Source organism: Clostridium sp. AF50-3, from assembly GCF_003477445.1.
Classification (GTDB): domain Bacteria; phylum Bacillota; class Clostridia; order Lachnospirales; family Lachnospiraceae; genus Otoolea; species Otoolea fessa.
On sequence record NZ_QUDH01000023.1, the window covers coordinates 1 to 52,118 of the forward strand.

Annotated in this window: 63 protein-coding genes, 23 tRNA genes, 2 pseudogenes and 1 CRISPR repeat array; of the genes and pseudogenes, 83 read left to right on the forward strand and 5 right to left on the reverse strand. The window is 46.4% G+C overall.

The genetic code is table 11. The annotated features are described in order from the left end of the window. Window positions 1-611: pseudogene (locus DW085_RS19295) on the forward strand (hypothetical protein); the annotation flags it as partial. A gap of 248 nt (window positions 612-859) precedes the next feature. Here DW085_RS19295 and DW085_RS17120 read toward each other — a convergent pair. Beyond that, on the reverse strand, window positions 860-1,099 hold the full coding sequence (locus DW085_RS17120) for a hypothetical protein (RefSeq protein ID WP_118493954.1): 240 nt from the start codon (window positions 1,097-1,099) through the stop codon (window positions 860-862). A gap of 499 nt (window positions 1,100-1,598) precedes the next feature. Between DW085_RS17120 and DW085_RS17125 the strand changes: the two genes are divergently transcribed. The 19 genes from DW085_RS17125 (at window position 1,599) to DW085_RS17210 (ending at window position 8,658) form a co-directional block, all read left to right on the forward strand. After that, window positions 1,599-2,225 (forward strand): hypothetical protein, encoded by a 627-nt coding sequence (locus DW085_RS17125; protein ID WP_118493957.1) that lies wholly within the window; start codon window positions 1,599-1,601, stop codon window positions 2,223-2,225. A gap of 241 nt (window positions 2,226-2,466) precedes the next feature. Continuing rightward, window positions 2,467-2,754 carry a hypothetical protein gene (locus tag DW085_RS17130; protein WP_118493960.1) on the forward strand — a complete coding sequence of 96 codons (288 nt, stop codon included), beginning with the start codon at window positions 2,467-2,469 and terminating at the stop codon, window positions 2,752-2,754. Further along, window positions 2,706-3,056, forward strand: coding sequence for an NUDIX hydrolase (locus tag DW085_RS17135; protein ID WP_182430931.1), 351 nt, complete (start codon window positions 2,706-2,708; stop codon window positions 3,054-3,056). Before DW085_RS17130 ends, DW085_RS17135 begins: the two co-directional genes overlap by 49 nt. Before the next feature lie 18 nt (window positions 3,057-3,074). Continuing rightward, window positions 3,075-4,070 carry a DNA adenine methylase gene (locus DW085_RS17140; protein WP_118493966.1) on the forward strand — a complete coding sequence of 332 codons (996 nt, stop codon included), beginning with the start codon at window positions 3,075-3,077 and terminating at the stop codon, window positions 4,068-4,070. Between the two features lie 16 nt (window positions 4,071-4,086). Then, a complete protein-coding gene (locus DW085_RS17145; protein ID WP_118493969.1) occupies window positions 4,087-4,707 on the forward strand; it encodes a hypothetical protein in 621 nt (206 codons plus the stop codon). 449 nt (window positions 4,708-5,156) lie between these two features. Beyond that, a complete protein-coding gene (locus tag DW085_RS17155; protein WP_118493975.1) occupies window positions 5,157-5,402 on the forward strand; it encodes a helix-turn-helix transcriptional regulator in 246 nt (81 codons plus the stop codon). 116 nt (window positions 5,403-5,518) lie between these two features. Continuing rightward, window positions 5,519-5,590: transfer RNA gene (locus DW085_RS17160), tRNA-Glu, on the forward strand. Window positions 5,591-5,592: 2 nt separating this feature from the next. After that, window positions 5,593-5,666, forward strand: a tRNA-His gene (locus DW085_RS17165). A gap of 1 nt (window position 5,667) precedes the next feature. Next, window positions 5,668-5,739, forward strand: a tRNA-Glu gene (locus tag DW085_RS17170). Between the two features lie 149 nt (window positions 5,740-5,888). Further along, window positions 5,889-5,969 (forward strand) — tRNA-Leu (locus DW085_RS17175). A gap of 3 nt (window positions 5,970-5,972) precedes the next feature. Continuing rightward, a tRNA-Ser gene (locus DW085_RS17180) sits at window positions 5,973-6,060 on the forward strand. Between the two features lie 6 nt (window positions 6,061-6,066). Next, window positions 6,067-6,146: transfer RNA gene (locus DW085_RS17185), tRNA-Leu, on the forward strand. A 4-nt stretch (window positions 6,147-6,150) separates the two neighbouring features. Further along, window positions 6,151-6,237 (forward strand) — tRNA-Ser (locus tag DW085_RS17190). A gap of 22 nt (window positions 6,238-6,259) precedes the next feature. Next, window positions 6,260-6,354, forward strand: a tRNA-Ser gene (locus tag DW085_RS17195). 4 nt (window positions 6,355-6,358) lie between these two features. After that, window positions 6,359-6,440: transfer RNA gene (locus DW085_RS17200), tRNA-Leu, on the forward strand. Between the two features lie 646 nt (window positions 6,441-7,086). Further along, window positions 7,087-7,251 (forward strand): hypothetical protein, encoded by a 165-nt coding sequence (locus DW085_RS19300; protein ID WP_182430932.1) that lies wholly within the window; start codon window positions 7,087-7,089, stop codon window positions 7,249-7,251. A 33-nt stretch (window positions 7,252-7,284) separates the two neighbouring features. Continuing rightward, complete coding sequence (locus DW085_RS17205; RefSeq protein ID WP_118493978.1) at window positions 7,285-7,800, forward strand: radical SAM protein; 516 nt, start codon at window positions 7,285-7,287, stop codon at window positions 7,798-7,800. Between the two features lie 2 nt (window positions 7,801-7,802). Beyond that, the gene (locus DW085_RS19305; RefSeq protein ID WP_182430933.1) at window positions 7,803-7,967 is read left to right on the forward strand and encodes a hypothetical protein; all 165 of its coding nucleotides are present in this window, start codon (window positions 7,803-7,805) and stop codon (window positions 7,965-7,967) included. 76 nt (window positions 7,968-8,043) lie between these two features. After that, complete coding sequence (locus DW085_RS17210; protein ID WP_118493981.1) at window positions 8,044-8,658, forward strand: hypothetical protein; 615 nt, start codon at window positions 8,044-8,046, stop codon at window positions 8,656-8,658. Window positions 8,659-8,760: 102 nt separating this feature from the next. On the opposite strand, the gene DW085_RS17215 is transcribed toward DW085_RS17210, so the two are convergent. After that, window positions 8,761-8,961, reverse strand: a complete 201-nt coding sequence (locus DW085_RS17215; RefSeq protein ID WP_118493984.1) for a hypothetical protein — start codon at window positions 8,959-8,961, stop codon at window positions 8,761-8,763. Next, complete coding sequence (locus DW085_RS17220; protein WP_118493987.1) at window positions 8,936-9,484, reverse strand: hypothetical protein; 549 nt, start codon at window positions 9,482-9,484, stop codon at window positions 8,936-8,938. The genes DW085_RS17215 and DW085_RS17220 overlap by 26 nt, the downstream gene beginning before the upstream one ends. Window positions 9,485-9,840: 356 nt before the next feature. Between DW085_RS17220 and DW085_RS17225 the strand changes: the two genes are divergently transcribed. The 32 genes and pseudogenes from DW085_RS17225 (at window position 9,841) to DW085_RS17375 (ending at window position 31,592) form a co-directional block, all read left to right on the forward strand. Beyond that, a complete protein-coding gene (locus DW085_RS17225) occupies window positions 9,841-10,329 on the forward strand; it encodes a hypothetical protein (protein ID WP_118493990.1) in 489 nt (162 codons plus the stop codon). 67 nt (window positions 10,330-10,396) lie between these two features. After that, a pseudogene (locus tag DW085_RS17230) lies at window positions 10,397-10,611 on the forward strand (DUF1653 domain-containing protein). 39 nt (window positions 10,612-10,650) lie between these two features. Then, window positions 10,651-11,151 (forward strand): hypothetical protein, encoded by a 501-nt coding sequence (locus DW085_RS17235; protein WP_118493993.1) that lies wholly within the window; start codon window positions 10,651-10,653, stop codon window positions 11,149-11,151. An 87-nt stretch (window positions 11,152-11,238) separates the two neighbouring features. Further along, window positions 11,239-11,697, forward strand: a complete 459-nt coding sequence (locus tag DW085_RS17240; protein ID WP_147353980.1) for a hypothetical protein — start codon at window positions 11,239-11,241, stop codon at window positions 11,695-11,697. Continuing rightward, the gene (locus tag DW085_RS17245; RefSeq protein WP_118493999.1) at window positions 11,669-11,989 is read left to right on the forward strand and encodes a hypothetical protein; all 321 of its coding nucleotides are present in this window, start codon (window positions 11,669-11,671) and stop codon (window positions 11,987-11,989) included. Before DW085_RS17240 ends, DW085_RS17245 begins: the two co-directional genes overlap by 29 nt. A gap of 31 nt (window positions 11,990-12,020) precedes the next feature. Then, a complete protein-coding gene (locus DW085_RS17250) occupies window positions 12,021-12,344 on the forward strand; it encodes a hypothetical protein (RefSeq protein WP_118494002.1) in 324 nt (107 codons plus the stop codon). Between the two features lie 179 nt (window positions 12,345-12,523). Beyond that, complete coding sequence (locus DW085_RS17255) at window positions 12,524-12,889, forward strand: hypothetical protein (protein WP_118494005.1); 366 nt, start codon at window positions 12,524-12,526, stop codon at window positions 12,887-12,889. A gap of 81 nt (window positions 12,890-12,970) precedes the next feature. Beyond that, window positions 12,971-13,249: a hypothetical protein gene (locus tag DW085_RS17260; RefSeq protein ID WP_118494008.1), complete on the forward strand. Its 279-nt coding sequence runs from the start codon at window positions 12,971-12,973 to the stop codon at window positions 13,247-13,249. Between the two features lie 43 nt (window positions 13,250-13,292). Next, entirely contained in the window at window positions 13,293-13,493 is a 201-nt protein-coding gene (locus DW085_RS17265) for a hypothetical protein (protein WP_147353981.1), read from the forward strand. A 245-nt stretch (window positions 13,494-13,738) separates the two neighbouring features. Next, window positions 13,739-15,163: a DNA cytosine methyltransferase gene (locus DW085_RS17270; protein ID WP_182430934.1), complete on the forward strand. Its 1,425-nt coding sequence runs from the start codon at window positions 13,739-13,741 to the stop codon at window positions 15,161-15,163. 195 nt (window positions 15,164-15,358) lie between these two features. Then, entirely contained in the window at window positions 15,359-17,029 is a 1,671-nt protein-coding gene (locus DW085_RS17275) for an LPD1 domain-containing protein (RefSeq protein WP_118494017.1), read from the forward strand. A gap of 242 nt (window positions 17,030-17,271) precedes the next feature. Next, window positions 17,272-18,126, forward strand: a complete 855-nt coding sequence (locus tag DW085_RS17280) for a TIGR02452 family protein (protein ID WP_118494020.1) — start codon at window positions 17,272-17,274, stop codon at window positions 18,124-18,126. Beyond that, window positions 18,102-18,299, forward strand: a complete 198-nt coding sequence (locus DW085_RS18930; protein ID WP_147353982.1) for a hypothetical protein — start codon at window positions 18,102-18,104, stop codon at window positions 18,297-18,299. The genes DW085_RS17280 and DW085_RS18930 overlap by 25 nt, the downstream gene beginning before the upstream one ends. Window positions 18,300-18,482: 183 nt before the next feature. Further along, the gene (locus DW085_RS17285) at window positions 18,483-19,601 is read left to right on the forward strand and encodes an AAA family ATPase (protein ID WP_182430935.1); all 1,119 of its coding nucleotides are present in this window, start codon (window positions 18,483-18,485) and stop codon (window positions 19,599-19,601) included. A 22-nt stretch (window positions 19,602-19,623) separates the two neighbouring features. Then, entirely contained in the window at window positions 19,624-20,208 is a 585-nt protein-coding gene (locus DW085_RS17290; RefSeq protein WP_118494025.1) for a class I SAM-dependent methyltransferase, read from the forward strand. 46 nt (window positions 20,209-20,254) lie between these two features. Further along, window positions 20,255-20,554, forward strand: coding sequence for a hypothetical protein (locus DW085_RS17295; protein ID WP_147353984.1), 300 nt, complete (start codon window positions 20,255-20,257; stop codon window positions 20,552-20,554). A 659-nt stretch (window positions 20,555-21,213) separates the two neighbouring features. Beyond that, a tRNA-Thr gene (locus DW085_RS17300) sits at window positions 21,214-21,286 on the forward strand. Window positions 21,287-21,352: 66 nt separating this feature from the next. Next, window positions 21,353-21,423 (forward strand) — tRNA-Gly (locus DW085_RS17305). Between the two features lie 129 nt (window positions 21,424-21,552). Next, entirely contained in the window at window positions 21,553-22,161 is a 609-nt protein-coding gene (gene lepB, locus DW085_RS17310) for a signal peptidase I (protein ID WP_118494031.1), read from the forward strand. 146 nt (window positions 22,162-22,307) lie between these two features. Next, the gene (locus DW085_RS17315) at window positions 22,308-22,811 is read left to right on the forward strand and encodes a hypothetical protein (RefSeq protein ID WP_147353985.1); all 504 of its coding nucleotides are present in this window, start codon (window positions 22,308-22,310) and stop codon (window positions 22,809-22,811) included. 178 nt (window positions 22,812-22,989) lie between these two features. Then, window positions 22,990-23,883, forward strand: coding sequence for a DUF1653 domain-containing protein (locus DW085_RS19310; protein ID WP_243034082.1), 894 nt, complete (start codon window positions 22,990-22,992; stop codon window positions 23,881-23,883). A gap of 72 nt (window positions 23,884-23,955) precedes the next feature. Further along, on the forward strand, window positions 23,956-24,765 hold the full coding sequence (locus DW085_RS17325; protein WP_118494037.1) for a hypothetical protein: 810 nt from the start codon (window positions 23,956-23,958) through the stop codon (window positions 24,763-24,765). 203 nt (window positions 24,766-24,968) lie between these two features. After that, entirely contained in the window at window positions 24,969-26,120 is a 1,152-nt protein-coding gene (locus DW085_RS17330; RefSeq protein WP_118494040.1) for a HipA domain-containing protein, read from the forward strand. A 237-nt stretch (window positions 26,121-26,357) separates the two neighbouring features. Continuing rightward, entirely contained in the window at window positions 26,358-27,353 is a 996-nt protein-coding gene (locus tag DW085_RS17335; protein ID WP_118494043.1) for a hypothetical protein, read from the forward strand. Window positions 27,354-27,385: 32 nt separating this feature from the next. Next, window positions 27,386-27,721, forward strand: coding sequence for a hypothetical protein (locus DW085_RS17340; protein WP_118494046.1), 336 nt, complete (start codon window positions 27,386-27,388; stop codon window positions 27,719-27,721). 85 nt (window positions 27,722-27,806) lie between these two features. After that, entirely contained in the window at window positions 27,807-28,028 is a 222-nt protein-coding gene (locus DW085_RS17345) for a hypothetical protein (RefSeq protein ID WP_118494049.1), read from the forward strand. A gap of 53 nt (window positions 28,029-28,081) precedes the next feature. Next, window positions 28,082-28,309 carry a hypothetical protein gene (locus DW085_RS17350; RefSeq protein WP_118494052.1) on the forward strand — a complete coding sequence of 76 codons (228 nt, stop codon included), beginning with the start codon at window positions 28,082-28,084 and terminating at the stop codon, window positions 28,307-28,309. Window positions 28,310-28,378: 69 nt separating this feature from the next. Next, window positions 28,379-29,452: a hypothetical protein gene (locus DW085_RS17355; protein WP_118494055.1), complete on the forward strand. Its 1,074-nt coding sequence runs from the start codon at window positions 28,379-28,381 to the stop codon at window positions 29,450-29,452. A gap of 14 nt (window positions 29,453-29,466) precedes the next feature. After that, window positions 29,467-30,138: a hypothetical protein gene (locus DW085_RS17360; protein ID WP_118494058.1), complete on the forward strand. Its 672-nt coding sequence runs from the start codon at window positions 29,467-29,469 to the stop codon at window positions 30,136-30,138. 142 nt (window positions 30,139-30,280) lie between these two features. After that, window positions 30,281-30,808, forward strand: a complete 528-nt coding sequence (locus tag DW085_RS17365) for a hypothetical protein (protein ID WP_118494061.1) — start codon at window positions 30,281-30,283, stop codon at window positions 30,806-30,808. Window positions 30,809-30,824: 16 nt separating this feature from the next. Continuing rightward, window positions 30,825-31,295, forward strand: a complete 471-nt coding sequence (locus tag DW085_RS17370) for a hypothetical protein (protein ID WP_118494064.1) — start codon at window positions 30,825-30,827, stop codon at window positions 31,293-31,295. Between the two features lie 15 nt (window positions 31,296-31,310). Continuing rightward, window positions 31,311-31,592 carry a helix-turn-helix transcriptional regulator gene (locus DW085_RS17375; protein WP_118494067.1) on the forward strand — a complete coding sequence of 94 codons (282 nt, stop codon included), beginning with the start codon at window positions 31,311-31,313 and terminating at the stop codon, window positions 31,590-31,592. Between the two features lie 171 nt (window positions 31,593-31,763). On the opposite strand, the gene DW085_RS20270 is transcribed toward DW085_RS17375, so the two are convergent. Continuing rightward, on the reverse strand, window positions 31,764-31,886 hold the full coding sequence (locus DW085_RS20270; RefSeq protein WP_284525777.1) for a hypothetical protein: 123 nt from the start codon (window positions 31,884-31,886) through the stop codon (window positions 31,764-31,766). A 53-nt stretch (window positions 31,887-31,939) separates the two neighbouring features. On the opposite strand from DW085_RS20270, the gene DW085_RS17385 reads away from it, so the two are divergent. From DW085_RS17385 to DW085_RS19320, 14 genes are all read left to right on the forward strand, one after another. Next, on the forward strand, window positions 31,940-32,818 hold the full coding sequence (locus DW085_RS17385) for a hypothetical protein (protein ID WP_147353986.1): 879 nt from the start codon (window positions 31,940-31,942) through the stop codon (window positions 32,816-32,818). 145 nt (window positions 32,819-32,963) lie between these two features. After that, complete coding sequence (locus DW085_RS17390) at window positions 32,964-33,146, forward strand: hypothetical protein (RefSeq protein ID WP_118494076.1); 183 nt, start codon at window positions 32,964-32,966, stop codon at window positions 33,144-33,146. A gap of 93 nt (window positions 33,147-33,239) precedes the next feature. Continuing rightward, a tRNA-Phe gene (locus tag DW085_RS19315) sits at window positions 33,240-33,312 on the forward strand. A gap of 5 nt (window positions 33,313-33,317) precedes the next feature. After that, window positions 33,318-33,388: transfer RNA gene (locus tag DW085_RS17395), tRNA-Trp, on the forward strand. A 14-nt stretch (window positions 33,389-33,402) separates the two neighbouring features. Then, window positions 33,403-33,476, forward strand: a tRNA-Ile gene (locus DW085_RS17400). Between the two features lie 5 nt (window positions 33,477-33,481). Further along, window positions 33,482-33,554, forward strand: a tRNA-Asn gene (locus tag DW085_RS17405). A gap of 4 nt (window positions 33,555-33,558) precedes the next feature. Then, window positions 33,559-33,631 (forward strand) — tRNA-Asn (locus DW085_RS17410). A 92-nt stretch (window positions 33,632-33,723) separates the two neighbouring features. Then, a tRNA-Gly gene (locus DW085_RS17415) sits at window positions 33,724-33,795 on the forward strand. A gap of 52 nt (window positions 33,796-33,847) precedes the next feature. Beyond that, window positions 33,848-33,920: transfer RNA gene (locus tag DW085_RS17420), tRNA-Thr, on the forward strand. Between the two features lie 3 nt (window positions 33,921-33,923). Next, a tRNA-Ala gene (locus DW085_RS17425) sits at window positions 33,924-33,996 on the forward strand. A gap of 1 nt (window position 33,997) precedes the next feature. After that, window positions 33,998-34,071, forward strand: a tRNA-Ile gene (locus tag DW085_RS17430). Window positions 34,072-34,076: 5 nt separating this feature from the next. Then, window positions 34,077-34,149: transfer RNA gene (locus DW085_RS17435), tRNA-Asn, on the forward strand. 4 nt (window positions 34,150-34,153) lie between these two features. Further along, window positions 34,154-34,227: transfer RNA gene (locus tag DW085_RS17440), tRNA-Ile, on the forward strand. Between the two features lies 1 nt (window position 34,228). Continuing rightward, window positions 34,229-34,302, forward strand: a tRNA-Ile gene (locus tag DW085_RS19320). A 50-nt stretch (window positions 34,303-34,352) separates the two neighbouring features. Here DW085_RS19320 and DW085_RS17445 read toward each other — a convergent pair. After that, window positions 34,353-35,255: an ATP-binding protein gene (locus tag DW085_RS17445; RefSeq protein ID WP_118494079.1), complete on the reverse strand. Its 903-nt coding sequence runs from the start codon at window positions 35,253-35,255 to the stop codon at window positions 34,353-34,355. A gap of 439 nt (window positions 35,256-35,694) precedes the next feature. Here DW085_RS17445 and DW085_RS17450 point away from each other — a divergent pair, with 439 nt between their 5' ends. From DW085_RS17450 to cas7c, 17 genes are all read left to right on the forward strand, one after another. After that, entirely contained in the window at window positions 35,695-36,822 is a 1,128-nt protein-coding gene (locus DW085_RS17450) for a hypothetical protein (RefSeq protein WP_118494081.1), read from the forward strand. Beyond that, window positions 36,810-37,907, forward strand: a complete 1,098-nt coding sequence (locus tag DW085_RS17455; RefSeq protein WP_118494084.1) for a hypothetical protein — start codon at window positions 36,810-36,812, stop codon at window positions 37,905-37,907. Before DW085_RS17450 ends, DW085_RS17455 begins: the two co-directional genes overlap by 13 nt. Window positions 37,908-38,039: 132 nt before the next feature. Further along, window positions 38,040-38,435, forward strand: a complete 396-nt coding sequence (locus tag DW085_RS17460; RefSeq protein WP_118494087.1) for a hypothetical protein — start codon at window positions 38,040-38,042, stop codon at window positions 38,433-38,435. Window positions 38,436-38,471: 36 nt separating this feature from the next. Further along, window positions 38,472-38,858, forward strand: a complete 387-nt coding sequence (locus tag DW085_RS17465) for a hypothetical protein (RefSeq protein WP_118494090.1) — start codon at window positions 38,472-38,474, stop codon at window positions 38,856-38,858. A gap of 74 nt (window positions 38,859-38,932) precedes the next feature. Next, window positions 38,933-39,319: a DUF6440 family protein gene (locus DW085_RS17470; RefSeq protein ID WP_118494093.1), complete on the forward strand. Its 387-nt coding sequence runs from the start codon at window positions 38,933-38,935 to the stop codon at window positions 39,317-39,319. A 240-nt stretch (window positions 39,320-39,559) separates the two neighbouring features. Beyond that, complete coding sequence (locus DW085_RS17475) at window positions 39,560-40,174, forward strand: hypothetical protein (RefSeq protein ID WP_118494096.1); 615 nt, start codon at window positions 39,560-39,562, stop codon at window positions 40,172-40,174. Window positions 40,175-40,207: 33 nt separating this feature from the next. Further along, the gene (locus tag DW085_RS17480; RefSeq protein ID WP_118494099.1) at window positions 40,208-40,975 is read left to right on the forward strand and encodes a hypothetical protein; all 768 of its coding nucleotides are present in this window, start codon (window positions 40,208-40,210) and stop codon (window positions 40,973-40,975) included. Between the two features lie 85 nt (window positions 40,976-41,060). Further along, window positions 41,061-41,270 (forward strand): hypothetical protein, encoded by a 210-nt coding sequence (locus DW085_RS17485; RefSeq protein ID WP_118494102.1) that lies wholly within the window; start codon window positions 41,061-41,063, stop codon window positions 41,268-41,270. 226 nt (window positions 41,271-41,496) lie between these two features. Further along, complete coding sequence (locus tag DW085_RS17490) at window positions 41,497-41,880, forward strand: ASCH domain-containing protein (protein ID WP_182430936.1); 384 nt, start codon at window positions 41,497-41,499, stop codon at window positions 41,878-41,880. Window positions 41,881-41,944: 64 nt separating this feature from the next. Continuing rightward, the gene (locus DW085_RS17495; RefSeq protein ID WP_118494105.1) at window positions 41,945-42,295 is read left to right on the forward strand and encodes a hypothetical protein; all 351 of its coding nucleotides are present in this window, start codon (window positions 41,945-41,947) and stop codon (window positions 42,293-42,295) included. Then, window positions 42,270-42,611 (forward strand): hypothetical protein, encoded by a 342-nt coding sequence (locus tag DW085_RS17500; RefSeq protein ID WP_118494108.1) that lies wholly within the window; start codon window positions 42,270-42,272, stop codon window positions 42,609-42,611. The genes DW085_RS17495 and DW085_RS17500 overlap by 26 nt, the downstream gene beginning before the upstream one ends. Then, window positions 42,601-43,278: a hypothetical protein gene (locus DW085_RS17505; RefSeq protein ID WP_118494111.1), complete on the forward strand. Its 678-nt coding sequence runs from the start codon at window positions 42,601-42,603 to the stop codon at window positions 43,276-43,278. Before DW085_RS17500 ends, DW085_RS17505 begins: the two co-directional genes overlap by 11 nt. 253 nt (window positions 43,279-43,531) lie before the next feature. Further along, the gene (cas3, locus tag DW085_RS17510; protein WP_118494114.1) at window positions 43,532-45,817 is read left to right on the forward strand and encodes a CRISPR-associated helicase Cas3'; all 2,286 of its coding nucleotides are present in this window, start codon (window positions 43,532-43,534) and stop codon (window positions 45,815-45,817) included. Window positions 45,818-46,322: 505 nt separating this feature from the next. Then, window positions 46,323-47,000: a type I-C CRISPR-associated protein Cas5c gene (cas5c, locus tag DW085_RS17515; protein ID WP_182430937.1), complete on the forward strand. Its 678-nt coding sequence runs from the start codon at window positions 46,323-46,325 to the stop codon at window positions 46,998-47,000. Beyond that, the gene (locus tag DW085_RS17520) at window positions 46,993-48,627 is read left to right on the forward strand and encodes a type I-C CRISPR-associated protein Cas8c/Csd1 (protein ID WP_182430938.1); all 1,635 of its coding nucleotides are present in this window, start codon (window positions 46,993-46,995) and stop codon (window positions 48,625-48,627) included. Before cas5c ends, DW085_RS17520 begins: the two co-directional genes overlap by 8 nt. Continuing rightward, window positions 48,627-48,803: a hypothetical protein gene (locus DW085_RS19325; RefSeq protein WP_182430939.1), complete on the forward strand. Its 177-nt coding sequence runs from the start codon at window positions 48,627-48,629 to the stop codon at window positions 48,801-48,803. The genes DW085_RS17520 and DW085_RS19325 overlap by 1 nt, the downstream gene beginning before the upstream one ends. Window positions 48,804-48,806: 3 nt before the next feature. Beyond that, window positions 48,807-49,877 carry a type I-C CRISPR-associated protein Cas7/Csd2 gene (cas7c, locus tag DW085_RS17525; RefSeq protein ID WP_118494123.1) on the forward strand — a complete coding sequence of 357 codons (1,071 nt, stop codon included), beginning with the start codon at window positions 48,807-48,809 and terminating at the stop codon, window positions 49,875-49,877. A gap of 187 nt (window positions 49,878-50,064) precedes the next feature. Continuing rightward, a CRISPR array of direct repeats spans window positions 50,065-52,111; the repeat unit is 33 nt; unit sequence ATCGCGGCCCGTATGGGTCGCGTGAATTGAAAT. Window positions 52,112-52,118 lie beyond the last annotated feature (7 nt).

Below are 52,118 nucleotides of genomic sequence, written 5' to 3' on the forward strand. Positions count from 1 at the left end.
GATATAAAAGGATGCGTCAGAAGCTCCGGGCCATCTACCGGAAGAAAGCAGCCTATATCAAGCAGGATCATGAGGAACGGGCCAATCGCTTTTTAGCCAATGCGGATACCATCTACGTCGAGCATATGGACTACCGGGCATTACAGAAACGCGCCAGGGATACTTCCAGGAAGGAAGAAGCTGCCCCGGTGAAACAGAAAGACGGTACCGTAAAGCTCATCCGGAAGTTTAAAAAGAAGAAACGGTTCGGACGATCCTTAAATAACCGGGCCCCGGCTTCCTTCATCACCATCCTGAAACGGAAGGCAGGACTCCTTGGTGTAACCGTCCTGGAGATCCAGACCCGGACCTATAAGGCCAGCCAGTATAACCATGTTACAGGGGAATGTGTCAAAACGCTCCTCTCGGAACGTAAGAAGGAGATCGGCGGACATACCGTCCAGAGAGACCTCTACAGCGCGTTCCTGATCCAGAACCCGTCCGACGGTCTGGCTGTGCCGGACCAGCAGGCATGTAAGAAACGCTTCCAGAACTTCCTGCAGTTGCAGGAACGTCTCATCCAGACAATGAAAAGCACCGGGCAGAGTATGCCGCAGTGCTTTGGATTTTAAATATGAACTTGAAAAAACGCAACTCATAAACCTGTCATAAGAAACACGTAACCATTTTTATATCCTGGGAGTCCGGCGTACTCCCGTGGGGTCAGCCAGTAGGTCCCGGACCGAACGCATCCCCCGAACCCGTAAAACCCGGTCTATATCCATTCTTAGGGAATGGTGATGCCCGGAAAATAAGGGAAGTCTCAATCTATGGGAACGATACCTTTCCGTGAGGAATTCTCACAGGGAAGCTCGTGACTTTAGTCATGAGAGGACGTCACTTCTAAAGCGATTGCAATGCCTATAAGTGTTGCAAATAAATATGTAACAACTACGGTAAGCAGCTCCAATTCGTGACCAAAAGAAATTAGAAACAAAATTACGCCTGCTTCAATAAATAATCCCATCACGGCTCCGCATAATATTAAATCTTTTAGATTACAAAAGAATTGTAATAATACCTTAAATATTTTTATTAAAACCTCCACCTTCTTTTTCATGTCACAGCCTCCTTTCCAAAAATCGTTACGCCATCAGTATGGAGTATGTTTTCAGAAGGCATTTTTGCGGATAGCACTTTTTGGTCAAAAAGACAGATAGAAATAAACCTGTCTGTCCTTCATCCTATTTTCTAATCTGGCCGACTCATCCGCCGCCTGTGGAGGCGGGGGGGGTGATTATCGGAAGTCATGTTAAAATGGAATTATCCATATGGCATGTGCGAAAGCTGTCATGAGAAACGGTATCCGAAATATCATTCTTTCTGGAACGATAAATTTCCATACTGATAATATCCAAAAACAAGAAATAGAGAAAGGAGAAAGAATATGATTCACGTGTTGTGTTCACACGGCTAAAGCCACGAATATTAACGACTTATTTTACAAACAGAAAGGAGAAGCGGGGACAGGATCTTTAAAAAGAGGGCATATTTAGGAAGACTCACTGTATTCCAATATGGTCCCCCATTAAGGCTTCAGCCGTACCTCGCACTGAATTATGAAAAAGTTAATTACATTACTGCGCCTCCGGCAGGAGGGCTTTCAAACGGAAAGCCATGATGATGATTTCATTATCGACATCCCAGAGAATCTTGTTAATAAAACAACACTCTGCGCCGACGATATTATTCTTAAGTATTGCGAAAAACAATTGCGAAAAGCTGCACGCGCAACCATCATTGGCCCAGACTGCGAGAAAATCATCGCAGATACTTGCAATGATTATAACTGGGGTGATTTCATTCTGTATGCCACGAAAGAAATCCTCGCAACTGTCGGAATATCATGCGTAAACGACTACGACGGTCCGATTGATAAGAGTACCATTTATCCGCGATTCACCGTGGAAGTAAATCAGGATGAGGTATTGCTGCCGGACTGCATGGAAGGTGTACTGATTGTTCGAGACCCGGAAGAAGGAGATATCCGCATTGATGCAGACGCCAACCTGTCTACAGGAGCGATTACCGTTGCAGAACAGGATGAGGACAGCATTGCGGGAAAAATGAAAGATGGCAGAGACATGTTTATTGATTTTGGCAATGGTGTCGAACACCCGGTTGCAATAAACGAAGAGCAGCAGGAAGAAGCTGACGATACGTTCTTCTACCTGGAGCAAGAATAAGGAAATCAGTAATATCCACAATAGCATATATGTTTACCGCGTTCCCTTGCGGGTGCGCGAGCGAACGAGCCTTCCAGAAATTGGAGGGCTCTTTTTGTTGTTTGGGAATGGCACAACGCGAAATAACGGGGGAGGGGTGTTCCTCGGGAAGACCTCTGCAATAAAACAGCCTCATTAAGGCGATGCAGATCTCCATACTGATCATGTAACAACTTCAGAAATCGAGAAAGGAGAAAGAAATATGAAAAAATTAAAAACACTGGAGCCGACAAATGGAAACGGGCAATATCTGCATACCTATAAGGCAAAATATGATGATTGTGGGACAGAGATCCCGTATGAGATTGTAAGCCGTCATGGATGGCCGGAGGTGCAGGAGCATGGGCTGGGCACCAAAACAGATGCCGTATGCATCGTGCCTATCTTTGATAACGGCGATTTCCTGATTACGCGTGAATTCCGCTATGCAATCAACGGCTATTGCTTGAATTTCCAGCCGGGCTCATTGATCCTGGCGAAACTCCGGTAGAAGCCGCTAAACGGGAATTAAAAGAGGAAACCGGGCTTAATACCGAAAAGGTACTCTTTACGATCCCTGGTGGATACAGCAGCGCCGGCATGACGGACGAAAAGGTTGCCATTGTTGGGCTGCTTGTGAGTGGAAATTTTTACGAAATGCAGGGTAAGGAAGAGATTCATCCAATTCGAACGAATGTCAATCGCCTGTATGCGATGGTCGCAGACGGTGATTCCTGCAGTTCCAGAATGCAGTGTCTGATTACAGGTATCCATTTGGCGAGGTCGGCAGAATTTTGCAAATTATGCGAATAGGAATAAGGAGTGGAAAAATTGAAAACATTTCAGTGCAGAGTGTGCGGGGCGACATTCGCCTCGCAAGATGATATCGAAGAAGACGTTCATGGCACTGGCTTCTGGTGTCCGGAATGCGAGGGCTTCACGCCATACGCAGGCATAATCAGAACGATCGATTTATCTGTATGCCTGGAAACAAAGGCCGGCGACTGTCGGGAGCGCCAGATGGATGAGCTGGCAAAAAGCGATTTACAGGGAAGGCTGTCTCCCTTGCGTTATCCCGGAGGAAAGGGGAAAATGCTAAGGCAGTTGGAACCGCATTTTCCGGAGCATATCGGCACCATGGTCGAACCATTTGCCGGCGGTGCCGCCGCATCCCTGGCTATGCTATTTGCAGGACGTACCGACCGGATCGTTTTAAACGATCTGGATCCGGGTGTATGTGCATTTTGGACATCTGTTTTGGAATGCACAGAAGAACTCCTGAATGCGGCCCGCAACATACAGGGAACGCGGGAAGAGTTTTTGCAAGCAAAAAGGATACTTGACCGGCCGGACGACCGCCTCACGGTTGAGCTGGCAGCGGCATTTCTGACAGCAAACCAGCTGGCATTTTCCGGAATCACAAAAGCCGGGATCGCAGGAGACTACGAGCGCCGATGGAATTACAAAAAGGTGGCGGACCGAATCCGCAGGATCGCAGCATACAAGGATCGTATCACGGTGATGCGTATGGATGCACTCCAGGTGATCGAAGAATTTTATTGGAGCGCGGATCATTTCCTGTTTATCGATCCACCTTACGTTTTACGGGGGAAGCAGTTGTACCGGGAATGGTACGAAATGGATGATCACAAACGTTTGGCGGGACTGATCCAGGATTTGACATTATCCTATCCAGGATGTGCAAAAATCGTAGTAACCTATGATGCCTGTCCGGAAACGGAAGAATACTATGACTTTCCGTATGTGGAAAAATTTTATCAACAAAGAAACTACAGCTGCGGCTGCAGTCGAAGCGCAAAAGACTGACAAGGAGGAAACACTTATGATCAGAACAAATTGGACAACAGCAACAACAAATTACCAGGAAGCTTTATTGGCTTTACAGGCCTGCAAGGGAAGTTGCAGGACATGCTGGTTGGAACTTAGGGAAAATGGCGATCAGGATTTTCCAATTAAAATCGTAAATCCAGTGCTTGATGATCCGTTTGCGTGGAAGTTCAGTTATGGAACATACATGAATCCGGAATCGCTTCTCAGACATAATTTTCTGAATGATACGGAACGTGATCTGACGTACAATTGGATCGCTGGCTTTGGGAATCCGGTTGCGATAGAGTTGTACCGAAAGAACCGAGAATTAACAGAAGGGTTAATTGCCGGTATTGGGACATGCTTCCCCATTCGTATTGCGGATGCACAGAAGTATCGTGATACGTTTGTCAGCGATGGATATGTATATCCTTATCCGGAAAAAGGCGGCTGTATGGTCGCTTTCTGGGAACCGAAAAAGGGGATTCCGGCTTATGTAACGGATCAGACAATCGGGAAAGTCTTTACCGTATGTACGGATGTGGAAGGCGATGTAATTTCTGAGATCGACAGTCTGGAAAGAACAGCCAAGACACTGATGGAATATGCACAGTACCTGAGAGAAAAACAGTAGCAGACCATCCGCTTAAAGAGTGTGTCCTTTGTGGCATACTCTTTTTCTTCGAAACGAACCCAGCGATTTATTGGTATATCGCGCTCGATTGGCGAATTATACCACAAGTATAATGACAGCCAGAAAAAAGTATGCTATGATACTGACATAAACAACAAGGGACAAAAAAATCAGAAAGAAAATCCCGGAAAGGAAAAGAGCCATGAGAAAGAACATGTTTGCATTGTCATATCTGTATAGCCTCAGCCATTTATCATTCGAACATAGTTACGAGGGATTATTTGAGATGCGCTCATACAGGTTTCAGACATTATGCAAAGATGGATCTTCAGGTCCGGGCATTTAACTGCAGCGATTTAAGTATCGTCATGCATGATAAATATCTTTTTCGCATAAACCGTTTGTCCTGATGGGCAGACGGTTTTTTGATGTAAAAAGGAGAAAATACAATGCCTACGATCGATATGACGGCAACCGGGAAAAATATCACAAGAATGATGAAAGCAGCAGGAATGACCGTAAAGGACTTGCAGGAAATCTTTGGATTTGCAACCCCGCAGGCTATTTACAAATGGAAAAATGGCACCGCAATGCCAACGATAGATAACCTGGTCATCCTGGCAGTAACTCTTGGATGTAAGATCGACGATCTGCTGATTGTCGATATGCCTGTACAAGGCAGAAAAACAGCATAAAGGGGTGCGACCGCACCCCGGATATATAACGGTGAGTGGCCCAGTAGCGACGGCACCTGACTGTAAATCAGGCACACAAGAAACACGGAGGCGCACATCCTCCCTCACCGACTTATGGCTCCATAGTCAAGCGGTTAAGACGGCGGCCCTTCACGCCGCAGGCACGGGTCCGATACCCGTTGGAGTCACTGTGGCCATAGTTCAACGGCAGAACGGCAGATTGTGGATCTGCTCATCGGGGTTCGATTCCCCGTGGTCACCCCACGGTCCCATAGTCGAGTGGAAAAGACGACGCCCTCTCACGGCGTAAACTCGGGTTCGATCCCCGATGGGATCATTGCACGATGGCGAAATGGGAAACGCATAGGAAGCAATGGGATGTATGCAATGGCGTGCAGAAATCGTGTTCTGAAAACAATTTGTTGTTTGGACATGGTGATGCGGAGCATACCTGCAGAGTTCGATTCTCTGCTCGTGCAATAAAATGCTGATGTGGCGAAATGGCAGACGCGGCTGGCTCAAACCCAGCTGGAGCAATCCGTACCGGTTCAAGCCCGGTCATCAGTATCCGTGGATCTGGCTCAACTGGTACGGCACCGGTCTCGAAAACCGGCAGGCGAAGTGATTCGCCATGAGGGTCCGACTCCCTCGATCCACGTTTTATGCCGTCATGGTGGAACTGGTATACACACTTGCCCAAGGAGCAAGCGCAAACGCATGTGGGTTCAACTCCCACTGACGGCATGAGGGAGATTTGGCAGAGTGGTTGATTGCAACAGTCTTGAAAACTGCAGACCGGGAATTCGGTTCCAGGGTTCGAATCCCTGAGTCTCCGTTTGGCAATAAAAAAATAATATGGTCGCGTGGGTGAGTGGTTTATACCGCCTCATTGCTAATGAGGAGACCAGATCAATAATACTCTGGTTCGCAGGTCCGAATCCTGCCGCGACCGGTTGGCAGATGTGGCGTAATTGGAAAACGCATCCGGTTTAAACCCGGATGGGGATACCCGTGTCGGTTCGAATCCGATCATCTGCATGTCTTTTGCGGAGCGTTTGGATCCGCTTTTGCATTTGGTGGAATGGATATCCGGAAGGGATAGGGGAAATGGCGGCACCAGGAGTGTTATCAAAACGTTCCGTCGTACCGCAGTAACTTCGCGGTTGCATTTAGAAAAACTATGTGATATTCTTTGTGCAAGGGGATCGGATAAGATGCCGGGTGGGCTAACACCTCATCACTCAGGCAGCAATGTTGGGAGAGCGATGCAATCCGAATGACAGGCCGGACGGATGAGCCGGTGGTTGGCGGGCAACGAAAAAACTCGAAATGTAAACCGGACGGATGAGCCGGTGGTTGACGGACAACGAAAAAATTAGCCATGAGAAAGAGAGCACATTTACACTGCGGTGTATCGGCTCTCTTTTTTCTTTGCGATTTACTTTTAGCTCGCGCAAAAGGGGTGTTCCCGGGGAACACCCCATCAAACGGCGAAGATTGGAGTCATGTTTTGTGCATGACTCTTTTTTATGTCCATTTTATGGAAAGTGGCGGATACATACTGATATCGTAATCACAAAATAAGGAATAGTAGTAGAAAGGAGAAAAGGAAAAAAATGAAAGAATTGGCTTATGTATTAGACCGGAGAACATCCGCAAACATCAGCCTGATTTAGGGGATTTTGTGACCTGCTGTAACTGTGGGAAGATCATGTTGGTCAATATTGGCACGGATTCCTGCCCGGAATGCGAAGAACATGCCCTGATGTGGACAGATCGCAGACATCAGAAAGTTAATGAGAACTTTTTCGAGAAAAATCTGGATTATTTATTGGTGGATACCGAGTAAGAGATCCGGATAAGACGAGAGGAGAAAAAAGATATGATGATTGATCTGACCTATCATTGTTCGATGGGCTGCACGCATTGTTTATCGGACTGCAAACCGGACGGAAAGCACATGCCATATTCTGTATTTGAGGATATCCTTGCATTTGTAGACCGGTATCACATTCCGACCTTTCATATATCCGGTGGGGAGATCTTTGAGCATCCAGATATTGTTAAGATTCTGGACCGGCTTGGAAACTTTGTTATGCAGCGTGACCGGAAGGGCGTTCCATTTTTGCCGTTTTCGCTTAGTACAAATGGCAGAGTTTTAGCCCGAACACCAGAATATCAGGAAACATATGTGCGTCTGCGGGACCGTATCGGCAAAAAGCGAATCTTCATGCAGGTCACGGATGATGCGAGGTTTTATCCGGTGAGTGATGAGATCATGCATAAGATTCAGGCATTCCGGTGCGACAAATGCCGGATTCCGTTGGAAAAAGCAAAGGAAATAAACCCGTTGGCCTATGCGATGTTGTGCAGCGGGGAAACGGAAAGGGGAATGTGACCATGTCAGAAAAGAAAAATCAGAACGTGAAAATGTATCTGAGTAACAACAGCCGGAAACTGGCGGGATTGCCGATGCACCGGAAGAAAAACGCAAAAAAGCGGTTTTATACCAGATGTGAAGGTATGGAGACAATCGCTGCGTTTCTTCAGTATTGCGAGTCTTAAGGGAAGCCGGAGCACTGTTAGAAAGTACCATGTCGTTTATGCGATGACACGAAAGATGTCGAGAGAGGAGAATAAGATGCTTACGGAACGAGAGAAAAAATGTTTTGAGTCCCATGAGGCGACCCTGTTGGATTACGGAACTATTAAGGTGTTGGATTTCAAAAGGCCGGATTCTTCGTATTGCCAGATCCGGTTCCTTTTTGAGGAAGACTATTGCCGCCTTCATATTTCCGGGGATCTGGGGTCTTTAACTGCAGCTAATTGCAATAATATGACCTACGAGAAATTTGCTGAGGATTATGTCGGAAATCCAGGGTATTTCCGGGAAAAGGTGGAATGCCACAATCGGCCATTTTTCGTATTTGATGAAAACATGGCCAAGGCTTCGCTAAAGGAATACATGGACGAGTCCGGAGTGCTTCCGGAAGTAATCCAGGATGGCCGGATGGACTGGGAAACGGATGATGACAAGCTCAATGATTTCTTCGAAGATGTATTTTCTGATTTTACCGATGCGCAAGGAATCGGGTCCGCCGGATATGAGGCTTTGGAACGGTACTTTTCGGATCCGTGGGAATTTGCTTCCTCACTTGGAAAACAGGAAACGAATATTCTGGAATTGTACCTGTATGCTTTTCAGATGGCAAAAGCACAGATCGACCAGGAAAAGAATCCATCCAAAAAAGAATGAGAAATAACACGGCTACAACCTCCTCTGAGCAATCAGAGGAGGTTTTTTAAAAAATAGGCAGCAGAATTGCTCTGCCGCCCGTTTAGAAAAACTTAGAACGCGTTATCTTTGCGTGCGAAACGCCGCAATTTCATTATCACTCAGATCTTTTGCAACCTTACCATGCTTTTTCGCATATCTGGTAAGCGCTACCAGATCGATTGCGATTGATGGTCTGCTTTCGTACGGATTAAACATCGAGAGATACTGTTCTACGGTCGTACGATTTTTTGCAGTGTTACACTTCATCGTCGGTCCACTCATAAGTATACACCTCCATGATTTTTTGTGCTGCGGTTTCCTCCATGACGAAATGGAGCGGGTGGTTTGGAAGTGGCATATGCCATGCCCCAAACTCATTAACGTAGTGCGCCAAAACCGCTTCATCCATAGCGTCGGAGTGGAAGACGCCCTCGTGGTTCCATTCGGCAGATTTTGCAGCTGCGATCGCAAGCAAATGTCCACCTACTCCCTTATACTTTTGTGTATGATATTCCCATACGTTGTTATGCGGAGCCGTGCAAGCCCAATGAACATACACGGCGTTAGAAGGTACATCATTGCTAATACTGATAAGCCCCTGTATATCCATGGTTCCCTTAAGAACTAACGCATATACCTCTACCTCTTTTGGAAATTTGCTCCAGTTTATGTACCATCCGGTATTTTTGTTGAATTTTGACAAAAAAGATTTTCTTTTTATTCTTACAACTTCGGTTTCTGCGATGTCTCCCGTGGTGACATCTCTCAAACACGGGGTTAATTCATCTACGATAAACGTAATCATTTGCTTGGGTTCCTTCTACTTATTTTCATTATACTACATGTTGCGGTTGTTTGCAATTTGGTTGTATTACTTATCCTGTATTCATTGTTATATTCTCCTTTCTCGATTCCTAATCCACCAGTAACACTTTCAGTATGCAGATTTGCACTTTTAGAATGATAGAAAAATCAGAAAAATACCATTCACGCAACAAATGGTAATGCGGATGAAATAATTTTTTGAGAAAGACGGGATACATCGGAGAACTTATCCGGATATCGCGCATACTGACAATAAATCCACTCAAAATCCTGTCCTTCCGTATCCATACTGAGCATGTAACCGTTGATATTAAGGAATTAAGGAGGAAAGACAAAATGGGAATTAGAATGAAGTACACGTTGACAGGACACCTGATCGGCAAAAACTTGAAGGAATTCAGTGAACTTCCAAACAGCTCTTTTTCGCCCGGCGGATTTGCAATGGACATTCCGGTCGGTGGAAAGACGGTCTGCGTCCCGTTTGACTGGGCCAGTTATTCCGGCACGGTCAATGAAGATGGAGAACTGGAAATCATCCATGGGGAATGGACGTATTTTTCCACAACGGATGAGAATGAACTTGACGACTGTTATGAAGAAGAGTGGAAGAAACTCGGCATATGCCGGGATGATCTGACTCCGGAAGTGATGGCAAAAGCGACGGCGATCCGCGAATTTTACATCGACTACTGGCCGGTATCGGCAAACGCAGACTCAGATGATACCTTAACTGTCACGAAACTCTGCTTTTTGGATGATGATGGAACTGAATATCCGGTAGACGATGCAGTTTTAAAAGCTGCGGGGAACCTGTTGAACCTGTGAGACAGAAAGGGAAAAACATATGAATAAGATGGAACTTCAGAAACAGTTAGGGGCAACCAGGGACGAAATGGTCGGGAAACGCTACCGTCATTTTAAGGGCGGCATTTATGTCGTCTTAACGATCGCGGTGCACAGCGAATCCGACGAACCCTGGTAATCTATCAGACGCTTGACCGTCCGGATCTTGTGTGGGCAAGACCTATTTCCATGTTTTTATCAAACGTGGATCATGAGAAATATCCGGATGTGAAGCAGGAGATGCGCTTCGAGCTAATGGAGTGAGTACTACAAGACTTACATCAGATAACAAAGGAGAAAGACATGAAAAAGAAAAAAGAAATGACGGAACAGGAGCGCCAGATTGTCCGCGAATTGGGCCATTCGCTTTATACCGTGGAATACCTGGAGACCTGGATTAACCGGGATGACGATGTGATGTGCAATGCCGTGGCAGCACTGACGGCTATGGGAGCAAAAGGTTATTATGATGCGGTAAAGATGATGGCAAAACAGGGCATACGAAAGAAAACGGGCTATACAGTCCATTGTGGCGGGCATAATTACCTGACTCTGGAGCGCGATGGTGCGTTTGTGTTCTGTTTGGATAACTGTCTGATGTATGCAGAGGACATGATCCGCAAGGTAGAGGGCGAAACCGGGATGGATTTTCGGGATATCCGGATCCTTGGGCGCCGGGATGACTTCCAGGGGCTTCGTTTCCGTCACGGTGGCTGGAAGCGTGATTTCTGGGACTGGTTTTCAAACCGTGAGGAGTCAGATGCACCTGCTGCCGCATCGCAGTCGAAAACGCAGGATCAGTAGACGTCATTCAAAAAATATACGGTGACAGGCGCGGAAGGTTTTTCCGTGCTGAAAACCCACGAGAAACAAAAGGAGTATTCAGATGTTATGTTAAAAAATGACAAAAGTAAAGCAGTAGCGGCTATGTTCATGGTGTGTATGCAGTTCGTTCTGCTGACGTTCGTGATCTGTATCAAACCGCAGTACGAGTTGTACATATACGCGCTTGTATGCCAGATCCTCTGTTTCCTGCCGGTCGCGTATTATCAGGTCAAATATCAGCATCAGTTCCCGGATCTGCTCATGTGTCTTTGCGTCTGCAGCATCACGGTCCGCGAAATGGTTGGGTTATGGAGACCGGAGCTATCGGAGATTGCGTCAAAAATCCAGTGCGTGATCGCTTTTGTGTATTTTCTCAGCGCATTCCGGAAAGCGTTTCGTAGAACGAACAAACTGCAGGCTATGACGGAAGAAATGAAACGTCAGAACAGGGTGAAAGATTCAGACAGCCCTGCAGATGCGGGGGAAGGAGAAAAAGATGAAGGAAATGATGGGATACGTGACTAACCGAAAAACATATCTGGAAAATCTTTGTGAGTGTTACGGTGAACCGGAAGGCGTTGCAGATCATCTGAAAGCCTTGGCAAAGAAATATCCGCTCTTTTCAAAGATGTTCCAGAGGGATATCCGCAGATTTACCGAGGAAGCCGACCGTCAGAATGAATGGGCGTATCAGCGTGAGCTGAAGTACAAACAGAAAATGCAGGAAGAACGCGAAAGCGGCGGATGCATGGACTGTCCGTGGGGTAACGGCGCAGGCGGATGCAGCATTCCTGGATATTGTCAGGAAAATATGTAAGCATTGTAGTCAAAGAAAAGGAGAATTAATCATGGAAAAGAAAAATATTGCGTTGAGTGCGATTTCAGTTGACGTGGAGATCCAGCCAGATAATACCCTGGATGCCTACATTTCCACAGAAGGAAGTAGCGGAGCACATTATCAGAACGTATCTGCTGAGGTTGTAGCGGAAAACGTCCAGGATCTGATTGAGTGCCTGGCGGAATCAGCACTGGAAAATACGGATCGGTGTTTGGCGGAAGCCTTCCCAAGTCGTAACCTCGTAGCGGGCAGCTGCAGAGTGGGTTCGAAAGATACCTGGAACACCGCCGTTACCTGTATGAGCATGGTAACGATGCCTCGGAATCTGTATTAAAGGGGGCTTGCGAAGAAGCGGAAAAATGGCTGGATGCCTGCGGCTGCTGCCTGGATGAAGCCCGTATCACGGACCTAGTCAAGGGTTATCGGAAGCCATATCAGCACAGCATTGACCTGTTAAAAGCGACGGATCAGGACTACGTATTCATTTCAGCGGAAACCTTCCAGTTATCCGGTGTGTGTGGATACCTCGTCGGATGGCTGAGCGATAATGAGGAAGATGAAGATAATGTCGATGCTTACCTGTTATTTGTCCCGGTCTTAAATGCCTGGTGCGATGACGCCAAGCGCGATGTCCTGTTTGCAGAAGGACTGGAAGATAATCCGGAGTGTTTCCATTACGCAATGGCAGCCACGGACGGCCCGAAGGTGGTCTTGCATCATGAGACCGATACCGACAGTGGTGCCTGGAACAGTATGAAACTCTGTGCGGAGCTGCAGCTCGCGATGTGCGAGTACGTAAATAGCAGGTCCAGATGTATCGATGAAGATATCCTGGATGGAGACAGTGAGCAGGCTTTGAGCGAGATCGTTGGCTTGTAGATGGGAGAAGCCGGGAATGTCGCAAAAAGCGGCATCCCGGCATATATAAGAAGAGCTAAAAAGTGAATTGAAAGGTGCAAAATGAGATTACCACAAGAAATATTTGCAGAAGCATTATGGGTAGAATGGTTTGTTAATTACGGTAATGTTTGTAAAAAGAAATTGCCGGATTTATTGAGGAGATATAATTTAAAACTCAAAAAAGAGAAAACCTTAGATGATGTTAAATTAGCAATAGGTAGAGCTTTTAAAAACACTCCTTGTGTTTCTTCTAAGCAAATAGAACGCATTGCAGAGGAAACAGACAAGGTTTGTACTATAGCTAACTGGGAAGATGCAGTTGCAAAATATAGGGTATGAAACAGTTGTTTTCCAAGTTTTTATAATGGAGGAAATAAGAAAAGTGAAATATAAAGTTGGTCAGAAATTCATGGTAGAAATGCGTGAAGGTTATCATTTGTCCAAGATTGTTAGAAGAGAAATTGAAATTTGTAGAATTGATGAACACACTAGATTAATATGGATAAAATTTCCGTTAGTATGTGGTGGATATAGGGAAATGTTTGGCTATGAGAGCGAGCTTGATTCAATGATTATTACTTAATTAAGTTTAAAAAAATAAAACGTATAAGCTGTATGATGAGGGCATGATCGAAAGCGAGCACCGCGGTTTCCCGCGGGCTTTCCGGATCAGCAAGAAGGGCTTGTTATCCTTAAACCCGTAACACAAACCAATACCATTCGTATCGCAGGATGCGGATGGTATTTTTTTGCTCTCGCGACGGTCCGGGTATCCATACTGATATCGCAACCAGACATATCAGAAATGGAGTACAAAGGAGAAAAAATGTGGAAAAGAAAATCAAGGGAAGTAAACGAGGACTGACGTTTTCGTTCATCAGCGAAAACGGGACATTCGCACCGGGCAGCCGTTACCGGTATGTGATCGATAAAGATGCGGGGCGAATCATGATCCTGCCGTCTAAGGACGGGGGAAACACAGTATCCAGAAAACGTTCCGGGCTTCGGATCAAATCTCTCATCGATCTGCGAAGCCGTGATATCCTGGAATTGGTATCAGCTTCCGATCATATGGAGATCGAATTCAAGGAAGAGTGTATTTTAGTTGCTATCCACCAGAAGGCAGAGAATGACAGGCGGGCAAAGATCTGCTACCTGAATCTGATGCCGGAACTTCTGATGGCGGCAGGAAATGAGAATACGGCCATAAACCATATCTGTGGGCACATGCCGCAGACAGAGCCGTGGGAAGATCTGGTTTTAAGGAAACAGGTACCTGACGTCTTAAGGGTAATTTCCCTGTTTTCCGGTGCGGGGATGCTGGATCACGAATTTACCAAGGATCCGCGGTTTGAGATTGTGTATGCAGCAGAATACGATCATGACGCGGTCGGTACGTATCGGCATAACATCGGGTCGCAGATTGCGGAATGTGACATCCGCACGCTTTCCGGACAGGATCTCCCAAAGGCTGATATCATCATCGGCGGGCCTCCGTGCCAGCCGTTCAGCAATGCGAACCGGCATGAGGATTCCAGGGGCAGCCTGCATCCGGAGGGGGATATGTTCGCGCATTACCTGCGGCTCGTCAGGGAGAGCGGTGTCCGGGCATTCTTAATCGAAAACGTGCCGGGACTTTTGTCCGCGGCGATGGGGCATTACATGAATCTTATTCAAACGATACTGCCGGATTATTCCGTATCTGCGAAAGTTATCACGGACTGCGATCTTGGCGGATATACAAAAAGGAAACGAGCTGTCTTAATCGGGAACAAGGGTGCAACCCCCGTTATTCCGGATGTTAAGATACGTCCGGTACGAACAGCCGGGGAAGCACTTTCCCGTGTTAAGCCGGACTGGCCGAATTTTTCAGATGTGACCGTATCCAGTGAATGGGTACGGAAGAAGATCTCCATGATTCCGGAGGGCGGTAACTGGCACGATTTGCCGGAAAAATACTGGACCAAAAGCGTCCATTCCAACATGTACCGAAGGGTGGACCGGAACCGGCCATCCATTTCCATCGCGAACTGGAGGAAGTTTTTATTAAGTCCTCCAAAGTGGACGGATTCCGCAGAATGGGACCGGATCCTGACCGTATCAGAAGCAGCAGCCTTGCAGGGGCTTGATAAGCATTTCGCTTTTTCCGGGTCCTTAAATTCGATGCAGCAGCAGGTCGCAAACGGTGTGACTGCCGCGATCGCAAGGTTCTGTAAAAACATCCTGGCAGGGCTTTTCGGGAGCCGGCCGTGATGGCAGATTAAACAAAGAAAAAGTGTAACAGATCTTCAAGACACCGCAGCCTGCGGTGTCTTTTTTGCGAGCGGTGTCCTGGCGTGGTTTCCTGCTATTATCCGGAATGTGCTGGAAAATCGCGGGTTTCGCGAGTGCCCGGAACCACATACTGAAAGTGTTCATATTTAATCATAAGGAAGAGAGGAAGAAAAAATGGAAGAAAAGAAAAACACGAAACTTGCGGATTTTGGAAAGAAGATCGGGGGTGCCAGAAAGGATCAGTGGAAGGGCAGAGGCATGTCCTTGGAGGATCTTTTGGATATGACCGACCAGGAAACGAAAAAATACGTGACCAAGGATAACGTCTGGCCGAAACCGGACTGGGCTTCGCTCCTTTTGGAAGGGAACGTGGAAAAAGCCGTCCGATACTGGCAGAACGAGATCCGAAAATCCCTGCCGGCAAACGCAGGGTCCCTTTCCGGACAGGACAAAGAGACCAGATATGTCCGTGTGGTGAGCGAACTCCGGGACCTGGTCATGAATGTTCGTACCGGAGAAGACGCAAAAAACTTTTACCACGAGAAGGTCGTGCCGAATGGGTATGTCATTCCCAAGACCGGACGTTATGTCGATGTGCCGGAGGGGATGAAAGGTATTATCTCGAATAAGTTCTTGCATGCGGCACCCTTCCCGGGCGAGCTGTATTATAAACAGCGAAAGAAAGACTACGTTGTCTTCGGCGTCCCGAAGGAGCGCAAGGAATACGAAATCTGCAAAAATAAGCTGACCACATGCCTGTACGACAAAAAGCACGTATTCTTTGAGCCGTTCGGGCGTGACGGAAAGATGCGTCTGACCGTCAAGTACGGATGCTCCAGTGTCTATTTTTATCCGGAACAGGCAGAGGAATATGCAAAGACCTGGGAGCCTGACACCTGGTTTGTCGTCAATACCGAAACGAGACACATCGAGGCATACGGACTTCCGGATGAAGCGTCCGCCATGGAAAAGGTCGACGAGCTGGCGACAGCTGCCTGCGAATCAGGATCCAGTGAGCCGGCGAAAAAGAAGGCTGCATCCAGAAATCAGAAGGCAGTATTTAAGATGGCAGAGCTTTCCCACTTTACCCGGACCGGAGAAGAAATCCTGAAACCGGATGAAAATGTATCCCCGGAACAGTTTTTGGCTATGTTCCCGGTGCATGGTGGAGAGTTCGGAAACTGGCTTTCCGGCAATGACCGCCAGCAGCATTTAAACATGGCCTATGAAGCGTTAAGCGACCTGGCAAAGGTCCTCGGACTTTCTCCGTCGGATGTTATCTTTAACGGGAAATTAAGCATCGCGTTCGGTTCCAGGGGCCGCGGCGGACAGTCCGCCGCATCCGCCCATTTCGAGCCGATCCTGGAGGTCATCAATCTGACCAAGATGCACGGAGCTGGGTGTCTGGCTCATGAATGGGGTCACGCATTCGACTACTTTTTAGCTGCACAGGTCAATGATGAGGAAACGTTTGCAAGCGGGACTCATAAATCCGGTCTGTATCCGTCCGTCTTTTGTGACCTGATGAATGCCATGCTCCGGAAGGAAGACCGGACGATCACGGATTTTTACACAGCTTCCTGTAAATTCGACAAAGTGTACCGCAAAAGCGGGCATGGTTATTGGTCAAGCCGGTGCGAGATGTTCGCGCGTGCCTTTGATTGTTACATGGCAGACCGGTTGGCGGAGCGCGGATGGAGGAATGATTACCTGACGTCCAACGCGGATTCCTTTACGCTTGTAGCCGATGACGGTATGACATACAGGGCATACCCCTGCGGCAGGGAACGGGAACGTCTGAATGGACTGTTTGACAAATTATTTGAGGAGATACAGGCGCAGTAATGCGTTCTGCATGAGAAGATGTGCCGCCGGGAAGAAAGAAGATTATTCTTTCCGGCGGCATGAGTGATGGGACAGTCATGGAACGGGCCTTTTCGGAAATCGAAAGAGCCCGTTTTTTTCTGTGCGAAAGATGCTGCCAAATTCCATACAAAAACCCTCTAACTGATCTCGTGCACATCCGCATACTGTAAGTGTTCCAATATATAAGCAATATATAAGAAACAGAGAGGAAGGAAGAAAACATGAGTGAACCAAAAAAGCTGAATTATTTTGAAAAGAAAGAGCAGAACAAAGCGCATGCGCAGCAGGTGATCCGCTGGGCATCAAAGAACCGAGAGAAAGAAATCCAGGCACTGTCTGAAGCAACCGTCCTGATGCCAGCACCAAGCGTGACGCCGGAAGGCCAGGTGAAATTTGAGAAAACAGAAATCGAAGTCATGCAGTGTTCCACGGTCGACGCCATTATCCGCGAGACAGAAAGAGGAGCACGCGTCTGTGCGTTAAACTTCGCCTCCTATAAGAATCCAGGCGGCATGTTTACCGATGGCTCCATGGCCCAGGAGGAGAGCTTATGCCATGCGTCCATTCTGTATCCGGTCTTATGCTCCGACAGGGTGCGCAGCCTGTTTTATGACCGCCACAAGGGAAACTTAAATAAGGCCCTCTATTTATCCGACATGCTCTATACACCGGATGTCCCATTCTGGCAGGGCGGCGTGGAGACGAAAGCCTCCATTATTACCTGTGCTGCGCCGAATAAGAAGGCGGCACAGACCTATCAGAAGGTGCCGGACGACCTTTGCAAGCTTGCCATGGAAGACCGGATCGCGGCAGTGTTGCATACGGCGGATGTAAATCAGGAAGATACCCTGATCCTTGGCGCGTTTGGATGCGGCGTTTTTGGAAATGATGTGAAGGAGGTTGCCGAGATCTTCCGTGACCAGTTGGAATGCACTTTCCGGGGAACATTTAAACGTGTTGTGTTTGCTGTGTTGGATCATCCAAGCTATGAGATCATGGCTTCGGTTTATCCAATGGCCACACACCAGGAAAGGACAAAGGAGGAAAGCAAATGTTGCAATATGGGTATAAATTGAGATTTTATCAGTTAAGCGGACCAGATAAGGGGAATCTTTCCCACGAGGAGTTTTTCCAGGACCGGGAGCAGATGATGACCCGGTACCGCGAGGTATTCCAGAAGGAACGGTACGCGTATAATCCGACTGCCTGGCAATATGTAGACAACGAGTGGACGCGGCTCTCCGTGTGAGTGTCCTGGCGCAAAGCCCGGTCATGACCAGCTTTTATCGTGCCGGCCACGCAGGTTGGGACAAGGTTATAGGAAATTTTATCCAGAAGGACGCCATGGAATTTGGCGTCCTTTTTTAAGTTCACTGTCCGCATACTGAACATGAAAATGCCTTATGAAAAGGAAACGAGAAAGGAGAAAAATATGGGAAAAACAGACACGAAACAGCAGGCGCTTTCATCGATGGGGTATTTCTTCCTGCGGATGGCGTTTGGAAAGGAGTCTTATCCGGAATCCGTCACCGGCGAATTACAATGGGTGGTGGATGAGTTGATGTCAGACGAGCCGGATGCGAACCTTTTGAACGCGATCGAGGAGGAACTCCGGGAAGGAACTTACCAGAATGAGAGTGAAGTATTTCCGTATACAACCCTGCAGAAGAACCTGATGATTGGTTACGGATATGATCCTGATGAGACTGGATGTATCGTTGACAGACTGCGAGCACTCTGGGCATCGACGACGCCGCTGATCGTCTTGGTCGGGAAATCCGGAACCGGGAAAACAAGAACAGCCAGACGGCTTGAAAAGCGGTACGGACTGAAGGAGGCCGAATCCTACACCACAAGACCTGCACGCAGCAAACAGGAAAGTGGGCATACCTTTATTGCCGAAGAGGCGTTTGATCAGATCCCGAAGGATGAGATGATGGCATATCTCGAATATCGTGGATACCGCTATTGTGCAACAAGAGCGCTGTTAAACGCATCCGATCTTTATATCGTGCATCCGGAAGGATATCAGACGTTAAGGGAGCGGTATCGCGACCGTCCGATGTTATGTATCAAGCTGACCGCACCAAAAGAGATCCGGGAGGCCAGGATGCGCGAACGCGGCTCTTCGGAGGAAGAGATTAAAGACCGGTTGGAATTGGATGAGGAAGTATTCCGGACCATACAGGCGGATGCGTCTATTGATACCGGGAACCTCACTGTAGAGGCGGTTGCGTGTAGGATTTACAGCCTGTTTTTGGAAGCCGTGCGAGCAGATAAGAGCGAGATCCGCAGGAAATACCTGCGTCTTCGGCTTTCTGATATCGACTGGGATACCGGTAATGGCAATGCAACTTCCAAGGCAGATGCATCGAAGCTGCCTAAGGAGATCATTGTGGCAGATCGGTTCCTTGACAGGGATTACCGGAATAAGACGGGGCGCCTCGACATATGGAGCTTAGAGAACGCAGCATCAGACTGGCTGTCCAATGAATATGGAGTTCCGAATAAGGGTTTTTACACACAAGTCCTTCCGCAGGATGATCACTGAACAAAATTATGGAGGATCAATCATGTATCAGAACATGGGAGAAATTCTAAAGGACAAACAAGTTGGCGAATGGAAACTGGAACATTTCCAGATCAAGCCGGGAGATTTATACGCTTTCAAAAACGGGATCGCTCCTGGCAACTATGTGCGATTATGCCATAATGGTCAAATCGTGATGTCCAATACCCACATGGAACGCTGGACAAATATGAATTTCTGCACTCATGCGCATGGAGATGTGCTGATCGGCGGTCTTGGTATCGGCCTTATTATCCTGGCTATCCAGGATAATCCGGAGGTACATAGTATTACCGTGATCGAAAAAAATCAGGAAGTGATCGATATGGTTGCTACACAGCTTCCGTTAAACGAAAAGGTCAAAATCATCCAGGCGGACGTATTCCTTTGGAAACCGCAACGCGGAGTACAGTACGACACCATTTATATGGACATTTGGCCATGGCTGGATAGTCATACGTATCAGGAAGAGATGTTGCCGCTAAAGCGAAAATTCGCCCATTATTTGAAGCCGAAAGCTGTAAGTCCAAACCGGTTCAATCGGTGCTGGGCTGAACGACAGGCAAAAACCGGCAGTGCGCTGTGCTAAAATATAATCATAAGCAATAGGAGGAAATGAAAAGATGGAGAAGAAAATGGAAATGCAGCAGGGGATTTATAATGTATTTTTGAAGCAGGAATTTGTCAGAAATATGGAACTTCTCACAACCGAAGAACCATTGTATCCGCGAGATGGTGGTGGCTTCATTGATTACGAAAGTGACCGCGTTTCGTGGTGGGAAATTGACGATCTGACGATTGCCGCAAATGGCTGGCCGAAAGTCTGGCTTGGCACACTTAAGGGAACTCAGGAAGAGATCCTGGATAGGGTAACAGAAAAATATACCGGATTTCCAAAAGAAGCTTTTGAACTTATGGAAATTTTCACAAAATAATTCCCGAAGGGGCATTGCAAATGCGATGCCTCTTTTTTTAATAAAAATAAAACAGTTGGGTGTTCCCGGGGAACACCATCTAAAATTACGCATAAATGACCAAAAAGTGTTATCCGCAAAAAATATGCCGCTTCAAACAATGCGACATACTGTTAGCGTCCAAAAAATTTCGCGGTCTCAGCAAGACGGTCCGTTAGGACTCAAATGGTGCAGCGCGAACTTTTGTTTTATTTGGGCTATCTGAAATAAGTGGTTGAAGCCAATGCGTTGATAGACATGATGGATATCTCCTTTCTGGTTGAAACGCAAGAGATGTGAGCAAACCTCTTTCCTCAATAAGTGGTTGAAACGCGACAAACGCAAGCGTTGCCCTACGCTATAGGATGAGGCTCAGATTTCCGTCTGTGCGAACATTCCAAGTTGTAGATCTCAATCATTGCAAGGTCATTCTTATTAGACAGCATGACAGGGATGCGCTCTACGTGTTCGTTCAGGAAGCGGTACTTAATCTCATTCGCTACGGATTTTCAACCTGCGTCCGCAGAATTTAGTGCCCTGGAACAATGTTTTTCAACCAGTCATTGAGGAAACCACATGTATCAACGTTCCCTCATGAACATGATTTTCAACCACTAATTGCGATTACCCTTTATTTGTAAGCCTCAATAGCGCAGCCGGCAGCGCAACTGATTCGTAATCAGTAGGTCGGCGGTTCGAATCCGCCTTGAGGCTTTATTTCGGGAAACGCATACAGCACGGAGGCATTTTTCGGTTATCAGGCGCTTGTCCCGATCTGATGCAGGATTCGTATATCGGCAGTACGTCAGCTTCCCAAGCTGAAAAGGCGGGTTCGACTCCCGTATCCCGCTTTCTGCTTTGCAATATCAGAATATCTGCCGGGGGATGCTGTCATCCTCCTTTTCCTTGCTTATGCGAAACCGTAACAGCAGCCCGGGCTGTCAAAACCTGGCACAGATTATATTACTGGAGGATTATTTATGCTGGAAACTGAAAATATCGAAGAAAAAGAGAACGGGTTTAAAAATGGTATTGCGGATACCCTTTCCCTTTTGAAGACCGTGGTCATTACCTTTTTGCTCATGCTGCTTCTTACAAACTGTATCATCGCGAATGCGGTTGTTCCGACCGGATCGATGGAGAATACGATTGAGCCCGGAGACCGGATCATCGGCATGCGGTTTTTAAAGAACTATGAGCGTGGCGATATCGTGATCTTTCCGGACCCGGATGGATCCGGTCATTACCTGATCAAACGCATCATCGGAATGCCAGGGGACCGGCTGTCATTTGAACGGGATGGAGATACGGAATTTGCCAACGTCTGCATCAATGGCGTTAAACTGGAAGAACCATATCTGGCAGAGCGCATGTACTGTGACACTGCCTTTGAAGACTTATCCATCACGATTCCGGAAGGGTCGTATTTCTGCATGGGAGATAACCGGAACCACTCCCTGGATGCCAGGTACTGGAGCCATAAACTGGTCTCCGGAGAGGATATGATTGCAAAAGCAACATTCTGCTACTGGCCGTTAAATGATATAACGGTATTTCAGACACCAAAATACAGTACGGGACAGAAATAGGGCGGAGGTTTGCTGACTCCGTTCTTTTTTTGCGGATAACACTTTTTGGTCACCGCGATGCAGGCGCGAAGCTTCCTAAGGTGCATTCGCCTTGTCAAAAACTATTTTTATTTTTCGATGGCGTGCTTGCGGCAGCTCTCGGAATTATGAGGCATACTGTCACAGTATGGACAGTTCGAAAGGAGATTGTTTGGAAATATGCGAACTCGGGTATTAAATGCTGTGCAAAAAATTCTGGCAGTGATGATGATCGTGGCCCTTTTGGTCACGGATATTCCATTGGAAGTATTTGCTCAAAACTGGAATCTGTATGGGGAATTAAAAACGATGCGGTTGAGCAGACTGCAAAGAAAGAAGAAAACGTGCTCAGCATTGGTATTCAGAGATTTGTGAATACGGTGAACGTTCTGGCGATCGGAAGACTTCCATCCATTCGCGAATATATGAAAGCACTGGCAAACTATGCGGAAGGAAATATCTTAAACCGCCTGGAAGCCGGAGAAGATGCGAAGGGGATGCAGATGGAACTGGAGATCATGCTGGATGTCGCAAACAAAGGAATCTCAACAAAAACAGGAGACAGAATTTTCGACGAACGCTATGCTGCGGCAGTCGCGCAACTGCGGAAAGTGTTAAAATCCGAATTCTAAGCCGACAAAAAAACTATCTTAAGGGGATGTGCAGATGCGCATCCTCTTTTTTGCTTGTTATTCGTATGATATGACCAAAAAGTGTTATCCGCAAAAAATTTTTGCATAAAAACAGCACGACCAATTGCCATACTGGAACTGTAATCATAAATCATAAGAAATAGGAGGAAACAAAAATATGGATAAGAAAATGGAGATGCAACAGAAAATCCAGAGCATGAAGGAAGCAATGGTCGGATTTCGCTACCGTTATTTTAAAGGCGGAGTATATATTGTGAGCGATATTGCCATACACGGCGAAACCTGGGACCCCATGGTTACTTACAAAAACTTTGATGACCCGACTTTCGTATGGGTTCGATCATTATCATCATTTTTATCTGAGGTGGACCATGAAAAATATCCGGAAGTAAAGCAGAAATTCCAGTTCGAACGCATGGATGGCGAAAGTATCAGCAATAACCTGACACCTAAGAATTCGCAGAATAAGACGTATTGGGCAAATCCCATGCCGCTTGAAACACAGTGGACGCTGTGCGATGAGGTAGGAATTTTAAAAGGCAACATTCTTATGGATAGGAAAACGCTTTTTGAAGGTGTGCTGGATGATGATGAAGTCCTTGATCTGATGTCAGAACGTCTGACTGGGGATCCTGGCATGACGGATATGCATTACGCAATCGTTGATACAATCTCTGATAAAGTGGTGGTATGCGTTCGCGGAAGCATCGCAGAGCGGGACACATTCACGGAAGAACTGGAAATCGCATGCGAACGCCTCAAAACCGCAGTGATAGCTGCAGGGAATGATGCTATTTCCGATTTTCTTGGTATTTCCACAGAGGGGAAATCAAGAGAAGAATTGGAACAAGCTATGGATGCTGCGATGAGTGAAATGTCGACACTGGCATTGATCCAGCATTTTAAGAAGTATGCTGCTGGATACGTGACGCCCGAGATGACAAATTCTGTTTTTGAACGTTTTCTGGCGCCAGAACGCATTGGCACGCCGGATATTGACGCTGATTTCGCACCTTCCGCCAAACGGACGAAAAATTGTCCATCGTTGTAGTGTTGTAGTGCGTGCGATGGCAGAACAGCGGGAGAGTACATCATCGAGCGAAAATAAGGAGGATATGGACGAATGATAAAAGAAATTAAACGAGCAGAAGAGATGCCGAAAGTGCCATTGGCGTGGGACAAAATGGATGAAGACTGGGGCAAGCGCCTTGAAGAAATGGGGAAATGGTGGTACCAGAAACATCCAGTTGGATCCACCCCCAAAGAGCAGACTGCTATGAACAAAATGGTAAAACTGCGTGACCGGCTGTTGGAATTTGGCGGAAATATTGCCTGTATGGATCTGACAGATGCACATTATGATGCTATCATGGAACGCGGACAGTACTTTTATGGTGAAGGTATCCACCACGCCAAGGGCTTTCCAAGCCAGTGCCATTATAATGCGTGTGCGTTCTGGGCAAAGCATCAGCTTCGCATGCGTATCGCAACCGGATATGCATTGTCGAAGGACGGCTGCTGGCGGCAGCACAGCTGGCTGGTAGAGCCGTTAAAAACAAAATACCGGATCTGGGAGACAACCGAAGATCGGATCGCCTATTTTGGTGTCGTCCTTACGCAGGAAGAATGCGCAGAATTTTGCGAACTGGAGTTGTCCAGTTTTGAGCCGGAATTAGCGCGACGTTCTGTGAAGTATGACCTCAGACAAGTCATTGATGGAGATTACGTAGCCACCCCGATCAAAAACGCATTTAATAGCAAGACAGCGTACTGGATGACTAAAAAAGGCTATACGGTAGCAGTCTATATGTTTACTGCTGAGGACTGTTTCGGGATCGAGGACTTTGAGGCCCGTCTGACAAAAGATGGCCTTCAGGAATACAAAACTCTTTTCCGGAATAAATTTGAGAACGATGATCTTGCTGTATATTGATCTTGCTGTATATGCGTCCTGAAAATGGCATATATAAGTAGTTACGCGAAAGAATTAACCAGATTGTCATAATGCTTATTATGCAAAGAGTCTGCCTTGAGTCATTGGACAGGCTCTTTTTTGTCAGGGAATGAGGATTGTGATTTGCATAGCACTATGGTACAATACGCGAAAACAAAATGGTGAGAAAGAAGGAATGCGACATGACAAAATATATCCTGAAGCATCGTAACAGAGATGTGGCTTTCTTTGCCATGGACGAGGACGGGGACCTGTATTCCCTGGAAATTGCCAGCCCGGAATATATGCCAATCCTTGGAAATGGGCCGAAGAATCTTGCTGAATGGATACAAAACCGAGCAATCCCGGAGGGACGTCCGGATCTGTCAAGAATCTTGCTGGAAACAGGTTGCAAAACCGCGCTGGAGTATCTGCTACAGAATCTGGCGCTCAGCCCGTCAGATTCTTACTGGATCTGTCCGGAGAGCTTAAAGGGGATAACATGGGAAGAAATTAGTTTATACCAGCACCCGGACGGCGCCAGGATTCCGTTTTTTACGTCCCGCGGTCCCACGTACAGAACGATCCAGAATGATTCCGCCCTGACCGGCTCTCTCGAAAAATATAATGTATACAGGCAGGGCAGCTGGCATCTCGTTAAGAATGGAGCACCAGGAATCGCTTTTAGCCTCCAGAATATCAATGAGGCATTTGCTTCCGTGATCCACGAGAGGCTTGGGTTTGCAGAATACACGAAGTACACATTGTGTTTTGATGAGCACGGAACCTGTGAATCCTGCAGCTGCAGGTATTTTACAGATGAGAGCCATGAACTGGTTTCCGCCTATTATGTAACCGGAGGGATTTGCGGACAGGCAAAAACGCCGCAGGAGGCCTATCAGGAATACATTGACACATGCATCGCCAATGGGCTGGATCATAATTACGTTGTTCATTTTATGGATTACATGATCCTCACGGATTTCCTGATAACGAATACAGACAGGCATTGGGAAAATTTTGGAATCTTAAGGGATCCGGATACACTCCGGTTTCTGACACTTGCGCCAATCTTCGATTCCGGAACCTCAATGCTATACGATGATCCGGTTTCAAAGACCAAACATCATCTTATGAACATCGGCGTTCATGGACTATGCCATTCCCAGGCGGAGAATCTTTGCCTCGTCCGTGACCAAAAAGCCGTGGACGTATCGCGACTTCCGGATGAGCGGAAAACGGCGGAGTTTTATATGGCGTGCGGGGTGCCGGTAGAGAGAGCGGCACAGATCGCACGGTGCTTCGAGCTAAAAAAGGATATGTTATTGGAATTTCAGAACTCGGATACGGACTGATTTTCCACGCAAAATACAACCTCACAGATTTTTCTGTGAGGTTTTTTCTTTGGATGAGTAACTTTCTTTCGTGCAGGATTCTGACGGATTGCGATCAATTGCCACTCTCCACCTTCCATATGCCGCCCGGCCTAAGCGCGATCGGCTGGTGGGCAAAATTTTCTTCGGAAAGTAGAGTGGTTTGTTGCCATACTGAAAACGTAATAAAAAAATCATAAGAAATAGGAGGAAGTAAAGATGATTAAAGAATTGAAGCGCGACTCCGGTAAAATTTTCGTTAAGGCGGATTATAACCGGGAATTCATTGACAAAGCAAAAACAATTGGTGGGTCCTGGTCGAAACCGTACTGGGTTTTCCCGGAAAACAATGAGGATGTCCTGCGCGAGCTTTGCTTGAAATGCTACGGCACTTATGATGGCGAGGAAGATAGCCTTACCATTCTGGCTGACTTGGAAGATTGCCCTTATTCCTACAAGGGGAATTCTCTTATGCTCGGCGTGATACCACTGGCTACGCGATACTCGCGAGACAGCTCAGTCGTCACAGCGCCAAATGTATGTGTTGTGAAGGGCGAATTCAACGCGAGCGGTGGATCAGCGCGTTGCCCGAGTGTTACTTGGGATGACAGCGTTGTGCTTCGCATTGAAAAATTCCCACGTATGCAGTATGAAGCACTGCCGCATACCAAAGGCATCACCGTGCTGCAGGAGATAAAACATTCTCCTGAAAAGCAGAAAAAAGAAAACACAGCCACAGCAGATGCCTGTGTGTGGAAAGAAAACGCAGACGGGATGTATCAGCCCCCGCACACAGACAAACAGTTTGATGGGACCCTTGCGGCAGAGTTTTCCTATTGCCCGTATTGCGGTAAACCACTGGTACTCGCTAAGGGGAATATCGGTATCACATGGGAGCAGATTGAAGCAAAATATCCAGAGGATCGAAGCAAAATGCCAGAGGAAATGGAAAAGGCATTTGTGAAAGACTGTTTTGACTGCTATGAGCAGGAGGGATTTGCAAAAAAGTTCTGGACATCTCACGGTGATTATGCAGAAAGAATCGGACAGAGTTTTCAGGTTATTAGCCGATGCTCAACGGAAGATTCCGATTTGTCTGTATTGCCTATGTGGAATATCGAATTCCCGGACGGTGTTGTGATCGGAGCGTATCCGGAAGAAATCATCCCAAGGGAAATGAGACATAACGGATGCTCGCTGGATGAAATCGAGTGAGTCGAATACAGGACGCAAAAGGAGAGCAAATTATGGAGAGTAAGGCAGAATTGGCAGAAGAAAAGCTAAAACTCATCGAAAAGGGTTTCCCGAAAGATCCATGCAAACATTGCGCGTTTAACGATGAAAGTGAATGCGGCTGTGATGATCGAATCGATTATCAAGCTGCACTCCAGCGTCTTCACGATCTTGGGATTTACAATCTCATGTGGGATCTTCAGAGAATCAATCAAAATAAGAGCCAGATTGTTTGGATCCAGCGAGAGATTAGCAGAAAAAACCATCAGATCATCACAATTCAGAAGCAGATTGATGAATTAGAAAAGGCATGCGCTGATGCTATGGTGAAGCTGCGAAGGGAGATTTAGATGAATCGCAATAAGTGGTTGCACGTAAATTGCGTTTTACTCGTTGTTAAGACAAGAGTTTCAACTTCAGAATGGAGAAAATAACATGATTATAGAATATAAAAAAGAAAACGAGATTGCTTTTGAAGATTTAAAAGATAAAGAATGCTTCTTTAGCAATGGAGTTTTATATATGAAAATTTTTAGTCAGGATTTAAAGGAATACAATATTAGTTGTGTAAATGCGATCAGCATTGTGAATGCTGGTCTTACTAAATTCGATAATGATGAATTAGTTATCAAGGCAAAAAGAATTGTTAGTAAATGAGAAAAGGAATGCGCTGATGCTATGGAACAGCTGCGAAAGGAGATTAAAATAATATGAGCAAATGGACGGACATCCGATGTGATGTATTTAATGAAGAGGAAGAAAAATACATGGTCGAAGCATGGAAAGCGGGAGATACCTCCGAGCATGGTGCTGTTATCGCAAAATTGGATTTAGCGGCCGAAACAGTGGAGTATATCGACGAAGACGCGAAAACCGATGAATATGCGCAGACTGTCATTCAGGAAATGTTAGAAAATGGGTATATTTTGACGGAGTAAGATGATAAGCAGGGACGCACAAATCCAGTAGGATTATCATCTTGCCAAAACATACAAAGGAGAGAAAATATGAAATATGTAGTCATCGAAACAGCAGAAAGAACGTCTTATGTAATCGGAAAGGCTTCCGATATGCATGAAGCAAGAGAAATGATGAAGGAAAGATTTCAGAAAATCTTCTGGGAAAAATTCCCGAATGAAGCAGCATCTGAACAGAGTCTTGAAGAGGTTTACAGAGCGAACCTGGACGAATCCGAATTTGAGTTTGACGAGGAGACGGCATTCATCAACGGCGTCCATGGATACGATTATGACTGGAAGATCCTGGACACATCCTGTGAGGATGTGCTGGAAAAACCGCTTTCCATCATGGAAATGTTGGATCGTTGCGACGCCGACCTTTATGTGGAAGGCCTTTATGTGGAAGGCGATGTTGTGATTGATCTGAGCGAACTGATCGATCATGATCTGGAAGGTATTCTGGATATTATGGCAGAGCGTCTGACTGGCAGTCCTCTCTTAATGGATGTCAACTATTCCTTAGTGGATATCCTGGACAAAAATTCCGCCATCATGCGCGTCCGTGGCGACATCACCAATATCCTGGAGACTGACATGGATGAGGCAACATTTCATGCTGTCGCGGATAAATTGAGAACCTGTCTGGCTGATGACGAAAATGATGCCGATGACCTGAAGGCATTGGATGATGCGCTGGATACCATGTCTGAGATAGCGTTAAGCGAGCGTTATGTTGTAGCCCGCATCCGCCATGAAGAGAAGCAGAAAGCCGGTACAGAACATGTACCGTCCTACTCTGAAGATGTGGAACAGGTTAACCCGAAACGATATGCGCTGCTTGCGTGGAACGATGAGTATTTGGATCTGTACATGGTGCCGTTCGTTCCGCAGAATATGACCTTGGAAGAAGCGAAGGAAGCCCTTGCAAAAAGGACAAAGGAACGTCTGGTGGAGCTGGATATCGTCAAGAATGATGAGGATGCAGCTGCGCTTTTCGCCAAACAGGCAGAAGCGGAATACGATGATGAGTGCGACGAACTGCATGTCGGCGAATACGAAGCAACCATTCGGTACGGCGGCGGTTTCGAAGAAAGAATTAAAATCGTGGAGCAGCCACAGTAGGGAGGAACCATGGCATGGGACATTTGTTGGATTGGTATACGGATCCGGAAAAATTCCAGGGCGAGGTCAATCTCAAAGTGATCAAGTTCATTGATGAGATCACCAATTTTCCTGACCGGGATGGGGAATCCGGGGAGCAGATCGATCACCTGTTTTCTGCCGGTTACTGTTACTACTTTGCCAGTATGCTGAAAACCGCTTTCGGCGGACAGTTATGCTGGGCGCAGGACAGAGGACATATCGTGTGGGCCGATATCCAGGAGGGATGCACATTCGATGAACTTCAGAAAGCCTGTGCTTATGATATCAGCGGTATATTCGACGATTACGAAGTGCTCTGGCCGGCTTCCTACCTGGGTGATGCGATTGTCGACTATCTGCACAATGAGCAAGCCTTTCATGTGAACGACTGCTTTAAAGACTGGTGCGACTTTTGCCATGTTACTGAAATGTATGCCGTCGACATGATCTGGTGGACGATCCCGACGGAAGAAATCAAAGCTAAGTATCACAACGGTTCCGATTACGTACAAACTGCTTATCAGTATTGGACGGAACATGCGTCCGAACTTCAGCAGATCATCCGTTATTGCAGAAGCCATAAGTTTTTCTGGCCTGACCATGCCGGTGTCGAAGCATGCATGGAACAAATTGAGTCTGGAATATCCGAAAAAGAAAGTGCATAAGAAAGCACAGAAAGAAAGATTAGAAGCCGCTCCGGATTGGGGCGGCTTTTTTTTGGTGCGTAAAACCCGCAATTTGGCCAATGTGCGTATCGCCATACTGATAGCGTCATGAGAGAAAAGAAATTGAGAAAGGAGAAGAAAAATGGTTTACGAATTAACCGAAACGGGAAAAGAAAAGGTCTATTCTTTTATTGCGGAATGCACAACGTGTTCCAAAAATCAGGATGCTGGTACGGGTGAATCGGAAAACGAGACATTTCCCACGGAGGACCGCATCCTGTCCGATCTGAATTGCGGAAACAGAATAGATTACAAAGGGGATTATCATGGCATATGGGGTACAGTCAATGGGCTTGGATCTGACCACACATTGGACCTGAAATTTGGAGAAGATTTCGTTAAGGTCGTCCCTTGCTCGGCCCTGCAGGCGGATGCGGAAGTAGTCTTTATGGCGTACTCTGCCATTCATAAAAGGAAGGTGCCGGAAGTAGGAACAGTGTTGTGGGTGGACGAGGATGAGAAAACAATTGCTGTTGTATGGCTCGATGGATACAAGAGCAGGACAGAAGATATCCCATACGAAGACATGCTTGCGGTATACGACAAAACAGGTACGGAAATGTCATTTGGGTGCTTCCGTGGCCCCAGTGCCAAGTTAATTACGAAATAAGAAAGGAAAAAAGAATATGGAAAATAGTACAGCGAAAACAGAGGACACATGTCGCTACGCATCTGCGAAAGGATTCGGGTATTGTGCATCCGTATTTAACCGTGCGACGGATGAACAGATTGTTCATTTCATGTACCGGCTGAATCCGCCGGCATTTAACAAAATGATCCGGGAACTTGGACGGGGAAAAATAAAGCTGGCTGATTACCTGAATGAGGAAAAAGACAAAAACAGTGGAACGTTTAACCGTCTTGCTGCCATCAGCAATGCTATGACAGAAGATAGTGGTGTGCTTTTCATTTATGATTTTTCTGACGACAATCCATCCGGAGCGATTATTCATCCGTTGCAGTTTCCATGGCAGATGAACAGCCTGGAACAGGCATTGCAGAAGGACGCACTGAACGAATTATACGTAAAGTACATGCGATTGCTGTTTGCCGGTGATCTGCCGCAGGAAAAACTTGAACTATTTGATTTTGAGTAAGGAGGGAACTGTTTCATGACAGTAGAACGACCTGTCACAATTTATCGTCTATTGCGGACGATTCGCGACTGCTCAGCGAAAGAGGTAGCAGACGAACTTCTGGTCTCATCGACATATATTGGTGTTATCGAGAGGCAAATAAGAACGCCGTCCGTACGGTTTGACCGTGCATTCGCCGATTTGATGGGAGTGCCAGAAGAACTGATCCGCTCCTTTATCATATCGGAAAACGATACATTCGCAACCGCGTTGTGGCGTCTTACGCAGAAAATGTATCAACTTGGATGCTTGGAGTGAACCCTCGGTCACGAAAGGACCGATTGATTCCTACTTAAACATCCTGGTCAGAACAAAACAGTTATGTAAAAGCAGGGCTTCGGTCCTGCTTTTTATCTGCCTGCTCATTTGTCATTTTTATAAGCATCAGACATACTGATTATAACCAGACATTATTTCAAGGAGGTGTCGTTATGCCACATTCAGGTGGAGGAGGAAGTCACTCAGGAGGAAGTCATTCAAGTAGTCATTCTGGCGGTGGCGGAAGCCATTCGGGAGGCAGCGGAAGTTCATATCGCCATTCTGATACTCCATTCACAGGAAGCCACCCTTTTGTCGTATATAGCCGTACAAGAAGACCGAGGATTGTGTATTCTGATAACCCGCATTATTCCGAAGAGATGACAAAGGGGCAGTACATCATCTGCGTGATCTTTGGACTCTCGTTTGCTATTCCAGGTTTGGCGTTTTTTCTGATTGGGTTATGTATGTTTTTCTCTTCATTTTCCATCGGATACCAGAAAACTAACATACCCGGCAGTGTTGAACAATCCATCATGATCCTGGATGAGAATGGGTATTTGTCGACAGAGGAAACGGAGGCGCTGGAGCAAAGTTTGACAGATTTCCGCGACCATACAGGGATCATTCCGGCTGTTGAGCTGACGGAAGATGCCACCTGGCAGCAGGATTATATCACCATGGAGCGATTTGCTTATAATGAGTACATCTGTCATTTCGATGATGAATATCATCTGTTGGTTGTGTATGGGTACGGAGATAAAAACCCACAGACAGGGTTTTGTGAGTTCCATTATGAAACGATGTGGGGCAATGACCTGTCGAAAACCGCAAGCAAAAAGGATGAAAATAAGCTGATCGATCTCCTGCAGAAACAATTTGCGCGAGCCGACGGAGAAGGCGTGGGAGGCGCCGCTGCGGATGCATTCAATGAATACCTGGAATACTTCGAAGCAAAGCGCTTTAGTGTAGACGGTGGGAGAGTGATGAATTCTGCTTTTATGCTTATCTTTGGGTTGCCGTTTCTGGGTGCTGGATTGTTAGTCATAATTTTCGCACACAAAAGATATCAGGAGGCGAAGAAAGAGGGCGTAAAGACTTACCGGATTAACGGAACACCTGAAATATTGACATGTGATTACTGCGGCTGTACATATTATGCGGGTACCGTAGGGCTCTGCCCGCACTGCGGAGCGCCATTAAAGGCTTCATCCGAAAAAGCATAATTGATGCAAAAAAGTGCTTGCATTTTCTAAAACCATATGATATAGTAGACACATGAAAAGGAAGTGCCTGTCCGATTCATACGAAGTATCGTGTGAATTGTACAGGCTTTTTTTATCGCAAATTCAGAAGGAAGGAGAAAACATCATGACTGCCATTATTGGAACAACAAATGTGATAAACGGAACAAATTGGCGCGGCTTTACAGGCGCAGCGTTTCATTTTACATGCGGAAATTTCGCCAATATCGGGGCGGCGCAGCGTTTTCTTTCTTGTGATACAGGATTATCGGATCATTCCGGGCATTCTTCGGGACCAGGCACCTCGTAGAATACGGCTTAATCGGATATCATGGCAAAAGCCATCTGTTTTGCGGAAAGATTCTAATTCGCTGACAGGTGGCTTTTCTTTTGCCCTAAATATGGAAAGTTGGTGGACTTGGTGGACACACGCGGTTGAAGCCCGCGAGAAGTTAGTTCGATCCTAACACTTTCCATTGATCGATCAGTGGTGCAATGGCAGCATAAGAGTCTCCAAAACTCCTGATGCGGGTTCGATTCCTGCCTGATCTGTTTATAACGGTTACTCGAATGTAGCTTAGTTGGTCAGAGCGTCCGCCTGATATATGGAAGACCGGCGGTCTGGCTCCACCCATTCGAATGTATTCTTGGATAGCTCAGCAGGTAGAGCAATCGGCTGTTAACCGATCGGTCGCAGGTTCGAACCCTGTTCCAAGAGTTTTTCCTGGATAGCTCAGTTGGTAGAGCGCGCGGCTGTTAACCGCGGTGTCATGGGTTCGAGCCCCATTCTGGGAGTTTGGTACAATTTTGGAAAGGCACTTCCTTTTTGTATCTGTACCGGGAATAGTTACCGGATCCGGACGATGCAGCAGCATAATCCGGAATACGCGCGTATGGTGTAATGGTGAGCATTTTTGCCTTCCAAGCAGAAGGAGTGGGATCGTGACCCACTACGCGCTCTAAAGGGCCTAAATAGTTTCCTTGTTGTAAAATCGTTATGAATTAGAATTTGCCGGTGTGGCGCAGCGGGTAGCGCGGCTGACTTGTAATCAGCAGGTTGTGGGTTCGAGCCCCTCCGCCGGCTTTTGGGGTCATAGCTCAGTTGGGAGAGCGTCTGCCTTGCAAGCAGAAGGCCGCGGGTTCAATTCCCGCTGATTCCACTCGAATGTAGCTCAGCTGGTCAGAGCATCCGCCTGATACGCGGAAGGTCGGTGGTCCGATTCCACCCATTCGAATGTATTCTTGGATAGCTCAGTAGGAAGAGCAATCGGCTGTTAACCGATTGGTCACAGGTTCGAGCCCTGTTCCAAGAGCTTCGGACATTTAGCTCAGTTGGTCAGAGCATCCGGCTCATAACCGGACGGTCCCGGGTTCGAGTCCCTGAATGTCCATCGCAGGAGAGTGGAACGGAATACCATACCAGACTCATTCTCTGGTGATAGCGGGTTCAACTCCCGCCCCCGCAAGTTTGCCCGTCGGTCCTCCGGCGGGCTTTTGCTTTTCTCTGAAATAAAAATTAAACTGCCCCCGCCACCTCAGCTGTGACCCTGCTCACAATCTGTTCGATCAGGTATTTCGTGATGTCGGACTGCATGTGGGCATCATTTGCATAACCAAGGATCTCATCCGTCAGAAAGTCCGGATTGACACTCTGCATATATGCCTGGATCATGGCCTTTCGCTCTTCGTACTCAAATGGAAGGAATTCTTCCTGACGCTGGAACCGTCTTAACAACGCCGGATCCAGACGGTCGCGGCGGTTCGTGGCAGCGATGACTACCTGTCCGTCAACCAGGCTGTCCAAGGACTGCATCAGTGCGATCGTTGTTCTTCCGAGTTCTCCATCCGCGCCATGGTCATGCCCCCTGGCGAGTCCGATACAGTCGATTTCATCGAGCATCAGCACGCATTTCTCCCCTTTGCAGTAGTCGAATACCTGGTTTAGGTTCTTGGCCGTTTTTCCGAGATAGGAATCGATCAGGCAGGAAAAATTAAGGTAGGCATATGGCAGCCCAAGCTTAAAGGCAACGTACCTGGCAAATTCTGTTTTTCCGGTTCCGGGGACTCCATATAACAGTGTACTATTAGTGTATGGGATGCCATACGCCAACATTTTGGTCGTCACATCGACACCCATCTTGATCTTGCCGTACAGAGCCCGCTGTTGGGCACCGAGATAGTACCTGGACTCGTTAAAATCGGACACGTCTTGCATCAATATAAGCCCTTTCAAGTTTGCCGGCAACTCAAACAAGGTTGTTGTTCCGTTTTCCAATAATTTTTTATAATATCCGGTTTTCCCGGCGTTCTTTTTGGTTGTATCATTCACGCAGCAGGCGATTGCGGCCTGTTTTGCGTCCTGGATGCGGTTTTCCGCCAGAGCGCGGATGCATGAAAGCATAAGATGATCCATTCCCATGTCCATTGTCCTTTCTATTGATCTCAAAACGGTTTTCATACCTACACAGTATGTATCTGCAAATCATGCCAATAAGATGCTTTATCCTGCTGGCTCCTTCGAGATGTTATCATGACAACAGTATGTCGCAGTTACGAGACTCATTTTTGCGGATAACACTTTTTGGTCGTCAAAATACAAATCCAAGATTCCAAAAACCCTTTTGGCTGTGTCCGCTTCCATTTTTCAGCAGTCTGCAGATACATACTGAAGATGTCATAAACATCATAAGATATGGAGAAGAAAGGAGAAAAAATATGCAGAAAATTATGAGAAACAGCGGATTTTGCAACGCGCAAAGCATTTTATTACCAAAAAGTGTTATCCGCAAAAAACGAGCTACAAATTTTGAAACATTTTGTATGTGAACATAAACTAAGACGAACGAAGGAGAAAAGATATGACGATTAAAGAAGTATTGGATGAATTCGCAAAGTTTGCGCAATACGATCCGGAGCAGACACGCTTCAATCTGGCATCCGCCAATTATGTGTTTCACGGAGCCGGCAAGGATATCGAGACGCTGCTTTCCGGCTATGACCCGTCCGGAGCTTTATCCGCGATGCGGGCGAGGGATGCAGTCATGGAGGTTGCGCAGAATACGAGCATTCCCCTGTATGGATGGCTGACGAACCCAGATGTTACACGGGAGATGCAGGAATATGCGACCATGTGGCAGCAGTTAAACGACCCGGAAGTCCTGGAGCAGGAGGATCATTACTTAAACAGCATGAATGAAACGCTGAAAAACTCCATGGGCATCGCCATGATCGGCGACAGGAACATGGAAGAGGAGCGTAAACACTTTTTAAAATCCACGATGCAGGTCATCCATGATCTCAAAAAGATGAGGATTGACTGCTATCAGAATAGCGGAATGCCGGTTGGCGAAGTGAAGAAGTTCCATACCAGGATTCTGGTCTTTGAGCGTATGTCAGACTGCATCCTCCATATTTCTAATGAACCGGATGCGATCTATCTGTGCTATATATCCAACCATCAGAGCGCAGGAGGATATTTCGCATTTCTGTTAAAGAACAATGGAAACCTGGTAGCGTTCCATGACCGCGTGGATGAGGTGTATATCGGACAGCACGGCAATTTACGGAACGGACGCTGGACGGACAGGCACATGGATCAACTGTTTCCCTATGATTATATTTTCCATTATGAAAATTACGACTACAAAGGATATGCGGGTACCTATGTCATCGACCAGGAAAAACTGGATTTCATTAAACTCGGTGTGGAAGTATATCAGCCACTCCTGGTAGCAATGATCATCCTGAAAAATAAGTACGAGGGATTGCATTTTGAAGCAGAACCGCTATTTTTGAATACGCTTATGGAACAGAACTTTTATCTGGAACATAAAGGCATGGCGGAAACGGAACTGGCCGTGATTGAGAAAAATGAAATTGTCATCAGGAACCGTCAGTATACCTGCACCCTGGAGACAGATAAGATCATGACGGATGAGGCTATAACCGGGAATTTGGATGCAACACGCACGAAGTGCCATGGGTAGCGCTGTATGGCGCCGGATTTAACCCGGATCTTTCAACTGCACTGGCCTCATGCAGCCGTACGCAGGAAGATGCTTACGCGGAGGAATTCATCGGGATCCAATACCGGATGGATAAGCAGGTATACTATGAAATCCGCAAACAGCTGGCTGAATATATCAAGCAGCAGATGCAAAAAGAGCTGCAGGAGTTTGGTGCCAGCCATGCCTGGGAGTATTGGAATAAAAAAGCGAAAAACAAAAAAGACCGATTCATCGATCTGATCTGCGAAAAAACATATCAGAGCTCGCATCCGGAGATAGATTGGGGCGAGGATATGATCTGTTTCGATGCCATTAAGCAGGAAGACTGGGGGTACCGCAGACAGGAACGCATTTATAACCAGAATCTTAAGTACCATTACGGCCGGCATTCATATGATATCCTGGATGACTGCAATGGCGCCAAATGTTCCGTTTTCTACCAGTTAGATCCACGTGACTGGCGTACCATGGAAGCATTCCTTGAGGAGCCGTTGCCTAAGATCTTCCAGGGATTTGGAGCAAGAAACTACAACGGGAATACGCTTTTGGATGCAGTTGACATGGTTGGCGAGCTGGAGTGTCCTCTTACCGGGCACTTTAATGGGTACAGTTTATGTATCGGGTTTTCAAAATCCGGATGGAAGAAAACGTATTACGACTGGCTGACTGCACATGGATATGGGGCGGAAATTGAGCGTCTGGAAACAGAAAGGAAAGAAACACTCAAAAAGAAAAAAATGGCCGAACAGGAAAAGGATATGCTCCCGGCAAAACCGTATCAGCCAAGTAATCAGTACGAACAGTATACCAATGCAGCGGAGCTGATTCGGGCGGAGCGGGAACTGCACCAGGTTTTCCCGGGAACTAAACTTGGCGTATTTGGGCAAGATCCGGATGCGGATTCGGTAACCGGAAAGCGTCACGTTATTTATACGGAAATCACCCTGCCGGTAAAAGGGAATAAGGACAAATTCAAACAGATGGAAGATCTTGGCTGGCGTGCGTTGTATATCAGCGTGCGGGAAGGCTGTCGGATGCAGCGCTTCCGCTATGACTTTATCTAACCAAACTGCAAAGGCTCATTCTGGAAACAGGGTGGGCCTTTTTTATGCGAAAAATGTAGCGCGTCCAACCAAGCCGTCTCCATACTGATAACGTAACAAATAATCATCATAAGAAATGAGAGGAGAAACAAAATGAGCAAAAGCACTACACGTTTGGTACGGGAATGCCCGGAGGACTTTATCGGACAGATCATTGATATTTTTGAGGATGATCTGACAAATGCAGCTTCTGACAAAGATGATGGTTCGTCTGTCCATATTACAGGCAACCGCTATGACCATCTTTCAGATGCCCTGAGAGAAACGCTGAAAAAATGGAATGTTTTGCCTGAGTCTGAAACACTGGCAGATACCAATGCAGACATGCTGATCGACGCACTGCAGAACGTGGATGACGATGAGGTTGCAGAATCGGTTGCCCCGTACATCAACTGCCCAAGTTCGGATGATTGCGGCTATCAGGGTGGCAGCGATCACTCACCGTGTATTACCTGCAAGATGAAATGGTTGAGAAGTACACAGGAATAAGGCAAAAACGACGAATAACAGTAAGGAGAAAAAGATATGACATTGTATAACATCGGAACATTTGAGACAAAAACAGACAGCGAAATGCGGGAACTTATTTCGATCATCAATCAGGTTGGGTTAGGAACCATGACATGCGATGAGAAAAATATATGCAAGACAGACTGTGGATATTCCCTGGAGGTTTCCGAATGCGAAGGCGATCTCGATCCCGCTTTAAGGGAGATTATCAAAGCATGCAAATCGGCCGGGTTGGAGATGAGTTTTTATATCACGCACTTTGAGGACGAAGAGGGCGGGTACATTTATCAAAACGGCGTATACGAAATCTTAGGGCGCGAAGATCTTTGTCTGCGGACAGTCAGCGACCGAGCACTTCTTGCGGAAATCCGAAGACGCGGATTGACGCAGGAGAATCTGTGACGCAGTGTATCCAACGACCTTATTTTCATCGGTAACGCGATAAACCGATACTCAAGAAATGGAGAAAATCAAAAATGAAAGAAAAAGATGCAAAGAGATGCTATAAGACGCGGCTGGCAGGACGCTCACCGAAAGGCACAGGAGTTGCCTCGAAAAAAATGTTTTTTACTGCATTACTTTGCGGTACCGCTTTTTGCGCACTGACAGCGTGTGATTTTTCCTATGCGGGCACTGCTGATACCAGCAGCACTGTGGTTGGGCGCGAAAATCCATTCCGGGAACTGACATGTGTACAAAATGGCATCACAAAAAAGATTGTTTACGATTATACGGACCCGGAAACAGGCGTGCATTATCTGATTTATTCAGAAGATCAGTACAATGCGGGAATGGGCGGTATCACGCCAAGGCTGAACCCGGATGGCAGTACTATGGTCGAAAAAACGGAAAAAGGAGAATAGAGTGGTGAGCGGCGAAGATATTCTGGAGTGGCGTAAGTTGCCGAAAGATTTCTATGTCCCAGGTGAGCAGATCAAACTGGTGCATTAACCCGGAATATACCCCGAATTTTACAACTAAAAATCTATGGAGTCATGCAATACGCGTGGCTCCATTTTTATGGACTTACGCGCAAGAGACGAAACGCATACTGATAGCGTAGTTATCAATCATAAGACGTAGTAGTTAAGGAGGAAGAAACGATGAGTAAATTTTTATGCAATGGAGTGATTGAATTCCCCGCCGACAAAATGGATATTGTGGCATCCGTCTTGCGAAAGCACGGGTTGGAAGATCCGAATTTCAAGGAAGAATGCCGCACGAAAGGGGAGAAGGCAACCTACTTTTTAAAGGAGTCATATGGTATGTTATTTGATAAAGACACCTTTAAGAAAGCATTTCTGGAGCTCTTAGACCAGGGTATCTACATGGTTGTCAATATCCTGTATTCCGCAGCAAACGGCACTGGGAAAGAATATGGGCTCAGAACAAGGAATGGAAAAATCTATGATCTCACTCCGGACGAGGTCACAATCTGGAACGCCGACACAGAGGATCTCATAAAAGAACTGGAAGAACGCGGGGCGCTCAGCAATGTTAAGCCTGTGCAGCCGAATGACGAGCCGGAGTTTATCGGGCGGCTGGTCGATATTATGGAGGATTTTCTGTACAAAAAGGGCGTGATGATCGATAATCCTGAAAGAGACGAGGATGGTGACGAAGATGCTGCGATTATTTACGGCAGCGACTATGATGCGCTTGCAGATGAATTCCGACATGTAATGAGGGCGTATCATTTTCTTAGCGATGGAGAATAACAAAGTTCTGACTGATTTACGGAGGTATAAGACGTGAAAAAACAAATGGAGCCAACTTTGAAAACGGATATCACAGAGAACGATTTGGTCAAAAAACTGATGGAATTTGATGTGACGCAAATTATTCCTACAGGTGATAACCAGAAGGATCCCATGCGCACAAAGCTGCAATTCTGTGTGTATGGCACTTATCGTTGGGAGAAAATGGAACATAACAGTGATACCTATGTTGCCGCTTTCCCGTATCCGGTATTTGAGCATCTGCGTGTGACCCAGGTATCAGAAGAAAAAGAGGTTCTGTACGAGCCGCAGGGAACCCGGCCATCCGACGTACCTAAGATCTTTAAGGCGATCGCTACCAGAGCCCTGGCAACGGAAATCATGGGAACTGTGGCTGAGATGTTTCAAATGCTGTTTTTGGATGAAGGGTTGCGCAAATTTGTAGATCATTTCCGGTCGGAGGAGAATCATGTCTTATCCATATCAGGACTCCCGGTTTATAAATACATCGTATCAGGAAATTTAAGAGAATGTTTGGAGCTGAGCATGGTTACTGATGCATTTATTTATTATTCGCAATACGGAATGTTTGACGCGTTGGGAACCATGGATCATCGTTTGGTCTCTGATAATGAATTTGCGGATAATTGTTATCTGGACTCCGTGGAAAATATCAGAAACGGAACCGAAAAACTCTTATGGGGAAAAATTCCAGAACAGAATGATGCTGAAAGCGTGAAGGCAGAGGAACTGTACTCAGAAGACCCGGAACAGGAAGAACCTGCTTTGGAATTCCGGTAATGACTGGTAAGCGTTCTGCAGCCATGCAAAGAGAAATCTGTGGCACTGAACCGTTCGGAAGCGAAAAAAGCAAAGGAGAACGAGCATGAATGTACTGGAACATTTTATCAAGGAAATCCATTCCGTCCGTGACATCACGGAAGAATTTAAGCAGCATAGCGGATATGAGCCGACAGAACCGTTGCTTCAAGTGGATCTGACCTATGACTGCTACGGGATTATCACAAGGGAAACGAAAACATTTTGGAAGAGCGACTTTGAACGGGCAAAAAAAGAAGGTTACTTCATGGCCTGATCGTCGCATCGTCCATACCAGAACTCCGGTCTTCTGACCGGAGTTTTTTTCGGCTCGGAGCTGGCACGCAATAGAAATACGTTTCCCCACACTTCCGGATGCGGATTATTTCCATACTGATATTGCCAATAAGAAAAGAAAAGGAGATAATGATCATGAAAAGAAAAAAGAGAAATGTGCGACCCTTAGCAATTTGCCGCGTTAGGGATGTATGGAGGGGTGAAAGATGTTAATCTTACCGATCAAAAAACAATGGTTCGACATGATCCTGACGGGCGAAAAGCGTGAGGAGTACCGGGAGATCAAGCCGTATTACACGCAAAGATTTAGCAAAGTGTTCCATATGGTGGACGGTATCCCTGTGGGCCAGCATGAAGAACAGGTGCGTTTCGCGAACGGATATGGGTGGAAGGTACCGGCATTCATCGCGGACTGCTGCCTGGAAAAACGGGGAGGCCGCGCAGAATGGGGTGCTGAACCAGGGAAAGAGTATTATGTACTGGTGGTTAAAAAGATCCGCTGGAAGAGCATGGATGGTCTTGGCGGGTATCTCGCTTCTGAAAATAGAAGGGTGTTCCCCGGGAACACCCTTACAAAAGGTCACCTGTAAGTATCAGTTCGCAGTTGCCATGCCGGCATTACAGCGAATTGCAGGTGTTAAGAAAGGAGTTATTATGGAAAAGAAAGAAATGAAAAAGAGGATCAGATCCGGGTATGTGGATATGTATGAGAGCCAGACGACCGACGAAGACATCCAAAAGGGATTTCAGCTCATCGAGAAAGAAGAGAGCGTCATCGGTAAGATCATGGAAGAGATGGCCTCTGACGGAGATGATGAGTCCGACAAACTGTTAAATCTGTATCTGGAATCTACGCCGAAAGAACGCGCTCTTCTGGATTGCGCCCTGATCGCACTTTGCGGCTGGTCTTTACATACCATTATTGACATGATGACGAAATCGGAAGATGAAGGAAATGTACCAAAGGAGGGTGTGCATCATGCGAACAAAGGAATTTCGGATTGAAAAAAGAAAAGTGAAAATCAAAGCAAGACAGAAGCTGGCCATACAGATAGCCCATCACGGCAATATCGCGTCGCCGCAAAACAAGCATCGCGAGAAGGTGGATGCCGCAGTTTCCGGAGTGAAGCCTGGACTGTTTGCCAAACATGATTATGGCGTTGTGACTTATGGAAAACCAGTTAAGACGAAAACGCGCAAACGGAAAGCGTCGTATCGTCATTCCGGAGGATACGGAGCGGCAAAATGCTATTCAGCGCACGATCAGCGTGAACTGGATCGGCATTCCGGCGAAATGGAGGAAATGGAACATGATTTATAAGGAAGACAATGGACAGATCGTTGTGCGGTTAAACTGCCAGGAGGAAATTTCCGATGTGATCAATGCATTGGATCTGTACTCCAGGATTTGGATCGGGCAACTTTTAGAGATCGATGATCAGATGATCTGGCTGAAAGAGAAATTGTACGAGACGGATTCAGCTGCCAAGATGACTCCGTTTTTCGTAAACATCAGGAATCGCATCTTACCAGGATCATTAAAGGATATCGGGAACACGTTACATAGTTCATACGGGATCTTTTCCAAAAAGATCGACCGGCGTGCGAGGATTGCGTATGATATGCAGCAGGTGATCCGATATACGTCTGCGTGGTATTTTCACCCGGATGGTGGCCATAGTATTGATTTCGGTACGCCGATGCAGGCAGAGGAAACGGTGAAAATGCCTGTGGCCAATTGCATTGCGCATGAGCATGAGACCGGGATGGAGATCCATCTCACCTGCTTATCGCAACTGGAAGTATTTAAGGAGGCAATCGCCGTTCTGGGATGCCTGTATGGAGGTAAGATCTGCGATTTGTTTGCATATTATACGAAAGATGCGGATGCACTGACCGTTGCTCGGCATATAGAGCAGTATTACTCAGGGCTCAAGGATAAGGACGAATTACCGAAAATATCAGACAGCTTGATCGCTGAAGCATGATAAGTGTTAGGCCCTTCTCAGATTTTTGAGAGGGGTCTTTTTATGCCCTTTTTGACCAAAAAGTGTTATCCGCAAAAATATCTTTCGAAAATAAGTTACATATTGATGGCGTAGCGATTTCTGAACGAAGGATCGGGAACGGCGAAGTGCCAGAAAAAGAAACCACCCTGTGAATTGATCGCTTGCCTGCTCTACGAGGGTTCTTCAGAACAGGGTGCAACTCAGAAAGAAAAAATACGAAGGAGGGATTTTTATGTTTTACGCTCACACATCAGCGCATGGGCTGGAACCTTTGGAAGACCATTTGCGTTTTACGGAACGCTTAGCGATGAGATACGGAGAAACATTCCAAAGCGCCGGATTATGTGCTTTAATTGCTCGTCTGCATGATCTTGGAAAGCGGACTGAGAAATTCCAAAATGTTTTAGCGGGAAAAGAGAATCATATCGATCACGCGATCGTCGGCGCGTGGTATCTAAATGATGAATATTTTAATTGTGCCCAACACTACACCGATGATGCATGGATCCATGCCCTATGTTGCGCCGCGATTCGCGGGCATCACTCTGAATTATGCGGGCGGCTTATATCACCATCTTTGGACGATTTATGTCTGCCAGATGACGATGAATATGACATCCCATTGAATTCTAACGGGAAACGCTCTGCACTGCGCGATGAATCCGAATATGATGAAGTGGCAGCATACGCACAAACGCAGAAATTGCTCTCTCATTTGTCTGACGGAGATTATCTTACGATCGATCGTACCAACCCGGAAGCCAGAATGCTCTATGCCAGAATGGTGTTTTCCTGTCTTGTGGATGCAGATTACACCGCAACCGCCTCTTTTAACAGTCAGCATGAGCCTGACGCAGAACGGGTTATCTGCCCTGATGAAATGTTGACAAAACTACATCAATATAGAAATTCCATCATCCGCGCTGCTGCAGACTCCGGCAAGGCAGATCTTCCAATCAATCAATTGCGAAATGAAATTTATCGCGATGCTTTTATTCGTGGAAACGGGCCTGTTGGATTTTACACGATGACTGCTCCAACCGGTACAGCAAAGACTTTGGCCCTTATGGAATTTGCCCTGCAGCAGGCAAAAAGAAACCATTTCGATCGAATCATTGTGGTATTGCCGTACCTTTCGATTATTTCACAGAATGCAGAAGAATATCGGAAGGCCTTTGGAGCTGATACGGTCTTGGAGGATGACAGTAATACCGAATTCCCGGAAGAAGTGAAATTATATGCAGATCGTTGGGATGCCCCTGTGATTGTTACAACCAGTGTGAAGTTTTTTGAAACGCTTGGCGGCAATATGGCGGTACCGTTACGCAAATTGCATCATCTTGCCAATGCCTGCGTTGTTTTTGATGAATGTCAGACGTTACCGCATCAGCTAACCACCTGTACCATTAAAATGCTACAGGCACTGCCGGAATATTTTCATACAACCGTTTTGTTTTCCACAGCTACCCTGCCTGTATATTCCTACAGACGTACCTTGGAGCATTTTCAACCGGTAGAAATTATTGAAAACGTAAAAGGTACATACCAAAAATACGATCAGTTGAAAGATACGACGGTAATCGCTCTTGACAGTCCGATGACATATGAGTCCATATGGGAAAAATTCATTGGCGTAGATCAAGCGTTAATTGTATTCAATACGGTGAATGCGGCATTGGAGATGTATCATTACATACAGGACAGTTTAGGATCCGGCTCCGTATTTTATTTATCCTCCGATTTATGCGCAGAACATAAACAAGAGATTATTCGATTGGTCAAAAGAAAATTAAAAAATCAAGAACAATGTTTCCTGGTTAGTACGCAATGCATTGAGGCCGGTGTCGACCTCGATTTTCCAAGCGGCGCCAGGGAATACGCACCTCTGTCTTCTGTTATACAGACAGCCGGACGTATCAACCGTAACGGAGAACATCCGGGTACTTTTTATGTTTTCGGCCTCGGAGAGCGGAATGAACGGAGATATCCGGACATCACTTATCAGAATGAGTCCCAAGTCACTGAATTTTTAGCGAGTGAATATGGAGGGTTAAGTTTAAACGATTTGTCTTTGATGGATGCGTATTATAAACGTGTTTATTACGGAGACCGAGAAGCAGGACAGGACTCTCTGGAACTTCAAAAAGCATGTAAATATGCGGATGTCCAAGCCTTTTCGGAACAATATCATATTATCGATGACAAGAATCAGATCATTGTTATCGTCCCATACGAGCAGCTCAGCACCGAATTTGATCATCTGTCTGCTGAACTGCAGGAGCAGGATTATTGCATTTCGAAAGTGCAGATGAGATCCAGCAAAAAGATTCAAGTATCACGTTATGCCAGCAGGAAGAATATGGAATTTCTGCGCCGCCATTGTCATGCACTCTTTATGCGTACTTCAAAGTATGGGGAACGAATTCCCTTGAACTGGATGATTGCGGACATGGATAATATTTACAATCCTCAAACAGGATTACAACGCGAAGAGTCAAAAGATTCGTTCGTATTTTAGTGTTTCCCTAAGTTTCCGTCTTGCGAGCTTTGTTTTTATCTGTTTTTTGACCAAAAAGTGTTATCCGCAAAAAATGCGTTCCATTTTTATCATACATACTGAAAGGGATGATACAAAGCAGTTCGGCGATAGTATTCTTCGGAAACGCTCTGGAGAGTTCGGTGCCGGCGATCATTTCAGCTTTACAAAAATATCTGGTATCGGCGCACAAATATTTGTCAAATCGCGGCCTTTGCGATCGCGTGAATTGAAATAGCAACGGGAAGGGGTCTGGAGGAAGGTCTGGGTATCGCGGCCCTTGCGGTCGCGTGAATTGAAAATAATACTGCTCTATATGCCGGGCAACGGTCAATGTAATCGCGGCCCGTGGGGTCGTGTGAATTAAAATTGGATTAAGATACAGGCATTTATGGCAGAAAAATGACCAAAAAGTGTTATCCGCAAAAATGCGGTTGATCTTTATAAGACATACTGAGAATATCAAATTATGGAAGGAGTGAGTTCAGTGCCGAAAGAAGTTGTGGTGGATGTGTTCGGAAACTTTGCCTGTTTCACAAAACCGTACGCGAAAGTAGAACGCGTATCATATGATGTGCCGACTCCGTCAGCATGTCGCGGAATTCTGGAAGCAATTTACTGTAAACCTGTTGAATTTTATTACCAAATCAAGAGAATCGAGGTAATGAAACCAGTTCGTTATTTCAGCATGAAACGCAATGAAGTATATCAAAAGTCGGCAGACGCGAATCCGATTGTGGTGGACGAAAAGCGGACTCAGAGAAATACCGTGTATCTGAGGGATGTTTATTACCGTATTCATGCGGACATCGTAAAGTTTCCAACATGTGACTCAAGAGTAACGGAAGCATCTTTACAGGCGCAGTTTAACCGGCGTATCAATAATGGGAAATGTTTCCATCAGCCGTTCTTTGGAATGAAAGAGTGCATGGCTTTTTTTAGTCCGCCGGATGAAAACGTGCATCCAATCAAAGAAAGCCGGAATTTGGGCATCATGCTGTATGATAATTTCGACATTCGTACGATCGTACCATTAAATACGAAAACGCACGAGGGAAAAATCTGCAGAACTTTTTTTGATGCGGTGATGCAGAATGGTACGATCGTTGTACCGGAATATGACAGTGGGGAGGTGTGGAAGATCGATGTACAGAGCGTTGTATGATTTCGCTAAGAGCCGCGGTTTAACCGTAGCCGGCAATTACGGATCCAGAACAATTGCTGCTTATATAGAGCTTGATGAATCCGGGAAATTCTGTGGCGTGAGTGTCCGCTCAAAAGAGCAGCGCAAACAAAAAATCGTCTGCCCGCAGACACCAAAAACAAATGCCATGTCACCAATTGCCGAAAAAATCAGATATATATTCCCAGCAGATGCTTCTCAGGATGCAAAAAAACATGCCGAATGGATGCAGTTGATGGAGCAGGGCAGCGATACATCGGGGACGCTCCGCATTATCTATCAATTTGTACAGTCGCTGGCTGATACAGACGCGCAGAAAACATTGTTTGAGCAATTCGATGCTGCGAAATTATTACCGCAGGATTTTGTTTCATTTCGAATTGCCGGCAGAAATGCAGAAGCGGAAACTGACTGGAGAAAATGGTTTGATGAATACTCGGATGGGTTGCGCAAGGTAAATCAGAAAGATGGAGGACAGATCATTTCCTGCATTTCCGGAAAACCCGTAGTTCCGATTGCAACGTCATTTCCGATGATAAAGGCTCCACAGACCGGAACCGGAGTGCCTGTCTTTTCCTGCAATCATAAATATAAGAGCGGTAACGCATGCGCTTTTCGTTCATATGGTGAAGACGCACCGACCGCCTGCCCAATGTCACAGGAAGAAGTGGATACGATTCGCACAGGATTGGAGTATTTGCTGCAGTCTCCAGACAACTGGAACCGCACATTCGGATTGGTGTTTTGGTATGACGATCCTGATGCTGAGAATTTGATCGAGAAAGTATTAAACGCAGAGAACGACGAAGATTATCAGTTGTTGATGACGGAAATAGAAGATCATAATGTAACGCTGCAGTCAAAAGATCAAATGTATCAGTCTGGCCTGAATGCGCTGATGGACGGCAGTGGGGTCCGTACCGGACGTATACATGCCTGTTATCATATGATGGGAGTACGGTTCCCAGCTCAGGGACGTTTTTATCTGACAAATTATACCAAAGATACGTATGCTCATTTAAAAGAAAATATAAAAAGATGGTATCACGATACTGCGTTACTGAATCCGTATACCGGCAATGATAGCAGTATTGTTAATTTGTGGTCCGCATTGTTCGGGCTGTTGGATCATCCGGATGCGAAGGACAAACAGAAAGAATTTCAGGTTGAATATGGTATGGATTCAGATCAATTTTTAAAAGCTGTGTTGTCTGGTGGTCCATTATCATTTCATATGCTGATGAAGGCTTCTGCACATATTGAAAAAGAGATATTGGATAAGAAAAAGGAAGACTGGCCGCTTCCAAGGTGCTTGTATTTACAGATTATTAAAGCATATTTTATCAGAAAAGGAGACGATGAGATGGGATGTATCAATTATTCTGGACCGCATAAGGTTGCTCATGAATGCGGGCGTTTATTGGCTTGCATGGATGCCCTGCAGAATGCGGCAATGTATCAGTCTGGTGGAGTCAGCGGAACGGTGGCGAAAAAGTATTATAAGGCTTTCAAACGCTTCCCCGGAAGAATGATCAGTGCTGTTACTGAAAATCAGGAGGTGTATCTGTCTAAAATTCGCGCTGTCAATATTAGAGATAAATACGCCTGATGCTTGGAGATATCGCGGCGAAACTTGGTGGGGATGTGCCGGCCCAGTTTACCATGGAAGACCAGGCAGCGTTTGATATGGGCTATTTCCTGCAGCGCGCTGAATTCATCCGCGAAAGACAGGATGCAGCGCAGAAGAAAAAAGAAAAAGAAGAAAGAGTAAAAGAGGAGGAATAACAAATGGTACACGCTAATTTTGAGGGAGCAACTAATGTAATTAAAAACACATACACAGTGACATGCATTCTTGAAGCGGTTATGACAAATCCGAACGGGGATCCTGATATGGGCAATACTCCAAGACAGGATATCGAGACTGGCATTGGCGTGATTACGGATGTAGCTTTGAAGCGTCGCATCCGCGATTATGTAGAGGCGGCTTACGGAGAAGAGTCAGGAATGGAAATCTTAATGCACAATGGCGTCAGCGTGAATAAGGAAATCGCTAAGGCGGTACTGGAAGTGAACGGAATGCAGAAATTTTCCGAGAAATTCACGAATCCGAAAGTCCGGGAATCTGCGGATTTCATTAACCAGAAATTCTGGGATGCCAGAACTTTTGGGGCAGTGCTGGCAACTGGTAGAAATGGAGGACAGGTTAACGGACCTGTGCAGTTTGGCATGGCGATGTCAGTGGATCCAATTCATATTGAAGATATGACAATCACCAGAATGTGCTATGCGGATGGTAAAGACTTTACGACTATTGAAGAATACGAAAAAGAAGAAGCAGAACGTCCACAGGATAAAAAGCGCACTATGGGTAACAAAAAAGTGATTTCATATGGTTTGTATATAGTCCAGGCAACGATCAGCCCCTCTCTGGCAGCTAAAACTGGTTTTACGGAGCGTGATCTGCAGATTTTATTTGAAGCGATGTTACAGATGTACGATTTTAACAATACAGCATCTAAGCAGGGAATGCGCATGGCTTCGCCGCTGATCATTTTTAAACATGTCGGTACACATCCGGAAAATCCAGATGAGGCAGCTAAAGAGGCGTTACTTGGATGCGCACCAGCGCATCGCCTGTACAATATGCTCCATGTGACCAAAAAAGGCACTGTAGAGTTTCCAAGAAGCTTTGATGATTACGAAATCGCATTAAAGGTTTCGGAAATTGAAAAGGCAGCAGCAAGCGGTGTTCAGATTGGTTTTAAGGACTTGCCGTTTGCAGATGTTGTGTGGGAGCAGAAAAATCCGGACGAATTTGCAAACATTGCAAAAGAAAACAATATTCAGTTGGTATAGCATCAAGGTAATCCCTTGCGATCATATTTTAGCTGTATTGATTTATACTAATTGCATAAATATAGCTGTGATATTTTGTAAAATATTATCCCGTGTAAATAGTGCATTAACTGCGTATCCATGCTTTTTTATACGGGATATATGAGAACCGTAATAGATTTATCGCAATAATTTGTTGAATATTGCGATCGCGGCCCGTATGGGTCGCGTGAATTGAAATGCCATGGATGCCGCCGCCCAGGAACATTTTGACGATCGCGGCCCGTATGGGTCGCGTGAATTGAAATGTCCCAGGTCTATGTCTGTGTGGCGGTCGCCGAATCGCGGCCCGTATGGGTCGCGTGAATTGAAATGCCATACATCAAGTTATACCTTAAAGACCTTATGTAATCGCGGCCCGTATGGGTCGCGTGAATTGAAATTCCACCATGGAGACGACTCCGCCCTCGTATTCATATCGCGGCCCGTATGGGTCGCGTGAATTGAAATTCTGGAAAGTTATCTTTCCACGCATATACAACACCATCGCGGCCCGTATGGGTCGCGTGAATTGAAATGGGATAACTCCTCCAATGTACTCAACATATCCGGAATCGCGGCCCGTATGGGTCGCGTGAATTGAAATTATCCGCTTCGCGTTGCACTGTCAAGTGTATGTATATCGCGGCCCGTATGGGTCGCGTGAATTGAAATTAGAAAGGAGCTCAACACATGGTTAACGAAGGAATCGCGGCCCGTATGGGTCGCGTGAATTGAAATTATGCAGGTGTGCGATGAGTGGAAAGATGGTGCCCCATCGCGGCCCGTATGGGTCGCGTGAATTGAAATATCCACGCTGGTTCTAAGGAGTGAAGCTATTCAATCGCGGCCCGTATGGGTCGCGTGAATTGAAATTTACTCTCTCTGTATTCGTCCATAATTTACTCTATCGCGGCCCGTATGGGTCGCGTGAATTGAAATGGGCTCGGCAAAGCACAACGACCGAACATTCGATCGCGGCCCGTATGGGTCGCGTGAATTGAAATCATTTTCCCACGAAAGTCCCGGTATGCAGTTCTCTATCGCGGCCCGTATGGGTCGCGTGAATTGAAATTGTCGCGTGAGCTCTGCCGCCTGCTCCTGTGCCCATCGCGGCCCGTATGGGTCGCGTGAATTGAAATTTCCAGATCTTACGCGACTACAACTGGGACCCTCATCGCGGCCCGTATGGGTCGCGTGAATTGAAATTGAATATGCCACACTGAAAACTGTGATGTTTAACTATCGCGGCCCGTATGGGTCGCGTGAATTGAAATCCGCTACAGAAGCTTTCGTGCTCCCGTCTGAACCGATCGCGGCCCGTATGGGTCGCGTGAATTGAAATTACCAGGGAGTGCCAGGAGACTGCCGTTTTGTCATCGCGGCCCGTATGGGTCGCGTGAATTGAAATCTTTAAGTGGCAGGGGAGACCCCTGCACCCTTATATCGCGGCCCGTATGGGTCGCGTGAATTGAAATTCTCCCGGTCATCATGTTGTTATACATCTGGTCATCGCGGCCCGTATGGGTCGCGTGAATTGAAATTTAAGTTCATGATATTTGCTTTTAGTAAGCCAGGATCGCGGCCCGTATGGGTCGCGTGAATTGAAATTTTCCTGAAAACTGATATTCGGTAACAGTTTTTTGATCGCGGCCCGTATGGGTCGCGTGAATTGAAATGGGAGCCGGACGGCGAGCAGACAGCAGTGACAATCGCGGCCCGTATGGGTCGCGTGAATTGAAATGTTTATACTCACGTCTCACGGCATCCTCAACAAATATCGCGGCCCGTATGGGTCGCGTGAATTGAAATCTCGCTCATGGTTTCCGGGAGTCCCTCGAAGTGAATCGCGGCCCGTATGGGTCGCGTGAATTGAAATACAAAATCATTCGAGACGAATGAAAAGCGAAAAGCATCGCGGCCCGTATGGGTCGCGTGAATTGAAATACTTGCTGTCCTGTCATATGCGTGTAATCGTCATAATCGCGGCCCGTATGGGTCGCGTGAATTGAAATTTTCTGCATCACGTTCCGCGTGTTGTGCCACTTTATCGCGGCCCGTATGGGTCGCGTGAATTGAAATGTCCGCAGCGGCAGAGAGGAGAGTAGTGAGATGGCATCGCGGCCCGTATGGGTCGCGTGAATTGAAATTCGGTAACGATTCAGAAATGGACGACCGCGGGGATCGCGGCCCGTATGGGTCGCGTGAATTGAAATACAGACA

Excerpts from the sequence above, each read along its gene's own strand:
- DW085_RS17375 (WP_118494067.1), top strand. The coding sequence starts at position 31,311 with ATGACAGTAGAACGACCTGTCACAATTTATCGTCTATTGCGGACGATT.
- DW085_RS17370 (WP_118494064.1), top strand. The coding sequence starts at position 30,825 with ATGGAAAATAGTACAGCGAAAACAGAGGACACATGTCGCTACGCATCT.
- DW085_RS17275 (WP_118494017.1), top strand. The coding sequence starts at position 15,359 with ATGGAAGAAAAGAAAAACACGAAACTTGCGGATTTTGGAAAGAAGATC.
- DW085_RS18930 (WP_147353982.1), top strand. The coding sequence starts at position 18,102 with ATGTTGCAATATGGGTATAAATTGAGATTTTATCAGTTAAGCGGACCA.
- DW085_RS17125 (WP_118493957.1), top strand. The coding sequence starts at position 1,599 with ATGAAAAAGTTAATTACATTACTGCGCCTCCGGCAGGAGGGCTTTCAA.
- DW085_RS17470 (WP_118494093.1), top strand. The coding sequence starts at position 38,933 with ATGAAAGAAAAAGATGCAAAGAGATGCTATAAGACGCGGCTGGCAGGA.
- DW085_RS17295 (WP_147353984.1), top strand. The coding sequence starts at position 20,255 with ATGGAAATGCAGCAGGGGATTTATAATGTATTTTTGAAGCAGGAATTT.
- DW085_RS19325 (WP_182430939.1), top strand. The coding sequence starts at position 48,627 with ATGCTTGGAGATATCGCGGCGAAACTTGGTGGGGATGTGCCGGCCCAG.
- DW085_RS17355 (WP_118494055.1), top strand. The coding sequence starts at position 28,379 with ATGAAATATGTAGTCATCGAAACAGCAGAAAGAACGTCTTATGTAATC.
- DW085_RS17335 (WP_118494043.1), top strand. The coding sequence starts at position 26,358 with ATGATTAAAGAATTGAAGCGCGACTCCGGTAAAATTTTCGTTAAGGCG.
- DW085_RS17350 (WP_118494052.1), top strand. The coding sequence starts at position 28,082 with ATGAGCAAATGGACGGACATCCGATGTGATGTATTTAATGAAGAGGAA.
- DW085_RS17495 (WP_118494105.1), top strand. The coding sequence starts at position 41,945 with ATGGAAAAGAAAGAAATGAAAAAGAGGATCAGATCCGGGTATGTGGAT.
- DW085_RS17235 (WP_118493993.1), top strand. The coding sequence starts at position 10,651 with ATGAAAAAGAAAAAAGAAATGACGGAACAGGAGCGCCAGATTGTCCGC.
- DW085_RS19305 (WP_182430933.1), top strand. The coding sequence starts at position 7,803 with ATGTCAGAAAAGAAAAATCAGAACGTGAAAATGTATCTGAGTAACAAC.
- DW085_RS17505 (WP_118494111.1), top strand. The coding sequence starts at position 42,601 with ATGATTTATAAGGAAGACAATGGACAGATCGTTGTGCGGTTAAACTGC.
- DW085_RS17245 (WP_118493999.1), top strand. The coding sequence starts at position 11,669 with ATGAAGGAAATGATGGGATACGTGACTAACCGAAAAACATATCTGGAA.
- DW085_RS17315 (WP_147353985.1), top strand. The coding sequence starts at position 22,308 with ATGAGGCATACTGTCACAGTATGGACAGTTCGAAAGGAGATTGTTTGG.
- DW085_RS17240 (WP_147353980.1), top strand. The coding sequence starts at position 11,239 with ATGTTAAAAAATGACAAAAGTAAAGCAGTAGCGGCTATGTTCATGGTG.
- DW085_RS17280 (WP_118494020.1), top strand. The coding sequence starts at position 17,272 with ATGAGTGAACCAAAAAAGCTGAATTATTTTGAAAAGAAAGAGCAGAAC.
- DW085_RS17450 (WP_118494081.1), top strand. The coding sequence starts at position 35,695 with ATGACGATTAAAGAAGTATTGGATGAATTCGCAAAGTTTGCGCAATAC.
- DW085_RS17365 (WP_118494061.1), top strand. The coding sequence starts at position 30,281 with ATGGTTTACGAATTAACCGAAACGGGAAAAGAAAAGGTCTATTCTTTT.
- DW085_RS17485 (WP_118494102.1), top strand. The coding sequence starts at position 41,061 with ATGAATGTACTGGAACATTTTATCAAGGAAATCCATTCCGTCCGTGAC.
- DW085_RS17445 (WP_118494079.1), bottom strand. The coding sequence starts at position 35,255 with ATGGGAATGGATCATCTTATGCTTTCATGCATCCGCGCTCTGGCGGAA.
- DW085_RS17475 (WP_118494096.1), top strand. The coding sequence starts at position 39,560 with ATGAGTAAATTTTTATGCAATGGAGTGATTGAATTCCCCGCCGACAAA.
- cas7c (WP_118494123.1), top strand. The coding sequence starts at position 48,807 with ATGGTACACGCTAATTTTGAGGGAGCAACTAATGTAATTAAAAACACA.
- DW085_RS17285 (WP_182430935.1), top strand. The coding sequence starts at position 18,483 with ATGGGAAAAACAGACACGAAACAGCAGGCGCTTTCATCGATGGGGTAT.
- DW085_RS17340 (WP_118494046.1), top strand. The coding sequence starts at position 27,386 with ATGGAGAGTAAGGCAGAATTGGCAGAAGAAAAGCTAAAACTCATCGAA.
- DW085_RS17390 (WP_118494076.1), top strand. The coding sequence starts at position 32,964 with ATGACTGCCATTATTGGAACAACAAATGTGATAAACGGAACAAATTGG.
- DW085_RS17145 (WP_118493969.1), top strand. The coding sequence starts at position 4,087 with ATGATCAGAACAAATTGGACAACAGCAACAACAAATTACCAGGAAGCT.
- DW085_RS19310 (WP_243034082.1), top strand. The coding sequence starts at position 22,990 with ATGGATAAGAAAATGGAGATGCAACAGAAAATCCAGAGCATGAAGGAA.
- DW085_RS17500 (WP_118494108.1), top strand. The coding sequence starts at position 42,270 with ATGCGAACAAAGGAATTTCGGATTGAAAAAAGAAAAGTGAAAATCAAA.
- DW085_RS17250 (WP_118494002.1), top strand. The coding sequence starts at position 12,021 with ATGGAAAAGAAAAATATTGCGTTGAGTGCGATTTCAGTTGACGTGGAG.
- DW085_RS17325 (WP_118494037.1), top strand. The coding sequence starts at position 23,956 with ATGATAAAAGAAATTAAACGAGCAGAAGAGATGCCGAAAGTGCCATTG.
- DW085_RS17120 (WP_118493954.1), bottom strand. The coding sequence starts at position 1,099 with ATGAAAAAGAAGGTGGAGGTTTTAATAAAAATATTTAAGGTATTATTA.
- DW085_RS17360 (WP_118494058.1), top strand. The coding sequence starts at position 29,467 with ATGGGACATTTGTTGGATTGGTATACGGATCCGGAAAAATTCCAGGGC.
- DW085_RS17465 (WP_118494090.1), top strand. The coding sequence starts at position 38,472 with ATGACATTGTATAACATCGGAACATTTGAGACAAAAACAGACAGCGAA.
- DW085_RS17205 (WP_118493978.1), top strand. The coding sequence starts at position 7,285 with ATGATGATTGATCTGACCTATCATTGTTCGATGGGCTGCACGCATTGT.
- DW085_RS17490 (WP_182430936.1), top strand. The coding sequence starts at position 41,497 with ATGTTAATCTTACCGATCAAAAAACAATGGTTCGACATGATCCTGACG.
- cas3 (WP_118494114.1), top strand. The coding sequence starts at position 43,532 with ATGTTTTACGCTCACACATCAGCGCATGGGCTGGAACCTTTGGAAGAC.
- DW085_RS17260 (WP_118494008.1), top strand. The coding sequence starts at position 12,971 with ATGAGATTACCACAAGAAATATTTGCAGAAGCATTATGGGTAGAATGG.
- DW085_RS20270 (WP_284525777.1), bottom strand. The coding sequence starts at position 31,886 with ATGGAGTATCAGAATGGCGATATGAACTTCCGCTGCCTCCCGAATGGC.
- DW085_RS17460 (WP_118494087.1), top strand. The coding sequence starts at position 38,040 with ATGAGCAAAAGCACTACACGTTTGGTACGGGAATGCCCGGAGGACTTT.
- DW085_RS17130 (WP_118493960.1), top strand. The coding sequence starts at position 2,467 with ATGAAAAAATTAAAAACACTGGAGCCGACAAATGGAAACGGGCAATAT.
- DW085_RS17290 (WP_118494025.1), top strand. The coding sequence starts at position 19,624 with ATGTATCAGAACATGGGAGAAATTCTAAAGGACAAACAAGTTGGCGAA.
- DW085_RS17330 (WP_118494040.1), top strand. The coding sequence starts at position 24,969 with ATGACAAAATATATCCTGAAGCATCGTAACAGAGATGTGGCTTTCTTT.
- DW085_RS17220 (WP_118493987.1), bottom strand. The coding sequence starts at position 9,484 with ATGATTACGTTTATCGTAGATGAATTAACCCCGTGTTTGAGAGATGTC.
- DW085_RS17155 (WP_118493975.1), top strand. The coding sequence starts at position 5,157 with ATGCCTACGATCGATATGACGGCAACCGGGAAAAATATCACAAGAATG.
- DW085_RS17345 (WP_118494049.1), top strand. The coding sequence starts at position 27,807 with ATGATTATAGAATATAAAAAAGAAAACGAGATTGCTTTTGAAGATTTA.
- DW085_RS17210 (WP_118493981.1), top strand. The coding sequence starts at position 8,044 with ATGCTTACGGAACGAGAGAAAAAATGTTTTGAGTCCCATGAGGCGACC.
- lepB (WP_118494031.1), top strand. The coding sequence starts at position 21,553 with ATGCTGGAAACTGAAAATATCGAAGAAAAAGAGAACGGGTTTAAAAAT.
- DW085_RS17225 (WP_118493990.1), top strand. The coding sequence starts at position 9,841 with ATGGGAATTAGAATGAAGTACACGTTGACAGGACACCTGATCGGCAAA.
- DW085_RS17215 (WP_118493984.1), bottom strand. The coding sequence starts at position 8,961 with ATGAGTGGACCGACGATGAAGTGTAACACTGCAAAAAATCGTACGACC.